The sequence below is a fragment of the Streptomyces sp. NPDC033966 genome (assembly GCF_055575955.1).
Window position 1 is genome coordinate 1 of the sequence record NZ_JBVIRQ010000019.1, and the last position, 54,502, is coordinate 54,502.

Consider the following 54,502-nt stretch of genomic DNA (forward strand, 5'->3'; position numbering starts at 1 on the left):
TGGCGCCGGCGTCCACGGCGGCGGCGAAGAAGCCGTCGACGGTGGCCGGGTTGGACACCGTGAGCCCGAGGGTGAAGCCGCGGAATCCGGTCGAGTGGGCCTCGGAGGCCCGCAGGCGGATGCAGCCGTCCACACCGAAGGCGGTGTAGAAGCGGCGGGCCGCCTCGGGGTCGGCCACCTCGAGGGTGACGGACGCGAGGGACGTGGGGGCTGCGGTGGAAGCGGTGGTTGCCATGACCATCACGCTAGGGGGTGGGCGGCGGCCGGGGCTTCTCGGTTCCTGACCGGTCCCGCGAGCGGCGGCTGAGCCGGCGAAGAGGCCGAGCGGGAGGGCCTGGCGCTGCTCCGGCCGGCGAGGGCGCCCGTGCGGGCCGAGCCGGAGCACCGTGAAACGCTGCGGGAACGGCAGGCCGTCCGCCGGGGAGGGGCTCACCGGCCGCTTCCGTGAGCGCGCGGCGGACCGGTGGGCGACGCGGTGGGAACTAGTGCCGCGTCAGGCAACGTTCGCCCGTTCTTGCAGCCGGAAATCGAGCTGCTGCGGTCAGGGTTTCCGCATAGCCTGCCGGCTGTGGACAGAGAGCGCAGTGCTCGGCAGCTTCGGCTGATCGGCGAGACGATGGAGATCGCGAAGGCCCTTGGTGTGGAGGTGTGGCTCCGCGGGGGTTGGGCCATGGACTTCTTCATCGGCGAGGTCACGCGTGACCATGTGGACATCGACTGGTTCGCCTGGGCGGAGGATGCCTCTGCTCTGACCGACGGCCTGCTTCGTTCCGGCTATGAGCCGCTGTCCGGGCCGCCTGTCGATCAACAGCTCGATTTCTGCAAGGAGGGCGTGGAGAGCAGCTTCGCTCTCGTGAGCAGGGACGGGTTCGGGCGCATTGTGGTCGCCGGCGGCCCCTGGGCCGGGGAGATATGGCCGGAGGGCATGCTCGATGCTCCTGTCGGCCGTATCGGGACACTGCGGTGCCGGATCATCAGTCCCCACGCCCAGATCGAGATCAAGCAGATGATGCCGGTCTGGGTCCCGGGTCGGCCTCGCCGCAGGAAGGACACCGAGGACGTCACCCGGCTGGAAGCGGCCCTGAGGGAGCAGGGCACCCGCCCGGCATGAGGGCGCGCAGCCGCTCACGTGCCGCCACTGATCGCTTCGACACCAGCCGGTTCGAGGCCAGCCGCAACCGGCTGGCCTCGCGGCGTACCGGCTCCTGGGCTCCGCCGCCGACGCCGAAGACGCCGTGCAGGACGCGTTCCTGCGCTGGCAGGCCGCCGACCGGCAGCGGATCGAAGTGCCGGAAGCATGGCTTGCCAAGGTCGTCACCAACCTGTGCCTCGACCGGCTCCGTTCGGCGCAGGCCCGCCGCGAACGCACCGCCGGCGCCTGGCTGCCCGAACCGCTCCTCGACGGCGACCCGATGCTCGGCCCGGCCGAAACCTTCGAGCAGCGCGAATCGGTGTCCCTGGCCCTGCTGACCCTCATGGAGCGCCTGTCCCCGCTAGAGCGGGCCGTCTACGTCCTGCGCGAAGCGTTCTCCTACGGCCACGCCGAGATCGCCGAGATCCTCGACATCACCGAGTCCGCGAGCCAGCAGCACCTCCACCGCGCCCGGACCCGCGTCACCGCCGCACGCCGCCGCGGCCCCGAGGTCGACCCGGCGTCCGCCCGCAGGATCGTCGAGGAATTCCTCACCGCCGCCACCTCGGGCCGCACCGAGCGGCTGGTGGCGATGCTCACCGACGACGCGACCGCCATCTCCGACCGCGCCGGCAGCCTGGCCAAGACACTGCTGCGCTACGACACTCCGCAGCGCATCGCCACCATGCACGGCATCGCCGCTCGCCCGCCTCACCGAAGCCTGGCGGCAGCACGGACCGGACGCGCCGCTCATCACCCAGTGGTGACCCCACGCCCCCGGCCAGGCCCAGCACCCGCGCTGACCGGGGAGCCAGCCAACGGGGCGTCACGGAACGCAACGGCCTTCCCACCTACCAGGGGTCCGATGAGGAACGGACCAGGAAACCGGTGTTGCTGTCAGAAGTTTCGACAGGCGGGGTCTGTGCCGTCGGTGACAGGGCCAACGTTGCTTGATGACGGGACCAGGCCTGCCTCGTACGCGGCGATGGCCGCCTCCACCCGGTTGCGTGCGCCCAGCTTCGCGAATACCGCGCTGACGTGTGCCTTCACCGTGCCCTCGACGAGGTGCAGCCGGCTCGCGATCTCCGCGTTGGACAGCCCCGTCCCGAGTCCGGCCAGCACCTCGCGCTCCCGTTCCGTGAGCCGCTCCAGTGAGCGGTGGGGGTGTGCCGCCCGGTGCGCGCGCAGCCCGGCGATGACCCGGCCGGCGACCCGCGGGGACAGGTAGGCCCCGCCGGCTCCTACCGCCCGTACCCCGTTGAGGAGTTCCCTCGGGTCGTCCGCCTTGAGCAGGAAGCCGTCGGCGCCCCCTTCCAGGGCGCGGGTGACGTACTCGTCCTGCCCAAAGGTCGTCAGCATGATCACACCGACCGCCGTCGACTCCCGGTGGAGGCGCGCCGCTGCCGCCAGCCCGTCCAGGCCGGGCATCTGAATGTCCAGCAGGACCACGTCCGGCCGGTGCCTGCGGGTGAGCGCGACGGCCTCGTGCCCGTCGCTTGCCTCGGCGACCACCTCGACGTGCGGGTCCCGGGCGAGGATGGCCCGCACCCCCGCCCGAATCATCGCCTCGTCGTCGGCTATGAGGACCCGGACCGGCCGGCTGTGCGGTGTTGTCTCTTCCACGCGGCGAGCCTACGGCCGACGCACCGCCGTGCGAACGGCGGGCTGCACGGATCAGCCCGGGTCGGGGCACACCCCTGACGAAGGGCAGGACGCCGCTGCCGTTCGACCAATGGGCGCCGGCCCCGCGGACTTCTAACGTCGCTTTCGTACAGGAAACGCGGTGGCCGCCCCAGGGCTGAGCACCATGCGTCGGTCGGTGCGCGCCTCCGTCGGCTTCCGCGTTCCGCGACCGACACGAAGGAGCTCCGTGATCACCCTTCGAGAACTGACCAAACGTTACGGCGAGACCGTCGCTGTGGACGGTTTGACGCTGGACATCAAGGGTGGGCAAGTGACCGGCTTTCTGGGGCCCAACGGTGCCGGCAAGTCGACCACGATGCGCATGATTCTCGGCCTGGACCATCCGTCCGAGGGCGAGGCGCTCATCGATGGCAAGCCGTACTCCTCGATGCGCCACCCGATCCGCGAGGTCGGCGCGCTTCTGGACGCCAAGGCGTTGCACCCGGCTCGTTCCGCACGCAGCCACCTGGTGGCGCAGGCGCGTAGCAACGGCATTCCGCTGCGCCGGGTGGACGAGGTGCTGGAGACGGTTGGCCTGGCGAAGGTGGCTCGGCGCTCCGCCGGGGCGTTCTCCCTCGGTATGTACCAGCGGCTGGGCGTGGCGGGCGCGCTGCTCGGCGACCCGCAGGTACTCGTCTTCGACGAGCCGGTCAACGGCCTCGACCCCGACGGTGTCCGCTGGGTGCGTGAGCTCGTGCGGTCCCTGGCCGTGGAGGGCCGGACGGTCTTTCTGTCCAGTCACCTGATGAGCGAGATGCAGCTGACCGCCGACCAACTGGTCATCATCGGACGGGGGAAGCTCCTGGCCGACACCCCGATGGCTGACCTGCTGGCCAACAGCTCGCTGTCGTCGGTACGGGTGCGCACCCCGGACGTGGCGGACCTGCGCGCACTGATCGACCATCTCCTGAAGGACGGCGATGTGAACGTGGAGTCACCCGCGGCCGACGAGCTTGTCGTGAAGGGCCGCAGTGCCGAGCAGGTGGGCGACCTGGCCCACCGGCTGGGGCTGCGGCTGCACGAACTGCGGACCGTCTCCGCTTCTCTGGAACAGGCCTATATGGAACTGACCGGGCAGAGCGTGGAGTACGAATCGGGCGACACCGTGGTCGGTGGCACGGGTTCCAAGGAGACGCAGGGAGCGGAAGCATGAGCGCCGTATCGACTGACGTGACCGACGGCCGGTGTGGCCGCACGGCCTGCGGCCACACCGGTGGCGGATTCGTCGGCGCGTTCGCCGCGGAGTGGACCAAACTGTGGACCATCCGCACGCCGTACGTCTGCCTTCTGGTTGGCCTGGCCGTGACGGTGGTCTTCACCTTCTACTACGGGTCGATCGCCCGGATCAACGACAAGCCGATCCAGCCGGTCGGCAACGCCTCGGTGTCGTCGGTCATCCTCACCCAGTTCGCCCTGGTGGTCCTGGCGATGACGATGGTGACGAGCGAATACCCGACGAGCAGCGTGCGCACCTCGCTGCTGTGGGTGCCGGTCAGGCCCCGCTTGCAGCTGGCCAAGGCGCTGCTGAGTGCCCTGGTGGGCTTCGTCACGGGAGTGGGGTGGGCTGTGCTGGGCACCGCCCTGGCCTGGGGGCCCTTCCGGGGGCACGCCAGTTTCGAGCTATCAAAGGTGGCGCATCAAACCGTTGCCATGGGCATCTATTGCGCCCTCATCTGCGTGATGACGGTAGGGGTGTCGTTCGCTCTGCGAACGGCGGCCGGCGCCGTGGCCGTGGTCTTCTTCGTGGTCTCCGCCCTGCCCGGCATGCTGGTCGGATTGGGAGGTCCGGTGCTGCTGGCCGTCAACGAGTACATGCCGCAGACCGTGGGTGGATACTTCATGCTGGGTGACGGCAAAGCCCCGTTCCCGGACACCGTGAGCCTACTGATCTTGCTGATGTGGGCCGTCGCAGCCCATGTGGCCGGTCTCTTCGTGCTGCGACGGCGAAACGCCTGACCAGCGGCGGAGCCGGCCCGGACGCCCCCACCGTGCCCGACCCCTCGTCGGATGTCCGGGCCCGTCCCACAGAATCGACCCGGACAGGTATGGACATCCATCGGAAGGACGGCCGACGCGCCATGGTGCACACGCGTAGACCCTCAGCCAGGTCTGGGTGCGGCGACGTGGCTCTGTGGGGTGGGCTCGCCGCCGCCACCGGCTACGGGTTTCGGGACGCGGGTTCGGCCTCCCTGATTCTGGACCTGTTCCTCCCGTTGGCCGTCCTGGCGGTGGCCGTGCCGTTGTCCCGCCGCCGCCCGGGGGCCGCCGTCGTGCTGGTCAACGGGCTCTGCGCGCTGGGCCTGGCCGACTCCGCGACCCCCGGCAACGCTCACGTCCTGTCGCTGGCAGCCCTGAGCTGTCTGCTCGGTGCCCGGGTCGCCGCGGCACGGCGCCCGCTCCTGTTGCTCGCCGGGTGCGCAGCAGTCGATCTCGCGACGTGCGCGGTGCTGCGAACGCAGCCCGTGTGGTGGTTGTACGCGCTGACCGTGCTGCCCGCAGCCCTTCTGCTGCCTTGGCTGGCCGGACGGCACTGGCGTGGCCGGCGCGAACTCGTGCGGGAGGGCTGGCGGCTGGCCCGGAGCCTGGAAGAGCGCCATCATCTGATCGCGGAGCGGGCTCGGCTCACCGAACGCGCAGACATCGCGGCCGACATGCACGACTCCCTCGGCCACGCCCTGAGCCTGGTCGCCCTGCGCGCCGGGGCCCTGGAACTCTCGCCCGACCTCACAGACCGCGACCGCGCCGACCTCGCCGAGCTGCGCGGGACGATCGCGGACGCGGTGGAGCAACTGCGGGAGGCCGTCGCCGTCCTGCACGACCCGCCCGGCACGGACACGGGGGCGGGCCTGCCGGTCAACGACACCGTCGAGGATCTCCTCGAACGGGCGGTCGCTTCCGGGGTGCCGGTGCGCTGGGAGCGGCGCGGGGCGATGCCCCCGATGTCCCCCCTGGTCGAACGCGGGATGTACCGGGTGGTGCAGGAGGCCCTCACCAACGCAGTGAAGCACGCGCCGGACTGTGCGATCCGGGTACGGATCACCCACGAGGCCGACCGTACCCGCGTGAGCGTCGTGAACGCCGCCCCGTCGGCCGAGGGACCGGCGCACGCGGGCGAAGGCCCGGCAAGCGGCGTCGGCGGCCGGGGGCTGACAGGACTTCGGGAGCGGGTGACGGTCCTCGGCGGCTCCTTGCGGACCGCGCCCGACGAAGGCGGGTTCCACGTCACCGCCGTCCTCCCGCACCAGGCCAATGCCACCGCCACCGCCACCGCCCGTCCCGGGACGCCGGGGCCGGCGCCGGGGCCAGGAGCGGCGTCTGGAACGCCGGTCGGGACCCGAGGGTCCGCGTTGCCGTCCGAATCCACCCCCCACCCGGACCCGGACCCGGACCCGGATACGGATACGGCCCCGGGCACCGTTGTACCGGAGTCCGCCAAGCGGCTCGCCTCCGTACGGAGCGACGCCCGTCGCCGCTCCGCCGTCGCCTTCGTGGCACCTGTCGTCGCAGCCGTCTTCTTCGTGCCATCCGCCTTCTACCTGGCCTGGCAACTGACGACGAGCGTGCTGCCGCCCTCCCGGTTCGAGGAGTTGACCACCGGTCGGCCGCGCGCCGAACTCGCCCCTCTGCTGCCGGCCCGCGCCTACCCCTACCCGTCCGACCGCGCCCGTTCCGCATCCCGGCCGCCCGGCGCGACATGCGAGTTCTACCGTTCCGGCCGCGACCTGTTGGACGAAGTCGACCTCTACCGGCTTTGCTGGTCCGGCACCACGCTGCTGACGAAGGACACCGTGCCCGCAAGCCGCCCCTGACCGCCCCTGACCGCCCCGAACAGAGTGAGGACCATGAAGTACGTCATACGCCGGATCACGGCGGAGGAGTGGCGCGAGCTGCGCGCGATACGCCTTGAGTCCCTGCTGGACTCGCCCGACGCCTTCGGTGTACGTCACGCCGACGCCGTCGCGCTCTCCGACCGCACGTGGCGGGAGTGGGCGGAGAGGGCCGCGGCCGCGGCCGACGACGGGCTGTTCGTGGCCGTCGACGAGACCGGCTCCTGGGCCGGTACCGCCGGGGCCGCACCCCTGGACGGCATCCCCGACACCGCACACGTGCACGCCGTCTATGTCGCCCCGGCGCACCGCGGGCCGGACGGTCCGGCACGGGCGCTGATGGACGCGGCAGTCGACTTCGCACGCGAGCACACCGATTGCGCCTGGCTCACCCTGGGGGTGCGCGAGGACAATCACCGCGCCATGGCCTTCTACCGACGCATCGGGTTCCACGACCTCGGGAAGACCGTCCCCTACCCGCTGGACTCCACGAAGGTCTTGCGCATTCTGGGCTGCCCCGACTTCCGTGTCTCCCGGGTTTCAAGCTGACCCTCGCCTCCTGCCGACAGACCGACCTCGAACGCTGGATGACCAGCGACGACGTCCGGCTTCGCCAGGAGGCGGGCCACTTCGTGCGCTGGACCCTCGCCCAGAAGATCACCCGACCGCCTGATCAGCGCTTGGACTAGGGGCGAACGACTCCGCAAACTCGGCATCCGCCTCGCACAGGCCCGCTCGACCGCGCTGTTCCAGCTCGCCACCGAGCTGCCCGCCGGGGTCCTCGCCCGCACCCTCGGCATCGACATCACCGTCGTCGTCACAATGGCAGCGAGCCGCCGCCGGAGACTGGGCCGCCGACGTCGCCGCCCGCACTTCACCGCACATCCAAGCCACGTCCTGAGGCAGGCGTCACCCGGATCTTCTCCGAGAAGATCTCCACCCGCGCCACCCAGCGGCCCGAGCTGGACAAGGCCGTCAACCTCGCCGGCGAACTGCGCGCCTCCGGCGTCCGCGTCACGCTCGTTGTCCTCGAGCACGAACGACTCGGTCGCGGCATCGAACTGGCGGCGCTGGCCGAAGAGCTGAAGGCCAGTGACGTCGGCCTTCGGTTCCTCACCGGGGAGCTCCAGGGCTCGCGCGCCCCCTCCGGTGTCGTGTTCACCGTGCTGGCCGCGCTGTCGGGGATCGCCTCGGTCTGGACCCCAAGCAGCGGGCCGGCAAGCTGTCCGGCGGCCAGCGCGCGCAGCTCGCTCTCACCCTGGGCATCGCCAAGCGCCCGGAGCTGCTCATCCTGGACGAGCCGGTCGCGGCTCTGGACCCGCTCGCCCGCCGGGAGTTCATGCAGGTCCTGATGGAGGCCGTCGCCGAGCACGAGCTGAGCGTCGTGCTCTCCTCCCACCTGGTCTCCGACGTGGAGCGGACCTGCGACTACGTCATCGTGCTGGTCGACTCCCGGGTGCAGGTGGCGGGCGACATCGACGACCTGGTCGCCTGCCACCACCGGTTCACCGGACCGCGCCGGGAGCCGGCCACGCTCCCGGCCGGTCAGCACGTCATCACCGCCGGCCACACCGATCGGCAGACCACCCTCCTGGTCCGCACCGACACCGCGGTCCACGATCCGTCCTGGACCCGTCAGCCCGCTCGGCCTGGAAGGCATCGTCCTGGCCTACATGACCCGGCCCGCCGACGCGGTACGTGACACCCGGCCCGCACTGGAGGTACTCCGATGATCTGGCTGGCCTGGCGCCAGTTCCGCACGCAGGCCGCCGTGATGTTCGCCGCGGTGGCCGTCCTCGCCGCCGCCCTGGCGGTCACGGGCCCGCAGTTGTCCGACCTCTACCGGACCGCCGGCAGCAGCCTGGTGGACCAGGTCGCCAGTTCGGACCAGACCCTCTACTACACCGGACTGCTGGTCGTGCTCGCCGTCCCGGCGGTCATCGGGATGTTCTGGGGTGCCCCGCTGATCTCCCGTGAACTGGAGACCGGTACCCACTACCTCGCGTGGAACCAGGGCGTCACCCGCACCCGCTGGCTGGCGACCAAGCTGGGCCTCGGTGCGGCGGCCTCCACGACCGCCGCGGGGCTGACCGGCCTCGCGGTGAGCTGGTGGAGCAGCCCCATCGACCGGGCCGTCAACGGCGGCGGCGCGACGGACACGTACTTCCCGCGGCTCGACCCCGTGGCCTTCGCCGCACGGGGCGTCGCACCCATGGCCCACGGCGTGTTCGCCTTCGTCCTGGGCGTCGCCCTCGGCCTGGTCATCCGCCGCACCCTGCCCGCGATGGCCACCACGTTCGCCCTCTACACGTGCGTCCAGATCGCCGTGCCGATGTGGATTCGGTCCCACCTGGCCTCTGCGGACCGGATCACCGTGCCGATCGAGCCCGGCGGCGCCCCCATCAGCATCCAGGACGGCGCCAGGCAGATCGTCGCGCACCTAGAAGAAGTGCCCGGGGCCTGGGTCACCTCCCAGCAGACGCTCAACGCCGCCGGGCAGCCGACCCCGGTGCCGTCGTCCTTCGCCGACTGCTGCGTGCGGGTCGGGCCCGCCCGCCCTGCAGCAGGTCGACCGCTGCGTCGCCGACCTCGGCGCCCTGGGCTACGAGCAGCAGGTGACGTACCAGCCCGCCGGCAACTTCTGGTCCCTTCAATGGGCCGAGACCGGGCTCTACCTCGGCCTCGCCCTGGCCCTGACCGGGTTCTGCGCCTGGTGGATCCGCCGCCGAGTGACCTGACAGCCCCGGCGCCACGATGGGAGCACCCGCGAGGGTCAGCCGGGCCCCGGCTGACCCTCGCGGCGTCGACAGGGCCCTGGACTACAGGGCCAGTGACGGCCGTTCCGTTCTACTCCTAGTCATGTTGTCGCACCGGACGGGTGGGGCTGTGGACTATGTTGTGGGGATGATTACCGGGATGGCATTGCGCCGCACACGGATTGGTGACCCGGTGCTCTTCTGAGCGCCGCGCGGGCCAGTGCGGGCCCGCTGCTCGATCGGGGATCTTGCGCCGCTGCGCGGGCTCCGCCTCCGTCGTGTTGACCACAGGCTCGACACGTCAACCACGACAGGAGATTTCATGCCCATCAAGACGCTGCAGATTCCCACCGCGGACGGCCAGGCCGACGCGTTCGCCGCCTTCCCCGATGGTGGCGGGCGGTACCCCGGGGTGCTGATGTACGCGGACGGCTTCGGCCTCCGGCCCGTGTTGCGGGAGATGGCCCGCGAACTGGCCGGGCACGGGTACTACGTGCTCGTCCCCAACCTCTTCTACCGGCATGGGCCGGCTCCGGTGATCGAGCTTCCTGAGCACATCGGAGATGAGGTCCGGCCCGCTGTCTTCGCCCAGCTGATGCCGATGATCGAGGCGCACACCGCAGAACGTGTCCTGAGCGACGCCGACGCCTATCTCAAGTTCCTCACCGCTCAGCCCGAGGTCGGCGCCGGACCGGTCGCGGTGACCGGCTACTGCATCGGCGGCCTCCTGGCGACGCGCACCGCCGCGGCCCACCCCGGCCAGGTGGCCGCCCTCGCCGCATTCCACGGCCCAGTGGGAGTCGACGGGCCCGACAGCCTCTCGACGCTCACCGCCGAGGTCCACTTCGGCCACGCCGAGAGCGACTTGAAGCCCGAGGCCCTCGGCGAGCTCAACCAGGCCCTGGATGCCGCAGGTGTCAGCTACACCTCCGAGATCTACCCCGGCACCATCCATGGCTTCACCATGTCCGACACCGACGCTTTCAGCGCCTCCGGGCTGAAGCGTCACTGGGACCACCTGCTCCCTCTTTTGGGCCGCGCCCTGGGTAACAGCTGAGGCTCCGGCTCGGAGGACGAACCTGAAGTACACGGCTCTGCGCCTGCTGGCCAATGCCACCCGGGGCCGCACCCGCATAGTGAACGACCGGTGATCCACCATGGTCGCAGGGCCGCCCCCGCTAGCGCGGGGGCGGCTCCGGTTCAGACGGCAGTGCCGAAACCAGCTGCGACTAGGTCCTGCTCACGCAGCGGGGTGAAGTCGACGTCCAGCTTCGGGTCGTACGCCTCGGGCTGGAGGCCGAGCTCGTGCGTGGAGTACTCGCCGAACCGGTTGATGTGTTCCGTCAGGTACGGAGAGATTGAAGGGCCACCCTGGCCTCGGCGCGCCAGCAGATACGCGTCCCCGTCCGTCGCCCCTGCCGCCCACTCCGGCTCATCGCGAGTCGGTGAGCCGAACAGATGCAGCTCATGCGCGGTGATCAGCCGCTTGAACCGCGGACATGCGGTCCGCTCGATCGAGGTCACAATCTCGCCCCGGGCCCAGACGACAGCTCGACATCACCACCAACGACACTCGGCCGAATGGGTGACGGGCCGGGTGCTCAGGGCTTCGAGATCAACTCATTGCTGCCCAGCGACACCGCCCAGCGCGAAGCCCCCGCCGAACCCGGCATCCACTGGGCGCTACAGCGGCCTACGGTGTCTCCGACCGGCCCGTGAGGATCTGGTCCTGGTGCGGGAGCACCGCGTTCTTCCAGGCGGCTTCGGTTCTCCGGCGTGCGAGATCGTCGTAGAACCCGGCGTGGGTGAGTTTCAGGAGCGTCCCGCCCCCGTGCGGGGTGAGCTCGACCGTGACCACCGTCTCTGCCCCCGCCGTGCCTCCCCGGCCGGTCACCCAGGTCAGTTCGACCAGCCGGTCGGGCTCCAGCCGCAGGAAGCGGCCGTAGTGCGGGTGCCGGGCCTTGGGCATGCCCGCTTCCATCGCGTACTCGGTCTCGAAGAAGAACGGCGCATCCACCCGCGGGGTCATCAGCACCGCACCAGGAGCGGCGAACCAGCGGTCGAACTCCTGCGTCCACGCCAGGTAGAGGGTGTGCGGGTCCGCCCGCATCTCCCGCTCGATGACGAGACGGTGCGGGCGGTCCGACAGGTCTGGGACTCGGAAGGGTCCACTGTTCAAGGCGATGCTCCACTCTGCACGACGGACCTGAACCGAGACCACGTTAGGCCGACGCACCCCAGGTGAGGGGCGGGGACTCGGCCCGACGCCCCGTTGATCCACCAGCCAGCCTCCAGCGCTCCATGTTCGCGCCGCGCCCCGCGCGGGCGCGCCTGTGACCGAGCGCGATACCCGGCGCGCCTGGCCAAATCCATCGGCCGGTGTCGGCGTGTTCCGGGTCGAGGAACATCGGGACCGGCGCTAACTCAGCACGAGCTCCCCCAGTTCCTCCAGCCAGTACCTCACCCGGTGCCACCGGCTGCAGAACCGCTTCGGACGCCCCCACCGGCGCTCGTCGAGCGGCCGCCGGCACTGCTTGCACTGCTTCACTCGCGTCAGCCCGTCCCCCATGACCACGACCCTAGCCTCCGCCCCGCCGGCCCCGACGGCGGTGGTGACACTTGTGCGGAAACGGTGACGCCTCCACCGCGGCACCACGCGGGCGGAGATCGGCGAGTTCCTCTGGTACGAGCTGGAGGAGCACTTGGGGCTGGATCCCGCCGACCTCGCCGACCGGACGGGAAGACCTGCCGACAGCCCGGAGGCACGCCTGCTGGCGGGCGCCGTGCTCGACGCGTTCACCGCGGCCGTGGAGCACTGGGCCGCCCAGGACGAACCCGACGACCTCCTCACGCTCACCCTCCTCCGGCTCGACGAGCTGTAACGCGCAAGACGCGGCCGGCTCCCGCACGGGTGCGGGGCTCTCCGGGATCCGGCGTCGGACCGCCGGCCGTGCACGAGCGCGTCAGGCCTGGCGGCGTACGGCGGCGTGTTCGAGGACGGTGCGGACCTCGGCGGTGATCGCGCTCTCGTTGCGTTCGAACTCGGGGCCGGTCAGCAGTTGGGGGTCGGCGGGCAGGCCGGTGAGTACGGGGGTGTGGAGGTGGCCGCCGGGCAGGTGCGGGGCGAGTTCGGCACGCAGCCGGTTGGAGCGGTAGGCGACCTCGTTGGAGAGGTAGCCGCCACCGCCGCCGGCCACGGCGCGGGAGCCGGGTGTCGGGCCGTCGGTCCGGTCGACGGGGGTGGTGCCGCCTGCCGGGATCTCGGTCACGTCGCTGTTGAGGAGGACCGGGTACGGGGTCTGGACGGCGGCGGTCACGGCGTCGGCGGGCAGCGTGGTGCGGATGAACTCCGGGCCCGGGCCGAGGCCGGGGGCGGTGACCGAGTGCTCGCGGGTGCCGCCGGAGAGGGCGCGCGCGTTGTCGGGGTACGGGTCGGCGGACCGCGCCCGCCCCGCCCAGTCCTCCAGGGTGAAGATGCCGGGGTAGCCCTGGCTGACGGTGGTGATGATGTCGGCCGGGGCGGGTCCGGCGGCGGCCAGGCGGGGGGCGAACGCCCGTTCCACGATGCCGGCGTCGAAGTCGGCGTACCGCACGGGCAGGACGACGGCGCGGATCTCGGCCCGGCTGCCGTCGGCGAGGGTCACGTGCCGTCCGTTGAGCTGGAGGGCGGCCGATCCGGAGGGGTTGGCGCGGCGGATCTCCGCGTCGAGCCCGAAGGGGTCGAAGCCGCTGATGAAGACGCGTCGTACGCCGGGCGCGGTCCGGAACGCGTTGTCGGTGAGGCCGCGGGAGGCGTCTTCGAAGCGGGCGCGGAGCGCGGCCCGGTCGACGGTGAAGGCCGGCTGCCAGCGGGCGAGTGCGGCGGTCATGGAGAGCCGTGCCCAGTACAGGGGGCGGTCGTCGCCGGGGGCGAGGTCGCCGCCGGGCCGCTGTCCCTGGGCGCGCCGTACGGAGGCCTGCCACAGGGCCTGGCCCCAGGAGTCGAGGAGCCGTTCGGCTTCGGCGGGGGTGCGTGTCGTGCACAGGGCGGCGGGCAGGCGTCGTACGAAGTCCCCGAACCCGGCCCGCTCGACCAGGGCGGTGGTGCGGCTGTCCGCGAGGCGCGCCTGTTCGGCGTCGAGCGGTACGGACGCCGGGGGGCGGCAGGCGGGGGTGGCGCCGGCCGCGTGCGCGGGCGGGGCGAGGGTCACGGGCAGGACGGTGACGAGGAGGGCGGCGGCCGATGCCGCACGACGTAAGAGCATCATGCGGTGTGACATTACATAGAGGCTGTCACCCCCCACCAGGTACAGCTGCGTCAGGCCGCCGCTGTCGCGCCCGTCAGGGCCGCAGGCCCGCCCGCCTGAGTGCGACCTCGGACAGGGCGGCGACGACCTGCCGGTCGCCCCGGCGCCAGGCGTCCGCGAGGCCGCCCGGCGGGGCGGGGATCGCGCGGAGGTCGCCCAGCGGTCCCGTGAGGGCGCGCAGCGCGAGGAGGTCGGCGCCTCCGGGTGCGTCGAAAACGCTTCGGACGGTGGCGCTGCGACGGATCCAGCGCAGGCGCAGGGGAAGCCACACCAGGAGTACGAAGGCCACGGGTACGACGATCAGGGCGACTGCGGCCAGGGTGGCCAACTGGCTGATGGCGTCCTGGAGGGACCGTCCGGCGTCGGCGAGCCCGGTGCCGGCGTCGGCCGCGGAGTGGAACGGCTTCTTCAGGAGGCCGCCGACCAGCGGCACGTCCGAGGCCGTCTCGCCGGCTTCGTCGAGGGCGCCGGCGAAGCCTTCGCCCGCGCTCTCGACCTTTCGTCCCGGCTCGGCCAACAGCATGATCGCGTCGTGGACGGCCAGCGCGAACCACACCGCGCCGGCGATCACGGCCACGGCGACCAGGTCCGCGAGGATCTGACGGTTCCGCCGTGCTGGGGTCTGGGCGTAGAGAAGCATCGGCTGCTCCGCTCCTGTTCCGGTCATGGCGTCGAGGGGCCGACCCCGGCGTCCGGCGCCGGCGGTGTGCGGTGCCGGCCGCCGGACGCCGGGCTCGGCCCGTTGCCCGACCGTACGTCGGCCCCGGCCCTTCCACCGGCGTTCACGGGTACACGTCCGCACCACGTTGCCGGGTTGGCGCAGAAGCGGCGCCCGCGGGCGGGCCGCCCGGGTCAGGAGGCGGCGGCCGCGTAGTGGTCGGCGTACGCCTGGAGGCGGGGAGCGAGCGGGCTCCCGGCGCCGGCGGAGTTCGCCTGGATCCACAGCTCGTTCTCCACGACGAAGCGGTACGCGAACTCCTCGAAGGTGTCGGCGCACCGCATCAGCGAGGAGGCCACCGCGGCCCGGACCTCCTCGGCCGGCTCCCCCTCCGCCCACCAGCCGGCGGACTCCAGTTCCAGGTGCGAGAAGACCACGAACGCCTCGCCGGAGGGGCGCAGGTACAGGTACCAGATGACGCAGTCCTGCTGGTCGCGCAGGAACCGTACGAGACGGGCGCCCTCCTCGGCCGGGCTGCGCAGCGGACCGGAGAGGTGGCTCCAGCAGGCCGTCACCGAGACCTCGTCGAAGGCGCGGCAGAGGTGCTCGCTGCCGTAGAAGGCGGCGAAGCCCTCGGGGAGGGCCAGCCCGGTTTCGGCCAGTTCCCGCTCCAGGGCCGCGAGATGCTCCGCGTGCCCGGACCGCGGCCCGTCCGCCCCGCCCAGCCAGCCGAACCCGTCGTCGAGTTGCGCGGCCTCCAGCAGCGGCAGGCTCTCCAGCGGGTACACCTCGTAGGTGGACGCGCACGGCCGCAAGCGCCCCAGGTCCGTGGCGCACCAGCCGGTGGGGAAGGCGACGGCCGCGGCGTCGGCCGCGGGCCCGGAAACGGAAACGGACATGGAGAACCCTTCAGGAGGTGGCCGGTTCATCGGTATGCCCGTATCCTCGCGCCCGCCACTGACAACGGCCGGCCGGCTGTACACCGGCAGGGGGGGGCGCGTGCGAGGATCCACACCATGGATCACGAGTTCGTGTGGACGTACGGGACGGCGGGGCAGCCCTCCTCGGGACCTGAGGACGTGCTGCGGAGGGTGCGCGATGCCGCCCGTGCGGAGCCGGGCGGGCGCGTCGAGGCCCTGGTCGCCGAGTGCGTGCTGTGCGGTGCCGAAGAGGGCGGGTTCGAGGTCGCCAAGGGCGAGTGCTTCTGTGTGGTTTGCTGCCTGCCGTTCGGCATCACGGACGGGGACGTGCACCGGGCCCCGCACCCGTGGACGCTCGAGCCGTCCGAGGTCCCGCTGCCGCCCGCCTCGCCGGGCCCGGGCTTCGAACCGTCTGACCTGCCGCGTTGCCCCGCGGGGCACGACGTGTTCCAGGTCGCGGTCGCGCTCGCCTGCGCGCAGGACGGGGCGGTCCGGGGCATCTCGGTCGCCCTGAGGTGCCCCGAGGACGGCGCACTGTGTCTGTACGTCGACAACGCCCGCGTGGTACCGAGCGCGGCCTGACCCGGCCGGTCCCCCGCTGTCAGGGCGACCACGTGCGTTTTTCGGATGTCGGGTGGACCATGGACAGCTGGACCGGATGACCGGTACGGACCCGCTACTCCCGGACGAGGCTCGTCAGGAGCTCCGCGAAGACCTTCGGCCGGCTGAAGTAGCCGACGTGCGAGGCCGCGAGGGTGTGCACGTCGAAGGGATGGTGCGGGGTCAGTGCGTCCGCCGTGCGGATCATGTGGTCCTGGACCGCCAGGGGAAGGCTCCGGTCGGCGGAGAGCCGGACGTAGGTGTGCGGCACCCGCCCCCACGCATCGGCCCGGACCAACGCACCCGGCTCCATCGCCGAGTAGGTCTCGTCCGGATCCAGGGAGTCGAGCAGCAGCCGGAACTGATGGTCGGTCGAGTCGGCCATGACGGCGGCTTTCAACGCGGCGAACAGGTCCGGATCGGCGTGGGCGGCCCGCCAGTTCAGCCGGACCACGCCCGGATCGCGTACGCCCGGCACGGCGATCCGGGCCGTTGCGGCGTCCAGCAGGTTGTCGTCGGCCACGTCCCACGCCTCGGCAAGCATGGCCGGATCGCTGAGGCAGAGCGCGGAGAGGTAGACCACCCGGTCGAGCAGCTCCGGTGCGGCGTTGGCGACGGCGCTGATCGTCAGACCGCCGAGGCTGTTGCCGACCAGGACGACCGGCCCCGACGCCGCGAGCCGCCGCAGGGCGTCCAGCACGTGGCGCACGTTGTCCTTCAACGTGACACCACGCAGCGCGGAGGGGGCGGCGGCGAGTGCCGTGACGTCCTGGGGTTGCCGGTAGTAGGCGGCGGGGGTGTCGGCGAGGTCGCCGTGACCGGGCAGGTCGACGGCGTGCGAACGGTAGCCGAGCAGGGCCAGCTCGTTCTGCAACGGGCCCCATGCCCGGGCATTGCTGGAGCCGCCGTGAACCAGTACGAAAGTGGGGCGCGAGTCTGCGCGCATGGTGAAGATCCTCGTCATCCTGAGGTGAACGGTGGACGTGGGACCCGGTGTCGGCGACGGCCGACACCACGGTCAGCGCGTCGACCGGGTGCGCAGGGCCGGCCAGTTGTGGATGACGGAACACATGCGGACGACCGTAACAGCCGTCTCCGCACCGCGCACGGCCATTTCACCGTACCGGGCCGGCCGCCGCGCTGTTCGACGAGGGCGAGCCGGAGCGCGCCGGGGCGGCCGCCCGGCAGGCCGGCGATGGGATCGAATCCGTCGAAGACCGCTCGAAGGCGCTCGTTGTTGGCCGCCGCACAGGCCCGGGCCGGCCGCGTGGGCCGTGCCCGTGGCCGTGAGGGTCGCGGCGGCGGTCAGGGCGAGCGCCCCGGCCGCCGATGCGGCGCGCCGCCGCGCCGCGTTCACCGGGCACCCGCCGTCAGTGTGCCGGTGGCGCCGGCAGTCGTGCCCGCCACGTTGCGGCGGGCGCTGAAGGCGGCCTCACGACGGCACCTGACGGGCCCAGTCACGGAAATCTTCCCGCACCTGCTGCGTCACGCCTGCGCGACGCACAACTACGGGCGCGGGATGACGTTGTGGGAAGTACGGCGACTGCTGGGACACGGCTGGGCCACGACCACGGTCCGGTATCTCGCGGACATCTGGCGGCCTACGGATCTGCTCGCGGCGTTCAAGCAGCGCGGGGCAGGTTCCGCAGTGGCCCTCGTGGCCGTGCACGCGCCCAAGGCCAGCGAAGTTCGTCGCCTGCCCCTGACCGCCGTCGATCTCGTCCGCGGAACGCTCACGGTCCGCCGCGGCAACCACACCCACACCGTGTACTTGGACCCCATCACCATGGGGCTCGCGGCCGACTGGCTGCACGAACGGCGCCGTACCTGGCCCATGGTGCCCAACCCCCACCTCTTCATCACCAGCCAGACCGCGCACCCTCCCTCACACATCCCGGTCAGCTACGTGGGACTGCGCGCGGCTTCCGACCAGATCGGCATGACCCCGAGGCAGCTCTGGAGCGACCGCGTGCTGGACGAGGGACGGGTGAGCGCCGACCCCGTCCACCTCATCCGCCTCTTCGGCATTCACCCGTCGACGGCCATGAAGTACGTCGCGGCAGCCCACCCCGACAAGGCCTTCCCCGAGATCCGCTGAGCACGGGCGTTCCGAATCCTTGATGAGGCGGCCGAATGCGCCGACCCGCTCCGGCCGATGCGCCTGTTCGGCGTCACCGAGCAGACCGCCATGCGCTACGTCAGCACTGCCTGACCGGAGCGCACCCCGAAACTGCCCAGGTAGCGGGCCCGCTCCGAGCCCAACGCCGCAGCCGAAAGCCCGTGGCGACGAAGCAGCGGGTCCGGCATCATCCCCCTGTGATTGTTATGCAACCCGTTCTGGAGATCTCCGCTTCCGACGAATTCGAGCTCTGGCCCGTTGGCGAACACGAGTCATATGGCTACCTCGTGCTGAACGGGGGGCTGACTCCGGCGGAGGTCGGCACGGCCGTTATGCAGATCGCCGACTGCAATCACTTCGAGCCGCAGGAGGAGCACGAATCGTGTCCGGCCGACCCGCTCGGCGCCTTCCTGCACGGGCTGCTCACCATGCCTGACCTGTTCGCCGCCGGCGGCTTCCGGGTGACCGACAACACCACCGACACCGTCTTCGTCGAGCCGGGCTGCTGCAACGGCCTGGAGACCTGGCGGGACTGGCTGGAGGTGCTCGACGGTACCGGCTGCGCATATTTCGGCCACGATCCATCCTCGGTGGCCGAACGCGTCAACGACGTTGTCCGTTTCACGCTCGATGCTCACGGGGTGGACGGCAGCCCGGTGATCGAGCTGTCGGTAGACCAGGTACGCAGGCTCGTCGCCGACGCTCAGCAGGATTTGCAGGACTTCCTCAGCCTTGCCGGAACCTGGGCGGAACAACACCTGCCAGCACATGCTGCTGCCGTCACTACCGCCCTGGCACGCGCACTGGACCTGGCACCCACACCATGACGAGCTTCCTGACCCACCGAGCGCACGTGCACGACGCCGGGCTCCCCCTCCACCGGCGGCACAGCGCGCTGCGCACCTGCCTCACCGTCTTTGCTCCTTATGGTCTGCGGGCGACGTACCACCACCTCACGCTCAGCGCCGCGATCCCCCGCCGGATGGAGGCGGACCCGGACGCGCTGGTGCGGGCGGTGGAGGAACTACACGAAGCGCGAGTGCTGTGGCTCGTGCGGGCAGACGAGTACGCCGCGCAACGCCGGGCGGAGAAGCAGGCTGGGCGGCGGGCTGCGCCGAACCCTCGGCCGTGGTGGCTGTGGAGCTGGTGGGAAAGCCCCGACCGTGCCTGGTACGAAGACCCGTTTCGCCACCCGTCGCTGCGCCTGTCCGAGTACGTCCGGCGGCAGAACGCGATTCTGGATGGAGCCGAGCCGCCCGGCTGCCCGGCTTGCGGGGATGCGGGACCGCGAGTGCTGAGCTCGACCGGACACGGTTGGGTCGAGCTGTGCCGGGGGTGCGCATGGGTGCTGGCGCCGTGTCCGTGCGGGCGGCGGCACCGGTTCGTGCCAGAGACTCCGTTCAACTGGAACGAGATCTGGCAGCGGGCGCACATGAACGATGACGGCACGCCGAACTCACATTGGCCTGCGGGCTAGCCAGTCGGATCGGCACGGCGAACGCCCGGAAGATCAGATCCCGCCGGCTTCACCGGAACCTGCGCGCGGGATCGCCTCAGCCATGAACGGGCATGCGCGTTCCCGCTTCCCCACGTTCAGGAATCTCGCAACCCGCGCGCTTCGCGTTCGATGTCTTGCGGGCCGACGGCGTCGAGCCGGTCACCCTGCCCTACAACGGGGCCGGCTCGGCAAGTCGTCGCCGCGATCGAGGCCAGTCCGGCCGCCGCAGAGCAGAAGCTCGCCGCCATGCGCGGCCTCGCGGCCCGAGCCCCACCGTCCACCGCGGGACACCATCAGCGAGGCAGCGTAACGAGCCCCATTTCATAAGCGGTGATCACGAGCTGGACCCGGTCCCGGGCGCCCAGTTTGGTGAGCAGCCGTGACACGTGCGACTTGGCGGTGGCCACGGTGATGAAGAGGTCTCCCGCGATCTCGGTGTTCGACCTGCCGCGTCCGACCAGGGTCAGCACTTCCCGTTCCCGTTCGGTGATGCCCTCGATCGGCCGTGGGGGGCGCTCCGGGACGACTTCGGGGCGCCCGACGAAGTCGGCGATCAAACGGCGCGTCACGCCCGGCGCGATCAGTGCGTCGCCGGCGGCGACCACGCGGATCGCCGCGAGGATGTCGTCCAGCGCCATGTCCTTGACCACGAAGCCGCTCGCGCCGGCCCGGAGCGCACCGTAGACGTAGTCGTCCTCGTCGAAGGTGGTCAGGACGAGAACACGGGTCGTCGCCGGGCCGGCCATGATCAGACGGGTGGCCTCGATCCCGTCCATGCCGGGCATCCGGATGTCCATCACCACGACGTCGGGACTGACGTCTTTGACCAGCTGGACCGCCTCAGCACCGGTGCAGGCCTCACCGACGACCTCCAGGCCGGGGTGATCGGCGATGAGTACGCGCAGGCCGGACCGCACCAGCGGCTGGTCGTCGGCGAGCACCACCCGGACGGTCATCGGGCCTCCGCCGGAACTCCGACGTGTGCGGCCAGTGGCAGCCTGGCCGCCACCCGGAAGCCGCCCTCGGTCCGCGGCCCGGCGCTGAGGTCACCGCCCAGCAGGGCGACCCGCTCCCGCATCCCGATGATGCCGAAGCCGCGGGCCGAGCTGTCCCCGGTGGCACCGCGCCCGTCGTCGACGACCTCCACGGACAGCTCCTCCGCCCTGTAGTCGATGGCCACCCGGCAACGCCCGGTGCCCGCGTGACGGACGACGTTGGTCAGCGCCTCCTGCACGATCCGATAGGCGGACAGATCGACGTCGGCAGGCAAAGGACGCTGCTCCCCGCTGCGGTGCACCTCGACGCCTACCCCCGCATCCGCGGTCGCTGCCGCCAGCTGTTCGACGTCCGCCAGCCCCGGCGAAGGTGCGAGCGGTGACTGCTCCGATACGGTCGCGCCCAGGTCGGCCTGACGGAGCGACACCAGCGTGCGCCGAAGACCCGACAGGGTCTCCCTGCTGGTGGCCTCGATGGCACGCAGGGCCTCACGGGCCTCCGCGGGCTGGGTCTGGATGACCCGGCTGCCCACACCGGCCTGGATGGCGATGATGCCGATACTGTGCGCGACCATGTCGTGCAGCTCCCGTGCGATCCGCAGCCTTTCGGCGGTCACGGCCTTGGCCACCTCCTGCGAACGCAGCGCCACCGCGTGCTCGCGGCGCTCGCGACTCAGCAGACCGACCGTGCAGGATGCGGCCATCGCCAGAAGGGCGATCACGACGTTGACGGTCAGGTTGTCCCCGTGCGCGAAGACGCCGATGGCCAGGAGCTGCACGGCGAAGGACACGGCCACGGCGGCGAGCGAGGCTCGCCGAGTGCAGGTGGCGACGATGAAGCCCAGGACGAGATCCACCGCCAGGAACGACAGGAACTGACCCTGATAGCCCACCGACATGTCCGCATGGACGGAGCTCGGAGTGCCCACCACCACGGCGGTGGATCCGAGGAGTGCCATGGCCAGAGCCGGCAGCGGCCTCCGTCGCACCACGCCGACGAGCAGGCTCACGGCCAGCAGCGACCCGACACCGTGGACCGTGCCCGATGCCCGCGGGGCGCCCCCCACCAGCAGACCCACCATGAGGAGGTAGAGGGCACCCCCCGCCCAGGCCACCGTCTTGGTTCTCGTCATCGGCTGCGTGCCCCCATCTCGGGAGCAAGGCCGCAGTGCGCGACACGCACAGGCAACGGGGTGATCGTTATGAGGTCCACGCCGCGAGACTAACCGGTACACCGACCGCGCGGCATTAGCCCCGGGACGTACGCCCACGGGCCAAGCCGGCCGCACGATTGCCTCCCACAGCCCCATGTCCGGACGGGGTCCTCTCGGCAGTGTGGGTGCCGTGATCGAAGTCAACGAACTCACCAAGCGCTACGGCAGCAAGACGGCCGTCGACCATCTGTCCTTCACCGTGCGGCCGGGTCAGGTCACCGGATTCCTCGGCCCCAACGGAGCCGGCAAGTCCACCACCCTGCGGATGATCCTCGGCCTGGACGCGCCCACCACCGGCTCCGCCGCTGTCAGCGGCGTCCCGTTCCACGACCACCCGCGCGGACTGCGGCACGTCGGCGCCCTCCTCGACGCCGGACAGGTCCACGGCGGACGCAGCGCCGCCGCCCACCTGGCCGCCCTGGCCCGCAGCAACGGCATCCCGCGGCGCCGGGTGGACGAGGTGCTCCAGGAAGTGGGGCTGGCCGAGGCGGCGAGCCGTCGCATCGGCGGATTCTCCCTCGGCATGAAGCAGCGGCTGGGGATCGCCACGGCCCTGCTGGGCGACCCGCCCGTGCTCATGTTCGACGAGCCGATCAACGGCATGGACCCGGAGGGCGTGCTCTGGGTACGCCGACTCTTCCGGCGCCTGGCCGCCGAGGGGCGCACGGTCTTCCTCTCCAGCCACCTGATGTCGGAAATGGAGAACACCGCCGACCAGTTGGTCGTCATCGGCCGGGGCCGCCTCATCGCCGCCGAGTCGGTACGGGAGTTCGCGGCCCGCGGCACCCGTCGCAGCGTCGTGGTCGGGACACCACAAGCCGCCGAGCTGGCAGCCGTGCTGACCGCGGCGGGCGCCACGGTCGAGCCGGAAGGCTCGGCGGGCGCCGAGAAACTCGCCGTGACCGGGCTCCCGGCGGATCGCATCGGAGCGCTCGCCTTCGAGAACCGGATCCGCGTGGACGAGCTGACCACCCACACCGCCTCACTGGAGGCGGCCTTCATGGAACTCACCGCCGACAACGTCGAGTACCAGGCAGGACAGCCCCGATGACCACACTCGCCTCCGTCCTCCCGACCACCCCGGTCACCGGACCACCCGCCCGCTTCCGCGACCTGCTCGCCTCCGAGTGGATCAAGACGCGGTCCCTGCGCTCCACCCCGTGGACGATCGCGCTCACCGTCCTGTTCGTCATCGGGTCCTCCGCCGTGGCCACGCTCGCGGACGACGCCGCCCGCTCCGGCCCCGCTGACTTCCTGCCCTACGACGCCTATCCGCCGGCCGGCTACTGGACGCTGATACTCGTCGCCGGCAGCATGGGCGCCCTCACCGTCGTGAGCGAGTACAGCAGCGGCCTGATCCGCACCACCACCGTGGCCGTCCCCGCCCGCAGCTCGGTGGTGCTGGCCAAGGCGGCCGTCACCGCCGCGCTGTGGACCGCGGTCGGCACGGTCATCTCCACCGGTTCCTTCCTGGTCTCCCAGGCCATCCTCAGCGGTCGGCACGCCGGCGTCCCGCTCACTCACCCCGGAGTGCTCCGGGCGGTGGTGGCGTCCGCGCTGCTGGCCCCGGTCTGCGCACTGATCGGTCTGAGCCTCGGCGTCCTGCTCCGGCACAGCGCTGCGACCATGGTCACCAGCGTCTCGACCCTGCTCATGCTGCCGCCCATGTTCTCGGAGAGCACTCGCTGGTCGGCGGACATCAACCACGCGATGGTGTCGGCTGCCTGGAAGCGCCTGGTCCAGAGCTGGGAGCCGGATCCCGGATCCCTGGGCCACACCGCCACGGTCCCCGGCTCCTGGATCGTGTACGCGCTCTGGCCTCTGATCACGGTCGCACTCGCCGTGCTCGTCGTGAGGCGCCGCGACGTGTGAGCGAGGTCATCGACGACGACACGCTCGCCTTCGCCGAAGCCGGGCATGCCGGCGGACCTCAGACCGTCCGGCCGGCGAGGCCCGCCGGGCCCCGGCTGAAGGCTCGCAGCAGGTTTTCGGTGACGGTCCTGGCGAACGCTCCCGTCCGCCCGTCCATGCCGTGGTTGGCCTTGCCCGCGCTGCCGGTCGCGTCCAGGGCTTCCACCCACCTCATGGTGCCGGTCGCGAAGACCCCCGCTCCCGAAGGCAGGGTCAGGTAGACGGACTCGGCTTGTTTGCGCCGTCCCTTGCAGATCACGGGCGAGCGGGCGATCACCTCGATCGGACCGGGTGCCGCAAAGGCGGGGTTCACCCGGTCGTACTCGACACCGACCAGGTGCGGGAACGCATCGCCGTACCGTGCTCCGGTCCCGGTGAGCAGCCAGTGCGAGGGGGCAGCCACCACGTACGGGGCGTCCACGGGGTAGCCGTCGTACATCACCCCGTGCAGCTCGCTCTCCGGCTGCGGGAGCGGAGCCCGGCGGAAGTCGTTGGTGGGCGGCAGGCCGGCACGGTAGCCCGGGTCGGCTGCGTAGTCTTCCTTGAAGCAGACCACCGTCCGGTCCGCTCCCACGGACGAGGGCTCGAAACGGACGCGCCGGTAGCAGCAGTTCGCGCCCAGGACGGCCAGGTTCGCCCCCCGGTCGCGGGCCTGCATCACGTGCAGGCGCTGCTGCGGGCTCCAGTACTCGTCATGTCCCAGCGAGACGATGCCCGCTGCCCCGTGCAGAAGGCCGGGATCGCGGGCCACGTCCACGCCGGTCGCGTAGGCCAGCGGCAGTCCCATGCGTTCGGCGAGGGCGACGAGCGGGGCCTCGAAGACGAAGAACTGTCCCGCGCCGTTGCGTGCCGCGTAGGGGCGGTCGAAGGAGACGGCCAGCGACCGCGAGTCCCTCTTCCCGGTCCGGCCCCGGTACAGGTCGGCGCCGCCCCACCGGTTGTATGCCTGCCAGGTGGCGACCGAGTTCACCACGACCAGGCGCCCTGCCGTCCGGCGGGAGCGGAGGGTGACCGGAACGAAGCTCTGCGCCCGGCCGTCGGCGGTGTCCAGCCGCAGCAGATAGCAGCCCTCCGGCCAGCCCGTCGTGTCCACGCGCACCGACGGCCGCCAGTCGGTGCGCGCCATGCGTGTGGACTGCTCGACCACGGCCGGCGCCTGACGCGTCCCGGGCACGGGGGCCGAGCGCCACACGAGCCGGGCGCGCGCGCCTGCGTACCAGCCCATCCGGTAGGCCGAGACCGTGTAGGAAGCGGACTGCGTGGACACGTACAAGTCGAAGGGCTCCCCGGGCAGCACGCTGGTCCGGCTCGCGAATCCCTCCACCGCGTGCGGGGCGCCCGGCCGCGCGACCCGCCAGCCGGGGTCACCGGGGAGGGAGTTCTCCGTCGGCACGTCCAACCCACCGCCGACCGGCGCGGCCCGCCCGGGTGGGCATCCCCCACGGGCCCCCGCCGCAGCGTGCCCGGCACCCGCCGGCCAAACGCCGCCGGCCAGACCCGCAGCCACCACCAGCACACGCCTGCGGTCCGGTCGCCGCGACCACACCCCCGGACCGCCCGGTACCCGTTCGTCCCCCGAACCCACCACTTCTCCCGTCCTCCCGTCCTCCCGTCCACCACCCTTCTAGCCCACCGAGCGCCTCCGGACCGCCCAGCCACGCCCATCCGGCTTCCGCCCCGACCGTGTCGCGGCACGCACGCCAGGGCAGCAGCCCGCGCTGCCGGGGGAGATCCTTTCGAGCCGGACCGCCTCTACGGGGCAGCCGCGGTCGTGGTCTCCGTCGGCTACCGCCTCGCCCCCGAACGCCCCTATCCTGCCGCAGCACGCGGTCGCCGCCGTGCTCCGTTCGGAGCACCCCCGGGCGTGGCGGACCGCAGGTGACCGGAGGGGCCTCCTACGGTCCGCACCATGAGCGAACCCCTGCCGCACCAGGACCCCTCCGGCTCCGCCGTACTCTCCCGCCGCACCGCCCTCGCGGGCATCGCCGCGGGAGCCGGAGCACTGGCCGCCGGGGCCACCCCCGCCGCAGCGGTGCCGTCCGCTCCCGCTCCCCATGCCCCCACTCCCCGCGCCGACGGCCCCACGCCGGGCGTGATGACCCTCTTCGACGACCCCGGGTTCAACTTCGCCGGCCTCTTCGCACTCGGCGGCGCGGGCATGCGCGCCTCCGAGGTCGGCGAAGTACTGACCGCGGTCAACGCCATCAACGGTGCGGGCCTGTCCGAGCAGAGCTACACGGAGGTGTTCCGGCAATGGGGCGACCAGCTGTCCGCGCCTCCCCCGGGCGGTCGGCAGGGCGGCGGCGAACTCCCCTCCCAGACCCGCCGGTTCCGCTCGCTGCGGGCCGCCCAGTACTACTCCCAGGCCCTCTTCTACGTACTCGGCACCCGTACGCCCCAAGACGAGAAGGACGTGTACCTGGCGGCCCGACGCTCCTGGGACGCCTTCGCCGAGCTCTGCTCGCCCCCCGCGATCCGAGCCGCGGTCCCGTACGGCGGCACGCGCCTGCCCCTGTGGTTCTTCCGTCCCGCCGGCCCGGCCGAGCCGCGCCCCACCGTGATCCTCACCAACGGCAGTGACGGCCAGAACGTGGACATGTGGACGTACGGCGTCGCCGCCGCCCTCGACCGGGGCTGGAACGCCCTCGTCTACGACGGCCCCGGCCAGGGCCAGCTCCTCTTCGTGGAAGAGGAACTCTTCACCCCCCGCTGGGAGGAGGTGGTCCGTCCGATCGTCGACTGGCTGGAGCGCCGCAAGGAGGTCGACAGCAACCGGATCGCCCTGACCGGCCTGAGCATGGGCGGCAACCTCGTCGCCCGCGCCGCCGCCTTCGAGCACCGGCTGGCGGCCCTGGTCTGCATGCCCGGCTGCGTCAGCCCCTGGCTGGGCTTCGACGCCGAACTGCGCGCCCTCGTCACCACCGACAAGGAGGAAACCAACCGGGCGTGGGCCGAGGCCATCCCCGAACTGACCCCGCATCTCGCGTACACGGTCAAGAAGCGCTTCGAGATCTTCTCCCGGGAGGCCCTGCGCGAGGCGCGAGCCGGCCGGGTGTTCAAGGACCTGTGGACCCCCGCACAGCTGGCCATCTCCCTCGACGTCACCGAGGTGGTGCCGCGGATCAAGGCCCCCACCCTCGTACTCGACTACGACGACGAGGCGTTCTATCCCGGACAGCCCGAGCAGATGTACGAGCTGCTGCGCACCCGGCGCTCGTACGTGAAACTCACCCGGGCCACGGGCGCGCAGCTGCACTGCTCCCCGATGGCGCCGCAGCAGCACTGCGACACGGTCTTCGACTGGCTGGCCGACATCCTCGGCCACCAGGGGAACGACGGTGTTCAGACGGGACGGCCGGCGAACCAGAACGGCTGAGACCGCGAGCGGATCGGGCCGGATCCCCGGCGGAGCGGCGTCCGGGACCGCACAGCGGCTCCGCCCGGTGCGGACTCCGGTGCCGTGGGGGGATCCTTCGGCCGCCCTTCGAAGTGCAGGTCCCATCGGAGAAAGCGGGTCGGGCCGACCTCCGGGGGGGCCCGCTCTGCCGTTCGACGCGCGACGGCGACCCAGATGGGGTGGAATGGGATGGTTCAGGTGAGACGGGCCGCCGTCGGCTGCCTGCTCAGGCCCGATGACCGCGTTCGGTTCTCCCAGCACTTCGCGGGCCCGAGGCCACGCCGCCCAGGGACTGCCGCCTTCCAGGAGGCTGCCATGGCCGCACAACGCACTCCCGTGGTGTTCATCCACGGTCTGTGGCTCCACTCGACCAGCTGGCAAGGATGGGCGGACACGTTCCGCGACGCCGGGTACGAGCCCGTCACCCCCGAGTGGCCCGGCGTCCCCGCGACCGTTGCCGAAGCCCGCCGACGTCCTGATGCCCAAGGCGGTGTCGGGCTCTCGGAGATCTCCAAGGCACATGCCGAAGTCATCCGGACCCTCGGCACCCCACCCGTACTCGTCGGGCACTCCGTCGGCGGCTTCATCGCCCAGCACCTGCTCGGGCAGGGCCTGGGCGCGGCGGCCGTCGCGATATGCCCGGGCCAGATCAAGGGCGTCAAGGCCGTCGCTCCGGCCCAGGCGAAGTCGGCGTTCGCCTTCCTTCGCAACCCCGCCAACACCAAGCGCGCCGTCTCCCTGAATCCCGCGCAGTTCCGGTACGCCTTCGCCAATGCCGTACCCGAGGAGGAATCCGACGAGCTGTTCGAGCGCTGGACCATCCCCAGCCCGGCGCGCCCCCTGTTCCAGCTGGCGCTGGGCAACTTCACACCGAACTCCGCGGCGAAGGTCAACACCGGCAACGAGTCCCGGGGGCCGCTGCTCCTGCTGTCCGGCAAGCTCGACCACACGGTCCCCGATGTGCTGACCCGCTCCACCTTCAAGCAGTACCGGCACTCCAGCGCCGTTACCGAGTACCAGCGCTTCGACGACCGCGGCCACTCCCTGATCGTCGACCACGGCTGGCCCGAACTCGCCCGTACCTGTCTCAGCTGGCTGAACCGGACGGCCTCCATGGCCGCGGCGAGCTGAACGGCGGTCAGCACGCCTCGTCGGGGCCCGCGCGGCCGGGGATCAGGTGCCGCAGAACGTCACGGTCCGCACGTACCCGCCGAGGTTCTCGTCGTCCGTGCCGAGCAGGGCGTCGGCGGAGTCCGGCAGGCACTCGACCGCCTCGACCTTGTACTGCGGGAACTTCCCGAGCACCGTCGGGGAGGCCGCGAGGCTCACCCGTACCCGGCCCGCCGCCGATACGGTCACCCGGCCCGCGTCGCTGACCGCGGAGTCGAAGGGGCCGTCGTCACCGGCGTCCGCGGCGGACCCGACGAGGATCCGGCCGGAGCCGGTCACCGAGATGTCGGAGATGTGCCGCACCCCGTCGCCGAGCGGGTGCGCCGCCCGGTACGGCCGGCGCGTCACCGCCCCGAACAGCGGCTGGCCCCAGGCGGCGAACGTCAGGGGGGCCGCGTACAGAGTGGCGGGACGGTCCGGACCGGCGCCGCGGTCGGCCCACAGGGCGGCGATGTTCCCGTTCTGCGCGACGAGCGCCAGGCTCTCGAAGTCGTCACCCTCGCCGATGGCCGGGAGCGGCGTGTAGTCGACCACGGTCGCCGTGGAGCCGGCGACCTTCAGGCGGAAGACGATGCCGCGGCCGGTGACCGCCAGGTACTCCCCCGGCATTCCGGGGATCGCCTCCAGGGCCTCCAGGTCGACGGGTTCCGGCCCGTCCCAGGTGAGCGGAGTGACCTCGTCCGAGCCCTCCCGGTGGGTGATGCGGGACAGGCGCCCATGCCCCGACCGCTTGTTGTCGTGCACGGCCAGCGCCCGCACGCCGCTACCGTCCTCCGTGCGCCCTTCGTAGGCGAGACCGCTGACGCCGCTGCGGGCGTCCCCGCCGACCTTCTGCCACGCACCGTCGGCTCCGGCCGGACCGGTGCCCGTCGTCATCAGCAGCGCGGTCGCCACGACGAGCCAGGACTTGTGCCGCACCATGGGGAGTTTCACCGGGGCCGCTCGCCTTCTGTGTGCGTGACGGCGCGAGGTCACGCGCCGGACACCCACGGTATTGATCATGGTGGACGCGGCCCAGTGACCGTTACTCCATTCACCGGAGCGTGAAGGAGCACTCGGCGGGCACGCACCCCCCGGCCACGCCCGCCCGCTCCGGGCCCGCGGTCGACCCGCGGCGAAGGGCCCGGCGCCCGCCCGGAGTCGCAAACCCGGCCGGCAGGGACCCCGGGGCCGTTCCGCAGCCGGTCGCCGTCGGTGGTCTTCGTCCGAGTCCGCGAGTGCTCGGGCAGCGGGCAGCGGTCTGCCTCACAGGCCCGGCATCAGGCCCGCCAGCGGAAACGCCGTCGCGTCTTCAGGTGGGCGCGACAAGTGCAGCACCGTGTGGAAGTAGCCGTCGCTCTCCTTCCCGTACGGGTCATCACCGGCCGCGGTCACCGCTTGGACGGCGTACTTCTGCTCCTCCGCGTCCGTGAAGCGTCGTTGCCGGAACGTGTGCGTGGTCGCCGCCTCGGTGACCAGGCCGTACGAAGCCAGACATGCGGCGATGGACTCGTACGGCGTAGTGCGCAGCACGAATGCCGCGACCCACACCGGGTCTTGGGCACAGGTGAGGATCGGCAGGAAGGTGCGGGGAGACAGGAAGGCGGCCCCTCCGGTGATCGTGATCAGACGGGCGTGCCGCGCGGCGCGGAGCAGGGACGCGGAGGGAGGCGCGGTTTCGAGGTTCTCGGCGAAGCCCTGTTCCAGCAGGCCCACCGCGCATGCGTAGGAGATGGCGTTCGCGGCGATGTCCAGTCCGATCACCGGGACCGGGTCAGGGCGCCGACGAGCCGCGTAGTAGCCGCGGTCCCATTCGATCAGTTCGGCTGTCGTGAGCGCGGTGGCCTGCGGCGACGTGTAGTGGGCATAGAGGTCGTCCAGCGTCACCTCGTGGTTGAGGAGGGCGGCGTTGATGCCGTAGGAAGAGCAGATGTCCAGCACGGTCACCGGATCCGCCGCCCGGGTTGTCCTGCGGCTCGCGACCGCCCGCCGGAAGACGCTCTGTCCGTGATGGGGCGTCTGGTATTCCAGTGGACCCAATGCCTGGAAGTAGGCCCGGGGATCCGGCTGATCGTAGGCGTCGTCGAACGCCGTCATACCCTCCGGGAGGGGGGTCCCAGACGCCTGCGAGCCTCCGCCGGCGACGTTCCCCGGCCCCCCGTTCCGCATACCGCTCATTCCGGTTCTCCTCACGCAGCCCAGGTCCGCTCCGGCCAGAGTCGGTCACCCTGGGCGGCTCGGGAAGGAGGCGTGGAAGAAACCGGCCACGCGCCGCAACGGGCCAGGGGAGGACCGCCGGATCCGCGCGGATCCAGGCGACCGGTCACCCGGTGGCAGAGCCACCCATGAGGGATGGCTCCGGCCGCCGGTGCCCATGGGAGCCGGCGACCGGGTGGGCGGTGGGGCCTTCGGGGGTGTCGGCGAAGAGGGCGAGCAGGCCGGCGATGTCGCGGCCGGCTTCGGCGGGGTGGCGGAACTTCGTGCCCGGATTGATCCGGTAGTGGTTGCGCCGGCCTTCGCGTACCCGGGTGAGGTATCCCTCCCGCTCCAGGTCGGAGACGATCGACTGGACCGTCCGCTCGGTCAGCACACAGCTCGCCGCGACCTCCCGCAGACGGACACCGGGATCCCTGGTCAGTGCCAGCAGGACCCGGGCGTGGCTGGTGAGGAACGTCCACGGGACTCGGGGAAACGCTTCATCACCCATGACCCCAGAATGCACCCCTTTTGTATTTATGTCCTGTTTTTCAGGTAATTCTTGACACCTGCCAACCCTGTGCCGATGATCTGTTGAAGGACCAGCAGCCCCAGAGCACGTGGGGAGGCAGGCATGACCCAGACCCTGCGCGAGGGCCCCCGCCTCGAGGCCCCCGCAGACGACCGCCTCTACATCTGCGTGGAACCAGGGCCGCCCGGGACGGTCTACGTGCGCGTGATCGGTGAGATCGACTTCGACAACGCCGCGGCCCTGCGCGAAGACCTCATGGTCGCCCTCACCTCCCATCGGTGCACCCTCCTGGTGGACCTGCATCGGGTCACCTTCTGCGACTGCGCCGGCCTCAACGCCCTCCTCGCAGCCCAAGCCGCCGCAAGCCGCGCCGGCCGCGCCCTCCGCCTCACCTCCACCAGCCACCGAGTGGAACGCCTCCTCCAGCTCACACGAACCCGCTCCCTCTTCGCCTGACCCCGGTAAGGAGGAGCGCAGAGTCCGTCCGGCCGGGGCCCTCAACCCCCGTGCGACAGGCCCCCGGCCGTCGTCGGCTGCGGCGAACTCGACCCGCTCCGCTCCGCGACGAGGGTCTGGCCGCAGCCGGCGTCCCGGTCAGCAAGCACGTCTACGCCGGCCTGATCCACGGGTTCGTCCACTACGACACCCACTCCGCAGCGGCCGACTCCGCCGTCACGCAGATGTACGCCGAGCTGCGCGCACTGCTGCGCCCCCGGGCTGGGCGGGGCACCTACCCGGCGGCGGGTGTTGCTCGGTGCGGGGGTGCCGCTCCTGGGAGAAGCGGCGCTGCCCCTGACGGCCCTGTCGGTTGACGCCGCCCGCCCCCGCAGCGCGCCGAAGGGCGCCTACGGTGAGCTGCGGGACGGCGGATAGCGTGCGGGTAGGGCGATGACGGGGAAGCGGGTCACCGGACATGGTCCGCGCGAGGGCTGCGGCGGAGACCTGCCCGGAACCGCTCCCGATGCGCCCCCGCCCCGCCGGGTGCAGGGTGCGACGGTCAGGCGGCGCGGCAGAGCGCCGTCGGGGCGGCGGGTGCCGCGGCGCGTCCAACGGTCGCGGACACGGGGCGGTCGGTGCGGACGGGCGCCGGCGCCTCGCGCAGGCGGTGGCGCGCGAAGACCACGAGGCGCAGGACCGCGAACCGTGCGACGCCCGCGAGTGCGGAGGCGGTGAGGTAGACGACCTGTTCGAGGAGCACGCCGGGGGCCGCGGCCAGGTGTTGCAGCACCAGCATCGCCATACAGGTGACGGCGTATGCGGCGGCTGCGGATCCGGCCGACTGCGTGTGCTGGCGCCATGTCGCGCGGCCGCCCGCACCGAAAGTGAACCGGGCATGCAGCTCGGTGGCCAGGAGCGTGGAGGCCGCGGTGACGACGGCGTTGGCCAGGACCCAGGGCATCCAGGATCCGAGGACCACCACCGCGAAGCTGGAGGCGAGCCCCACTCCGCCGCCGCAGAGCACGAAGCGGGCGAACGAGGTGACGGCGCTCGGAGCCTCCTGCCGCTGGTCCAGTGCTACCGCCTCCACGACCCACCCCTCCGAACGTGCCCTGCCGCGATCCATTGTTTCTGACGAGAGAAACGCTACGTTGCGTTAATCGAGGCAGCAACCATGAATATGGCGTCACATCCACAAAAGCGCAGCTCAGCGCGATATAATCGTTGCACTGGATCAGAATGTAACGCAACAGCCGGAGCGGGTTCGTTGCAACAACCTGGCTGTAAACGCTACGGCCGCCGAGCTGGGCGCGCTCACCACGCACATCGTCCGCCGCGTGCCCCCCTGACCCGCACACCGGTCGGGGAGCACCACGCGCCTAGGATCCCGGAATGGAAATCGAACTGTCCGACGTACTGGACGAGCTGATCGCGCTGCAGGAAGCGACCGACGAAGCGCACGCCGAGTTGACGCGCCTTCGGGAGGAACTCGGCGACTCGGCTCGGTGGACCGACGAGCAGCAGGTGACCTGGCGGGACGCGTGGGAAGACGCGCGCGAGCCCTGGTGGGCGCTGGACACGGCCCTGGAGTACTACGCGGAGACGAGCGGTCTGGACCGCGACGAGCTGGAGGCCACGGTGCAGAAGGCGGCGGGCCACGTCCCGCTGCCGGACGAGGACTGACCGGGGCGCCGGCGGTCCCGTTGCCGGCCGCCGGGAGGGGTCGGCCGCACGCACGACGCCGGGGCGGCCAGCGCGGGCCACCTCGTACAGGGCGGCAACCGTCACGTGACCGATGGCGTCGCGGGTGCGGCCGCCGGTCGTACGGACCTGCCCGCGGGTGATGCGGAAGACGGCGGGGAGCATCGCCTGAACAATGACGCGGCCGGCGAGGACGGCCGACCGGTCACGGCCGGCGGCACGCTGAAGGACGGCGCGCAGGACGGCGTCGGTCAGCGCATCGGTCACGCCGTAGCCGGCCGGGCGGAGCGCGGCGAGGAGCTGCTCCCCGGGGGGGGACGGGCAGGACTGAACCCGCACGGCGCACGACGCCGCCCCGTGGGCTGCTCAGGTCCCTGCCCAGCGCGCTGCAGTTCCTCATCGCCCTGCCCGCAGTTCCGGCACGAGGACGAGGCGGAGCGCACGGCCGCCTACGAGGCCGCCTGGAACTCGGCTCTGCTCAGCGGACCGCTCCGCACGTACACCGACATCCTGACCGGTGCGAGGGCCAACGAGACCGTGGCCGGGTCCGCCCGGTGCGAGATCCGGTCGGTCGTCACGGACCCGGCGACGGCCCCAAGTACTCACGCCGCACATCACGGTGTCTCTGGACCAGCAGGTGGAGTGGATCACCGACTGCATCGCGCATGTGAGGCGGAACGGCCTCACGGAGATCGACGCCGCGGCCGCCGGTGGATACACCGGCTTCGTCCTCTCCGCCTCCTCGCACTCGCAGGCGGCCCCGCCCTGCGCCGCGAATGCCCGATGCACATGATTACCCAACGAATAATCAGTTAGGGGGAATTTTCCCCAAGTCCCTTATGTGCCCCCGGCATGCTGCGCTGTCATATTCCTGCCAGATTGCCCCGATCATCTCGTTCTACCCATCAGGGGAAGGCAGGAAAATGGGCAGGTTCAGGTACGGAACCACGGCGTCGGCCATCGCGCTGGCCGCCTTGGGATCGCTGACGGCCGCGGGAGGCACGGCTCACGCGGAAGCCGGTCAGGACACCATCACCATGCTGAAGCAGGAGAAGAGCCAGTGGTGCTGGGTCGCCTCCGGGCTGACCATCGCCAAGTTCCACGGCTTGGGCTCCACCCAGACGGACTTCTGCAGCCGGGCCCAGCCCTACTACGGCTGCAACAACCAGCCCGCCACGCTCGACGACATGGCCAGGGGCTGGAGCAGCCTCGGCATGGCGCATCCGGGTTCGGGCCTGAGCAGCGCGGCCACGTTCAACCAGGTGTACACCGAGGTCAAGGCAGCCCGGCCGATCGGCGCCCGGATCGGGTGGACGTCCGGTGGTGGCCACATGAACGTCGTCTACGGCTTCGACACCTCGAACAGCAAGATCGCCGTGGCCGATCCGTGGCCGGACACCACCACGTACACGTGGTGGAACTACAACGACTACGTGAGCAACAGCTCATCCAAGTGGACCCATTCCCGCATCGGTATCTCCCGCTAAGGCAGGCGACATGCGCGACACCAGCGGCACCGAAACATCCAGCACGCGGGCGGCCTCTCGCTTCCCCCGCCTGTCCGTCGTCCTTGCACTGAGTGCGTCCGCCCTGCTGTGCGTCGCCGGTCCGGCGCACGCGGCCCCGGCGAAGGACCCTCTGCCGGCCGACATCCCCGACTACCAGGCGGCTCTCGACGCGGTGAAGTCCACCGACGTGCGCAACACGGTCTGCCGCTTCCTGCGCACTCCGGTGCCCAGCGAGGGCGCGGGCGGGCCGGTGCAGACGATCCCCGACACGGCCGAGCCCTGCCAGGGCCTCCCCGCCTTCAGCATCAAGGACCCGGTGGCCCTGAACGAGATCACCCCCGGGTTCGTCGCGGGCACGGCCCCGGCACTGCCCACCGAAGCGGTCAAGCTGACGCAGCTGGTCTCCTCGCTGAGCACCACCGTCAACGGTCGCAACGCCACCGTCATGCTCGCCCCCACCCAGGGAGGCGGCTGGCACATGGCGGGCGTGCGCGACGGCGACGGCGACGCCGCGTACGCCAGCAAGGCCACCGTGGGCACGCTGGTCTTCACCGAGCCGCAGATCCGGGGCTGGTACCAGCTCAAGCTCACCACCGTCGAGCCTCTGAACGACCAGGCCCGGCAAGGCCTGGGAGGCCAGGCGTCGGTGTCGCTCGGCGACTACCAGAAACTGGTCAAGGCCCGCTACGCCGACAAGCTCCCCGGCTCGGAGTACGACACCAAGGGCTACTCGAGCGGCTACAGCCCGCCGCGCGTGGAGGACGGCGCCCCGTCCTCCACCCTCCTCCTCGCCGGCGGCACCGGCGCGACACTCGCCCTCGCGGGCGGAGTCGCGGTACTCCGCCGACGCCGGCACCCGAGGACCGGCTGAGCTCACGTCACCACAGCGTGGAGCCGCTGCCCGACGTGTAGCCGACTCCTGCGTGACCTATCGACATTCGATAGATTTGCATCGCTGTCGATGAAGGGTAGGTCATGGGGCAGCTGGCGGTAGGTGCGCTCCACCCTGTGCTCGCCGCGGTGCTCGCCCTGGTCGTCCGAGGCGGTATCGGCTTGCGAGACGCCGGCAACAGCGGTGTCGCCCGCGGCGAGCGCCTTGGTGGGCGACCGGAGAAGCATCCGCAGCGGGAGATCGTGGACGCGATCCGCTGACCTCGCGCACGCCGGCGCGGTCGTGCCCCACTCCCGTGACCGGACGCCCACGGGTGCGCGGGCCCGGCCCCGCCTGCAGGGGCGGAATGCACCGGCGTGCCCGGCGGCCCACCGGGCCGAGATCAGCCGGTGAGCACGACGCGGTCCCCGACCCGGACCCGGACCGTCCGGACCACCGTGGCCAGCGCGTCCAGCGCGTCCAGCGCGTCCAGCCGCATGTCGTGGTCCCGCGCGATGGCGCGCAGGACCAGCGGGGAGTGCGGCAGGCCCGGCGGGGCCCGTTGGTCATCACGCAGCGCTCGCTGGAGCGCTCGAACCGCAGGCGCAAGCGGTCACCGACGCAGGCGGCTCGCCGGCTACCAGCTCTGGCGGCGGCCGAATGTCACCACCACCTGCGTCCCGGCTCCGCGGAAGACGTGTCGGCGTCCGTAGCGCACGCAGGGGCATCGAGTCGTCAGAACGACTCGGGCACCGCAGGTGGGTGATCGGACGGCCGGCTCAGCCACCCCTACGAACGCCACTCCCGCAACCGCCTGCTGCTACAGACCACTCCTCCGCCTCACCACACAGAACACGGCCTTGAGGGCCGGTTCGGCATTCCGGGCTACGCGGGCGCGGCGGGCTCCTCGTAGGTGATCTGGTACGGGGCGGCGATCCGGTTCAGGGCCGTGGCGTCGAGGCGGCTCCGGTGGCCGGTTCCGGACACGTGCTCGGACAGGTCCTCCAGGTAGCACTCCCAGCCGCCGGGCGAGGAGATCTGGAGGACATGGGGCGGCGGGATGCTCACGGGACGCAGGGCGTGCGGGACGCCGTGCGGCAGCAGGACGAATTGGCCGGCCGTCACCGTGCGGTCCGTGTCGTCGAACTCCACGCCGAGGGCCCCTGACAGCACATAGATGCACTCGTCAGCCACGTGGTGGACATGGCGCGGGATCTCCTGGGCGACGACGACTTCCATCAAGGAGAAACGGCCCTCGGTGTCCTCCGTCCTCGCCTTCACGGTCATCGCAGGCGGCAGCGGTACGCGAGTGGGGCGGGAGGCGCCGGGGTCGAGCAGGATGAATCGGTCCTCGGACATGAGTATCCTTCCCTCAACGATTGCGGAATCGGAATCCGATTCCGCTTAGCTGAGCAGGGGAAGCAGGGACATGTCAAGACCCTCCCGGACCGACGCGGAGCGAAATCGCCTGCGGGTGCTGAACGTTGCGCACGAACTGTTCGCCGAGCGCGGCGACGAGGTGCAGATGGCGGAGGTCGCCCGGGCCGCCGGGGTCGGCGTCGGCACCGTCTACCGGCACTTCCCGACCCGGCAGGCCCTCGTGGGGGCCGTCGCCGAGCAGCGATTCGCGAAGGTCCTCTCGTTCCTGGAGGAGGAATGCCCGGCGCGGCCCGACGCGTGTGGGGCGGTGGAGGCGCTTCTGACGCGTGTGGGTGAGATGCACGAGGAGGGGCGCGCGCTCTCGGGCGTGATCGAGGCGTCGTTCGGCGGCATGGCCCCGCGGGGCGAGGTCGGTGAGGCACTGCTCGCGATGGGGACGCGGCTTGTCGAGCGGGGGCGATTGGACGGGACGCTGCGTGCCGATGTGACGGTCGCGGACCTGTACATGAGTGTGGGTGCCGTAGCGATGCTCAGCCACAACGAGATCGGAGACTGGCGCCGGTTCGCGGAGATCGCCCTGGACGGTCTACGGCGGCCCTGACACAGGTGGGTACGGGGCATCGGGCAGCCCGGCCCCGCCGAGGAGCCCCGGGCGGACCGTCAGCGACGCCGCCTTGTCGGCGCGGCCCCGGCCGGGTGGGCAAGCCTGGTTCGGGGCGGAGCCGGAGTCGGCGGCCGAGCGGTCCAGCGGGGTGAGCGGGCAGCAGTGGATGCGCGTCCAGGAAGACCTGCTGGCGGCCCTGGCGGACGGCGGCGCCTTCCCCGCCTTCACCGCCACCCGGGCGGACGCCGACCTCTCCCCCGAATCCCTCCTCCACTACGGCCTCGGCGCCCTGCTCGACGGACTCACCACCCGCATCACCACACCGCCCGACCGACCACCCCGCGGCACGTCGGCCAGGCATGGCGGCCACTCAAAGCGCTGCCGATAGCGGGCCGTTCCTCCGTATGACATGCCCGGAGCCACGGTGAGCTGCTTGATGTCGAGTTCGTCGGCGAGGGTGAGCAGCCGTGTGTGTGGGGGGACTCGACGTCACCGCCGAGACGGACCCTGCAGACCGCCCCGCGAGGTAGCCGACCGCCGACCCGGTCACCCGCGGCCGGCACCGGGGAAGCGGCACGCCGAGTGCCTCGGACAGCCGGTCCGCCGCCCGGCCGGCGCCCACCGGTCCCCCGCAGCGCCGCACGGACCACCTCGGGGGGCAGCGGCTCGGAGCGGTCGGCGCGTACGTCGGCGCGCAGGCCGTGCTGGTGCCGTTTCTGCGACGCCGCGCCGGTAGCTGCCCGCACGAGGTGCCCAGCAGCCGCGGGGCGGCCGGGCCCGCGGCCTCGAGCAAGAACTATCAGTGAGCCTCCGCCAACTTGAAGTCGCAGGTCAAAGGGCTGGTGTGCCCCACTGTCGGCGCGCATCCTCGCCGCCGTGCGGCAGGCTGCCGGGCCAGTCATGGCCCGGCAGGTCGGCGAGATGCTGGGAATGGACATCAGCGCGAAGAGCAAGCTGGAGCCGCTGCGCGGGAAGCTGCTCAGACTGACCGATCGCGGCTGGCTGCGCAAACAGCCCGACGGCCGCTTCACCACCCGCCGGTGACCTGGGACGCTGCCGCACCAGGCGATGCGGAGCCGGCGTAACCGGGGTGCCCCCGGCGGCCGTTGGAGGTGTGTGACGAAATCCAAGGAACGCACCGAGGAAACTTTCCCGCTTGTCTACCAGTGCCGTCTGCCACTGTCCACGCACACCGTCGACCACCTCGCCGGTCTGCTGGGACGTCATCTGAAGGCAATACGGTCACGGTGGCGGATCCTGCCGCCTGGGAAGATCGCGGTGATCGTCCTGGCCGTGCTCCGTCACGACCAGCGCCTTGCCGACATGGCCGGCGGCAACAACGTCTCGGAGTCCACCGTCCGCCGCTGGCGCGACGAGCTGATCGCCCTGCTCGCCGCGCAGGCACCGCGCCTGGACCGTGCCCTGAAGAAGGTCGCCAAGCAGGGCGGGGAGGTCGTGTTGATCGACGGCACCCTCATCCCCACCCAGCGCCGCACCGGACGGGACGACCGCCGCAACTACTCCGGCAAGCACCGTCATCACGGCCTGCACTTCCTGGCCCTGACCGACGAGTAAGGCCGCCTGATCTGGATATCTGCTGCCCGGCCCGGTCGCACCCACGACGTCACCGCCGCCCGCCATGACCACATCCTGGCCCACCTGCGCGCCGTCGGCCTCGGGGCGCTGGCGGACCTTGGCTTCCGGGGCCTGGACAACGACGTACGCGATCCTGTGATCGTCACTGGCTTCACCGCCACCCGCGCCCACAAGCTCACACCCGGCCAGAAGACCGCCAACCGCGTTCTCGCCGTCGGACGTGCGCCGGTCGAGCACGGCTTCGCCCACCTCAAGAACTGGCGGACCCTCACCAAACTCCGTACCGACCCCGCCCACGCCACCCACCTCCTGCGCGCCTTGCTCGTGCTGACGAACCCGAGGTCAATCGCTGACACGCCTTGTCCGGCCCTGCCCCGGCACAGAGGTCACCAGTGAGGTGGACCTTCCCACGCGTTGACGGTCTCAAGGTCATCGCTGTTCATGGCAGGTGCGCAGCCGGTCGCGGGTGGCTGCCGGCAGGTCGGTCACCACGCAGTCCCAGGCGTGGTGGAGCATGTCGGTGAGGTCTTCGTCGGGCATCGTGTCGTCGTCCAGGTGCACGGTGAGCCAGTGCCAGCGGCGGCCCTGGTACCAGGGGCGCACGGCCGTGTGCTGCTCGCACAGGTGCAGGGCGAGCTGGGGTTCACACTTGACGGTCACCTGATCGGGGTGGGCCTTGGTAGCTGCGGCGAGCATGGCGAAGATACTGCCGCCGACCTTGTAGACGGGCCTGTTGGGACCGTACGGCTCTTCCTCCGTCACCTCCGGCAACGCGAGGGCGAGCTCCGCGATGTCCTCGGGAGTCATGGTGATGTCCTTCGTCTGGCCGGGTTCGCAGGGGCCGCATTCTTCAGCGGTAGTCGTCGGGGTTGGGTGCCTGTCCGGTGCGCATGTACTCCTGGAAGTAGCGGACGGAGTCGGGGGCGGAGCCGTCGGCGTCGGTGAAGCCGTACTGCTTCGCGAGTGTGCCGACGGACAGGGAGTCGCCGGTGAAGCGGGCCACGTCCGGGTCGGTGGCGAGTGCGGTGACGGCCCGGGCAGTGAAGAGCGGGGTCTCGGAGATCGCGAACGTGGGGTCCATCTTGCAGCCGTCGAGCCAGTTGTCCTCGGTGATGTGAAACGCGTCGAGCATCGCCTCGGTACGCATCCAGCCCGGGGCCAGGCCCAGCGCTGTGCAGCCGTACTCCTTGGTCTCCTCGGACAGTGCCCATGTCATCCGGAAGGGGGCGAATTTGGCGAGGTCGAAGGCGAAGGGGGCACGGTAGTGGCCGTTGTTGAACTCTGCGGTGCCGTCGGTGAGCTCCACCAGCAGGCCGCCGGGGCGGCGGATCAGCAGGGGCAGGAGGTAGTGGCTGGTGACGTAGTACGTGTCGATTCCGAGCCGCAGCATGCGCAGGCCGCTCTCGAGGTCGCAGTCCCACATCTTCTTGCCGCGCTCGACGAGGTGCTCCGCACCCCAGATGGCGTTGACGAGGACGTCCAGCCGGCCTTGTTCCTGGTCGATGCGCTCGGCGAGCGCCTGCACCTGCTCCGCCTGGAGGTGATCGACCGCGGCGGGGATGCCGTTGCCGCCGGCGGCGGTGACCCGCTCGGCGGTCTCCTCGACCGTCTCAACCGGGCGGCCCGACTCGCCCGCCTTGCCGCGGGTGGAACGGCCGGTCACGTAGACGGTGGCCCCGGCCCGGCCCAGCTCAACGGCGATCGCCCGGGCCCCGCCCCGGCTCGCCCCGGTGACCAGCGCCACCTTCCCCGCCAGCGCCTTGCCTTCGTCGTTCATGTGGATCTTTCCTTGTTCGCTCAAAGACGGTGATCAGAGCACGGTCCGTACCGCGATGGGTCATTCCCGTTCGTCCGCTGCGGCTGCGTGGACCAGGGACGTTTCACCCGTTCTTGCCGGCGGCGCTGATGCAGAACGGCTGGCCGGAGGGGTCGAGCAGCACGGTCCAGTGCTTGCCGCCGGGCTGATGGGCGGGCTTGGAGGCACCGAGGCCGACCAGTCGCCGCTCGGCGGCCGCCACGTCGGCGAAGGTCAGGTCGAGGTGGAAGACGAGCTCGTCCGCCGGCCAGTCCGGTGCCTTGAAGGACTCGGCGGTGTAGAAGACGTACGAGGTGGTGCCGTCGCTGATCATGGCCGCGGTGTCACCGAAGGTCTGGGTGACCTTCCAGCCCAGGGCGGCGGCGTAGAAGTCGGCGAGCGCCTTGCCATCGTGTCCCCAGAAGGCCGCGCACTTCACCGCTCCGGTAACGGCTGCGTTGCTCTCGGTCATGACGGTCACCAGCTCTGCTTCTGGGTGACGGCGATGATGTAACCGTTGGGGTCGGTGAAGTAGAAGAGCTTCTGGCCCTGGTGCTCCATGACGTCCTTCTGGACGGTGACCAGGGGGCGGATGCGCTCGACGTAGGTGTCGAAGTCGTCCACGGCGAGGTAGAACATGCCGAACGCTCCGACCGGGGTGTCCTTGAGGACGGGCAGCCAGCCGCGCAGGTGCTCGTCGCGGTAGACCATCAGCGCGAACTCGCCGTCGAAGAGCAGGATGCGCAGGTCGTCGTCCGGGTCGTTGCCGGCGGGCAGGGCGGTGAAGCCGAGCTTCTCGTAGAAGTCGACGGTCGCCTGGGTGTCGGAGACTCCCAGGCACGGGGAGAGGGCAGGGGGCTTCATCAGAGATCACTTTTCGAAGAGGGGATGCGGGCAGAAGGGCAGGGGCTTTCTCACGGGCACACAGCCCGCTTCGAGAAGCCCTATCGGAAGCATGCCCTCCATATAGGACAGCGTGCGTCCTATATCGGATGACCTGCGGAGTTTTCACACGAGGGGTGGCTCTGGCCGCGGAGTCGGAGGAATTTCCCCGCCCGCCCAGCCACCGGGACGGCGGCGACCGAGGCGCGCTCGTGTAACAGCATCTCGGAACCCAGCGCGTACAGGATCGAAGAAGGGCTCCGCGAAGCCGCGCCGACTGCCGGCCGACGCGGAGGGAACGGAGATGGCCAAGCTCCGCGCGAGATGCACCGGCGGACGCTCGGCAACGGCTACTGCGCGCGCCCTGTCGAGATGGACTGCCACTTCGAGTCGATCTGCGAGTCCTGCACGTTCTTCGTCACCACCATCGAGTTCCGCCCCACGCTCGAACGCCAGCGGGACGACGCAGCGGCCAAGGGCCAGGTCTCCCGCGAGCAGATCTTCGACGGTCTCCTCGGCCGACTGGACGAAGAAGGGTCCTGGTCACCTTCCCACCACGTGCCTATCCCGGTCAGTTCGACGGTCGAGGCAGAAGCTGGATCACCCCCACCGAGGTGTCGTCGATCGGTGAGGCGTGAACGGCGCGGACCGTCCAGCTGCCAGGCCCGATCGGGACAGGCGCCTGCTCCGGCGTGCCTCCGCCGCTCGGAAACTCGACACCCAGCTCGGCCCCGGCTGTCACGGAGTCCCTGAGGACCGCCGGGCCGTCCGTCTCCCACACGCCGCACTCCTCCCACGCGGTGGTGGGGTCGGCAAGCACGGCTTGGGCCGCGGCCATCAGATCGGCCTCGCTGTCGGCGCCCAGCCAGCGGACAAAGGCCCGGTGCTCCTGCAGATAGAAGCTCCTGGCGGGCTCGTCCGCCAGGACAAGTCCCTGGGCGCCCTCCTCGCCGACGGCGATCACGCCGGCCAGACCCTTCACCTCGCAGGCACGGTCGTAATCGTCCCGGAGGTCACCGCTGCCGACGATCATCCCCGACTGGGTACAACCACGCCATCTGGTCAGCGCGGAAACTGGCACTACGATCAGCGGGCCGCCCATCGACTCGACCCAGGTGGGGGAAGGCTGAGTCGAGCCGGCCGCGGCGGAGGGGAACGTCGTCACGACGCCAGTATCCCCGGGGCCTCTGACAACGATCCTTCAGGCTGCTCAGCCCACCCATCTCTTGACACCGAGACCCGGATATCAGAGGGGTGCCGATGTCGATCGTCTACGACCGCACCAAGACCGTCGTCCGCCCGCACTCGCCTCGCACTACCCAAGGCCCCCTGCACCCCCCATAGATGAAGCGAGACACCTCGCCCGGCTACAGCCCGAACCCGGGGCGGGGCTGCGGACATGGCGGAGCTGTGCCGCGCCGCGCACGGCCCCTGGGTCGCCAGAGGCCACGGCACGGCTGCCTCCCGCCGCTCCAGCGCGCCGTGCACCGGTCCCCCGCTGCGTGGGTCGACTTCGGTGAGGGCGGTCAGCAGGGCCAGGTACTGGGGGGCGGCGTCGGCCGGGTCCTCGACGAGCTCGAAGGCGGTGGACCGTCTTGCGCGGGCGGCCGTTGAGCTCTGCGGCCACCGCGTTCAGGTGCTCGCGGCTGTGCTGCGCGAGGTCGGTTCCCTTGGGGAAGTACTGCCGCAGCAGGCCGTTGGTGTTCTCGCGGAGCTCGCCGTGGCCCTGGGCGCAGAGCGCCCGGTGGATCGTCTCGTGGACCACGTGCATCTCCGGCCGGTCGGGAAAGCGCGTGCGCAGAGCCCGGCAGAGCCGTTCCGGGCTCGCAGTTCTGGGAGCTGCCCGATCTCTCGGGGCTTGGGCCGGGGGCGGCGCTGGTCGGCGCGGTGCGGTGCCGCGTGCGGCAGGTATCTCCACCTGCCGTCCGCCAGGACGGTGCGGTTGCGACGCGGACTTCCCGGCTGATGGTGGAGGGGCTGCGGCACAGTTCGCCGGCGATCGTCCGGATCGAGGCCTTCTCTGGCAGCCGGTCGGCTATGTGGATGCGATCCGACTCCCGAAGATGCGTCGACGGGACGGGGTCGGACCCCACCAGATCGACTGGCGGGATCCACTTCTTGTTCTCCGACCGGGTGGACGCGTTCCGCCAGCGCTGTCCCGTCCGTCGGTCCATGAGCCGGAAGTATTCCTCCCGCTCACGGACCAGAGGGCGCGACCCCTGCCACCGCCGCTCCTCACGAACCTCGAAGCCCATCGCATCCCCTCAGCTGGGGTGTTGCAATGACGACTAGAGCCCAAGGGTTCGCGGAGGGGCACGTGCGCGCCTTGCGCGGCTCTGATGCGGCAGGGGCGGGGGTGGTCGTCGTTACGGTTCCTCGAATTCCGGTACCTCGGGTTCGAGTTGGTCGGGTCCCGCTGGATTGGCGAGTGCCTCGGCGAGGGCATCAGCCTCCTCCTGGGACAGTTCGACGACGATCCGGCCGCCGCCTTCGAGCGGTACGCGCATGACGATGGCCTCTCCCTCCTGGGTGGCCTCCAGCGGGCCGTCGCCCGTCCGCGGCCTGATCCTGGCCTGAGGGAATTCGCCGTCGACCAGTGCCCGCGCCCCGTTCACCTCGGCCTTGAGTGCGTACGTACCCGGAGCGGGTGTCGCGGTGGCGGTCGGCGCGAGGACGACCGTGGACCCCAGAAGGAACGATGAAGCGACGAGCGAGACGACAGCACTACGCAGACGCTGGGCCTGGCGGTGTTGTGCGGGCTGCCGGAGAAGGTGGCCCGGCCCTGCCACCGGTGCGCGCTCGCGACCGCCGTTCCCGTCCGCGAGGCCGTCCGGGAGAGCCGCCTGGTGTGGGTCGGCTCGCTGGAGTACATGGCCCGCGACTGCCCGCGGGTCGCGGCAAGCCTGCCCTACCGTTTCGCCCTCGCGGCCACGCCGCTGTCCGGCCGCTTCTCGCTGCTGGGGCGGCCTGGTCCCGCTGTGGCCGGCCTCCCACCCGGAACGTGCCGGCCGCACGGTCGGCCGCGCGCCACCACTGCCGACGCCTGCCGGCGCCACCTCCAGCACCGCTACGCGCCTGCGGACGCGGATGCGGGGAGGGGGTCACCGGTCGCGGGTGACGCTCCAGCCCGGCATGTGCTCGAAGAACGCCACGGCCTCCGGCCGCCAGCGCTCCCGCCATGTGGCGGCCTGGGCCTCTGCCCGGCGGGCGTAGTCGTCGGCGTCGGCCCGGAGCTGCCGGTCGACGCCGTGCGCCCGCGCGATGCGGCGTATGCGGTCGAGGGTTTCGTCGTCGCAGCCCGGGTCGCCCGAGGCTTCGTCCAGCAGCTTGCGCTCGGCGTCGTCGCAGACGGCAAGAAGAGCGCGCAGGGCGTAGCTGCGGCGGCCCGAACGGATGTCGGAACCGACCGGTTTGCCGAGGGCCGCCGGATCGCCGAACAGGTCGAGCCAGTCGTCGTGGATCTGGTTGGCGATCCCCAATGCGGTCGCGTAGCGGCGCAGTTCGGCGTCGTAGGGGGCGTGGTCGGTGCCTGCGGCGAGCAGGCCCATACGCAGCGGGGCGAGCACGGAGTAGCGGGTGGACTTGAATTCGGTGACCGCGTGCAGGAACTCGATGTCGGGGACGGGGTGGAAGTCGCGTTCCAGATCGATCATCTGCCCGGTCATCGTGGCAGCTCCCGTGTCGGCGTGGACGGCGGCCATGGCCAGGGCCCGGTCGGCGGGCAGACCGCTGGTGAGCAGCACGCGCAGGGACAGGAAGGCCGCGAGGTCGCCGGCGAGGAGGGCCAGCGCGAGGGCGGTGTCGGGCCGGTCGGGGAACTCGTGGCGGTAGGCGTAGTACGTGGAGGGGCCACCGCGGCGTACGGGCGCGTCGTCGATGATGTCGTCGTGGATCAGACCGTGGGTCTGCAGCAGCTCGATGCTGATGGCCGCTTCGTCCAGCCCTGGTACGCCCTCGTCGGCCACCAGCGCGGCGGCCTCGTGCAGGAGGACCACACGCAGCCGTTTGCCGCCGCGCATCGACATGTCGCGCACCAAGTCGAGTGCGCGGGCGGGGAAGGCGCCGTGCGGCGGGGTCTCGAACATGCCGCCCGCGGGGTCGGTCAGGGAATCGAAGTAGGCGGCGAAGCGGGCTTCGAAACGGCGCTGGTGGCGGGACGCGCGCTGCAGGGCGGTGGAGAGGGCTTCATTCACCGGCCCAGGTTTGCACGCCCGTGTCGGGGAGGGTCCACCGGCCGCCGGTTCAGGCCGCGGTCCCGGGTGCGGTCGTCGTCACCTCGGTGATCAGTACACCAGCACCGTGAGCCGCCTTCCCGCCCCGGTCCTGCGAGGCGCCCACGGGCCGACCGCATCCCCGTGTTCGGCGCACCTGTCAACCGGGCCCAGGCCGCCGCAGGCGTACCAGCGGCGCGCGCACCCCCAGGCCGAGCCGGCGTAGGGCACCCCGTGCCGGACCACCCCGCCCGCCGACCCGTCCCCTCCGTAACCTCGTGTCCCTCTCCCGATTCGGCAGCCGGTTCCCCACCCACGGGCACACGACCTCCCCAGCCCTCCCGTGGGCAGCGGTGAGGACTGTCCTCCCGCCCCCTTGCCGTGACGGTTCCCCGGACTGCGAGGGCCCCGGACTTCCGGTGAGGTCATCTGCCAGCCGCTTCCGATCCTGGTGCGGGGGCGGTAGGTGCCACCACCGAGTCGGGTGCCGGCCAGTAGTAGATCGTCCGCCGGCTCCGCATTCTGGCCGGATACACGTGGCCGGCCATGGCTGCCTCGGTGCCGAGCGCGGTCCGCATGTGGAGCCTGCCGGTGCCGAGTCACCGATCAGCAGAGCGTCGAGGGGTCGGCGGTGGGTCCGGCGCCCTCCCCGCCGGGACCGGGGGTGGCTGGCCCGGGGGTGGCCTGTCCCAGGCCCCGGCGGATCGCGGTTTCCACCGGGGAGTACGCGCCGTCGGCCCGCTCCAGTTCGTACGGCGCGGCCGGCATCAGCGGCGGCTGGGCCATGAAGCGCGGCCGTGCCCCGTGGTGCGGCTGTGCCGCGTGCACCAGGAACGGATGGCACAGGAACACGTCACCCGGCGAACCGGTGGCGAGGGCGAGCGGCCGGTGGGCGGACGCCGCTTCGAGGTCCGGTGCGATGGCCAGGCCGCTCGCGCCCTCCTCCCCGTACGGCTCCAGCACCTTCGGCACGTCGAGGTGGGAGCCGACCCGGATCCGGGTCGGGGCGTCCTCTTCCCCGACCTCGCTGAACAGGAACAGCATCAGCAGGGCCCGGCCGCGGGAGCGGAGATTGGTGAAGGGCCAGGTCTCGCCCTCCACCTCATAGCTCCCCTCGATGTGCCAGCCCGCGTCGCCGGGCTCCTCCTGGTGCGGGAAGCGCAGCGGGAAGGTGCCCAGAGAGTAGCGTGGCTCCCAGCGCCCGGCGCCGGCCAGCAGGTCGTACGCCCGGTGCAGGGCCGGGGAGTTGGGTGCGGCGGCGAACGGTCCCTGTGCCATCCCGCCGACCCAGTGCACGGGCTGCGTCCACGTCTGCGGGTCGTCCGGGTCGCAGCCCGTCTCCCGCCACAGCAGCCGCGCGCAACTCTCGGCCACGCGGGGCGCGACGGCGCCCTCCAGCTTGACGAAGCCGTCGCGGAGGAAGCGGGATACCAATGTCGTGTCGTCCATGCCTCCATCGTGCGTCGCGGGCGGTCCCGGTCACCCGACACTTGCCGCACCGCCTTCATCGGGTGCGGCGTGCAGGGCCGCACCTGGTTGAATCGATGGTCGGGATCTTGGAGGCGAGCGGTGCTGGAGCGGTTCAATCAGGCCATGGAGCACATCGAGCGGCAGCTCGACGGCCCCGTCGACGTGGGCGAGCTGGCACGGGTCGCGGCCACCTCCGAGTACCACCTGCGGCGGATGTTCTCGGCGCTCGCGGGGATGCCGCTGTCGGAGTACGTCAGGCGCCGCCGGCTGACCGTCGCGGGCGCGGAGGTGCTGGCCGGCGAGCGGACGCTGCTGGAGATCGCGGTGCGGTACGGATACGGCTCGGGCGAGGCGTTCGCGAGGGCGTTCCGCGCGGTGCACGGCGTCGGGCCCGGCGAGGCGCGGCGCACCGGCGCGGCCCTCAGCTCCCAGCCCCGGATGACCTTCCGCCTCGTCGTCGACGGGAGCAGCAGCATGCGCTACCGCGTCCTGCGCAAGCCGGAGTTCAGCGTCGTCGGGGCGAAGGCCAGGGTGCCGCTCGTGTACTCGGGGCCGAACCAGGCGATCATCGATTTCGTCCGCGGGCTCGGCGTCCAGGCGAAGGAGCTGCTGGAGGAGCTGTCCGACCAGGAGCCGCACGGCATCCTCGCGGTCTGCGCCGACCTCGATCCCGGCCGGGCGGAGGGCAGCGGCCTCGACTACTACCACGGGGTCGTCACCTCGGCGTCCGCGCCGCAGGGCATGGCCAGGCTGCCCGTGCCGGCCGGGGCATGGGCGGTCTTCACCACTTCGGGGCCGGCGCCGCAGGCGATCCAGGCGCTGTGGCGGGACGTGTTCACCGAGTGGTTCCCGTCGAACCCGTACCGGAGCCGCCCCGGGCCGGAGATCCTCCGTACGCGGATGTCGGCGGACGGCAGGGAGGCGGAGGCCGAGCTGTGGCTGCCGGTGGAACGGGAGGCCGGTTGATTCCGGAACCCCTCCCTGGCCTCTCCGGCTTCTGACCAGGCCGGCGTGCCGGTCCCGGTGTGAGGGCGGACAGCCGCCCGGCGCGCTTGGACGCATTCGCCGCGCCCGCAGTCGACTGGACGGGCCCTCGGGGTGCGGCTGACGTGTCAGTGCGCTGGGCTATCCTTCCGGCACCGCTCGCCGACCGTGAGGATCATCAGAGTTGACCGGCCTGTCTGCCTTTCCGCTGCCGTTTCAAGCGTCGCGTTCCATAGCGTTCGCGAAAGCCCGGACGCTACGGGAGCTGGAGATGATGGAGTGCAGCGCGCACATCCGGGCGAAGCCGGGGTGGTTCGACAAGATGCACGATGCCGGCATCGTCGCGCGGTGGCGGCAGGAGGCGGTCGCCCAGGGGCTCACCGAGGCGCAGGTCCGGTACGTCCTCGCGGAACTCGGGCACTATGCCGCGCTGCGGGACGGACGGACCGGCATCGAGGTGTCCGCCGTCGACGGGGTGTGGCAGTCGGACACGCTGGTCGACGATCGGCTCCGATCCCGGCTGCGCAAGGCGGTCCGGCCCCTGGAGGAGGTCCCCGAAGCGGAACGGGACTGGCATCCGGGATCGGACGGGCAGGTGCTGGATCTGGTGCATCCCTCACTGTTCTGCCTGGTGCGAGAGGTGAGCGGGGGCCCCGAGGAGGCTTGGCGGAACCCGACGAACCACTACTCGAAGCACGAGTTCTCGGAGAAGTTCCAGTGGCTGCCCACGGACGTCGAGGTCGGCGGCGAGGGCGATGTCGCCTTCCGTTCGTACGTCAACAACATCCACCCCGAGGCCCATCAGGAACTCGCGGCCGTCCTGCCGGACGTCCTCGCGCGCATGCGGCCGCTGTGGGAGAACGTGCTCACCGATCTGCGCCATCCGCGGCCGCTGCGCATCGAGGCCGATCCCTACGGGTGGTACGACTCGGAGCCGGCGTATCCGGTCAAGTCCTCCTTCAGTGATGACGCGGCCTACGCGGACGCCCGCAGTGCATGGGAGGAGGCCCACGAGGCCTGGTGGGAGACCCGCCGCCCGGTCGTCCCGGACGCGCCGGACTTCACCGCGCCCGTGCTGCCCGACGGAGCCGCCCGGGTCGACCTGCGCGGCCGCCGCCTCCAGGTCATCGTCAAGCTCGCCACCATTCATCTCACCCCGGACAAGCCCGAGTACGCGGGCGGTTCCTGGCACGTCGAGGGAATGCTGAACGAGCGGATCGTCTCGACCGGCATCTATTACTGGGACAGCGAGAACATCACCGAGAGCAGGCTGAGCTTCCGCGCGGCGCTCGACGATCCGGACTACGAACAGAACGACGACGAGGGGGTGCGCGAGGTCTACGGCCTGGAGAACGAAGACGCGCTCAACCAGGTGCTGGGGTCGGCGGCGACGCCGATGGGGCGCTGCCTGGCGTTCCCGAACATCCTGCAGCACCGCGTCGGCTCGTTCCGCCTCGCTGACCCCACCCGCCCGGGGCACCGCAAGATCCTTGCGTTCTTCCTGGTCGACCCGTCGACGACGATCGTCTCGACCTCCGACGTCCCGCCGCAGCAACCGTGGTCCGATGACTCCACGATGACGCTCGAACAGGCCATGGAGTACCGCGAACAGCTCATGCAGGAACGGAAGTTCTTCGTGGCCGAACACAACGACCAGCTCTACGAACGGGAATTCTCCCTCTGCGAGCACTGACCGCTGTGTGGTCGGGTCGCGACGGGTGGGGACGGGCCGGCCAGGGGCCGGGGGTCAGCTCCGGCCGAGGTCTCCGGCGGTGGGGGCAAGGGCCCCGTCCTTCTCGGTGACCGGCACCGCGCGGCCCTTGTTGGCCGGGTTGTGCACCACCGGGAAGGCCGCCTTGATCTCGCTGAAGGGCAGTGCCTTCACACCCTTGTTGTGTGCCCGTTTCCAGTCGGGCAGATCCTCTCCCCTGCGGCGACGATGCGGCATGACGAGTCCGGTACCCGGGTAGCCGCCATCGGCGGTGGTCATCGTGTTGCCGACGGCGGCCTTCGCACCGGACTCCGCCCCCGCCCGGCAGTCGTTGCGATTGCCCGGCAACGGCCGGCCGGCTACCACGACCAGGCGGGTGTCGGCGTCGATGACCACCTGATGGTTGGTGGAAGCGCAGATGGTTCTTCGACTGCTCGGCCACCTCATGGTCCCGGTTGGGCACCAGGGTGCCGTCCACGATCAGTACCGCTCCCTTGGCGAACCGTCGGCGCGGACGCGGCGCAAACCTCGGGCCGAGGCCGTTGATCGCCCGGTCCACGGCCGACTTCGACACCCCGAACAGCAGGGCCGGTTGCCGCATCGTCCAGTTCGTCCGCCGGTGAGCGGCGACCAGCAGCACCCGGTCCTCCAACGACAGATTCCGAGGCCAGGTCGGGACTGCCGCTTACCTGGCCGGACTGCCGCCCGAACCCCCCGCGGGCGCGTGGTGCCAGGGCTGGGTTACGGTCGTTGCCCGTGAACCGAACCGATCGTCTGTACGCCTTGGTGGAAGAACTGCGCGCGGCGTCCCCCCGGCCGCGCAGCGCACGCTGGCTGGCGGGCCGGTTCGAGGTGAGCACCCGGACCATCGAGCGCGACCTCGCCGCTCTGCAGCAGGCCGGAGTCCCCCTCTACGCCGAGCCCGGCCGCACCGGCGGCTACGTTCTCGCCAAGGATCAGACCCTCCCGCCGCTGACGATCACCTCGGCGGAGGCGACCGCGCTCGCGGTGGCCCTGCACGCCCTGGCAGGCACGCCGTTCGCCCGCGACGCACGGTCCGCCCTGCAGAAGGTCCTCGCCGTCATGCCGCAGCGCGAGCGGAGCGGGGCGGGCGAACTGGCCGGCCGGGTCCGGCTCGCCGCGCCCGCCCGGCAGCCCTCCGGCATACCCCACGCGCTGCGCGAGGCCCTTTCGATGCGCCGGGTCCTGCGCCTGTCGTACGCCGACGCGCAGGGCGCCGCCACCGACCGCTGTGTGGAACCCCACGGCTTCCTCGGCGGCGACCACTGGTACCTCATCGGCTGGTGCCGGCTGCGCTCCGCGGTACGCGGCTTCCGGCTGGACCGTATCCGGCACGTCGAGGTACTGGCCGAAACGGTCCCGCCACGCGTGCTGGATCTCGCCGGGCTCGACACGCTGGGCTGGGAGTTCGTCGGCCTCGACGAACTCGTAAACACCGACAGGAGGTTGTCGCCCAAGACATAGAGGCTGGTCCCCGACCGACGACAGGAAGGCATCTCCTCATGTCCCGTATGACCACCGCCGCCACCGCTTCGTCCCCCGCTCCGGCGGCCGTGCCGCCCGGTGCCCCGACCGGAACGGATGCCCTGACCCGCACACAGGGCATCGCGCTGCTGGACGGGTGGACGCGGCTCTGGAACGGCGACCTCACCCTCGCCGCGGACCTCATCGGGCCCGGCTTCCGGCTCCGCTTCGCCGGCAGGGTTCCCGGCACCGGCCCCGACTCCACGCTCGGCCTCCCGAACCTGACCACGTTCATCAGCGCTCACCGGGACGAACTCCCGGGACTCACGTACGCCGTCGACGGTGCGCCGGCGGTCGACGGCACCCGTGCGGAAGTCGCCGCCCGCTGGACCGCCACATACACCGACGGCGCGGGCGAACCCGTCACCAAGAGCGGCATCGACCTGCTGGCCATCAGCAATGGCCGCATCACGGCCGTCTGGTCACTGACCGGAGACCGGCCGTTCGCACCCTGACACCAGCCGCACGTACGCAGGCCTGAAGGCCCTCCTGAACGCACGCCCACCTTCGCTGGAGCAGCAAGAACGCACGACACCCCGAGGTCCTCTCAGCGCGGACCTCGGGCACGGGACACTGCGTCTGCCTCGAGCCGGCCTCGAACCGCGCAGTGGCAGGCCCCTCGCCGGACATCCATGACGCGGCGGGCCGAAGCGACGCCGGAGGACGTACCGCGCTGCGAGACCGTCACGGGCGTCTTTGGGGAGCGTCGGACGGGTGCTGCGGCGCAGGCGCAGCCGCCTCGTTGTAGGTCTTCCAGATCAGCGGTGGGAAGGCGCTGCCCCGCTCGGAGTCGGAGCCGCCCACGCCCTGCATGGGCAGCAGTTGTGAGACGTCGGGCTTCGTACGGAACATCGCGACCGAGGTGCTCAGTTCCGGCGTCGCCCCGATGAACCAGGCCGAGTTCATACGGTCGTTCGGGCCGGTCTTGCCCGCCCAGGCCGGAGGGGAGGTGCGCTGGTCCGTCGGCGGTCCGACGGCGGTCCCGCCCACCTGGCGGAGCGCCGCGCCGACGGTCGAGGCTGCCTCGGAGCTCATTGCCCGCCGCGGCTTGGGCTGGCCGAAGCCGTCCACGGGGACGTCGTTCCGCTCCACCTTGGTCACCGAGTACGGTTCGGTGGCCCGGCCCTGGTTGACGAAGGTCGTGTAGGCGCTGGCGAGCCGGACGGCGCTGGGGGTGGAGGTACCGATGGAGAAGGCCGGCTCCAGCTTGGCCATGCTCTCCTCGCGCAGTCCCGACGCGACCGCGAGCTCCTTGACCTTCTTCAGTCCGATCTTCTTGCCGGCCTCCACGAAGGGCGTGTGGTCGGAGTCCACCAGGGCCGTGTGAAGGCCCGCGGATGCCTTCGGCGGCCCTGCCGGCCCGGGTTTCAGGGGGTCCGGGTCAGCGCCGTCTGCCGGGCGTTCCCCGCCTTCGAGCTCCTGCTGCACGGCGGCGGCGTACACGAAGGGTTTGAACGCCGAGCCCGCAGGCACGCCCGAGGTGTCCGCGTTGTTGGTGAAGTGCTCGACCGCGTCGGAGCCGCCGTAGACCGCGACGATCGCTCCGTCCTCGGAGCGTATCGAGGCGGCACCGACCTGCACGTACTGGTCCTCCGCGCGCTTCTTCGGGTCCAGTCGGTCCGCGCACACCTGCTCGACGGCCCTGGCCAGTGCGAGCACCTTGTCCTTCTCGAAGGTGGTGTGGACGCTGTAGCCGCCACCGGCCAGGTCCTTGCCCGTGATCCCGCCGCGGCTCTTGAGGTACTTGTTGGCGATGTCGACGAGGTAGCCGGTCTGCCCGGCCTGGCTGGTCGGCTTGACGGGAGGCTTCGGCTCGGGGAACTTCGTGTACTTCGCGCGTTCCTCGGCCCCCATCGAACCGGTGGCGACCTGACGGTCCAGGATCCATTTCCAGCGGTCCTCGGCGCGTCGGCGGTTGTCGGCGCTGAGGGACGGGTCGAAGCTGTCCGCGCCTTTGAGGACGGCGGCCAGCAGCGCGCCCTGGCTGGGGTTCAGCTCCTTGGCGGGGATGCCGTAGTACGCGTACGAGGCCGCCTGGACGCCGTACGCGTCGCGTCCGAACCAGGAGGTGTTGAGATACCCCTCGAGGATCTCCGTCTTGGGCCGCTGTTCGCTGACCTTCAGGGCGAGGAAGAGTTCCTTGATCTTTCGCTGGACGGTCTGGTCCTGGCTCAGATAGGTGTTCTTCACGTACTGCTGGGTGATCGTCGAGCCGCCCTGGGTCTCCTCGCCCTTGACGATGTTGACGGCGGCGCGGCCGATGCCCGTCACCGAGACGCCCGAGTCGCTGTAGAAGTCCGCGTTCTCCGCCGCGATGACGGCGTGCTGGACGGAATCGGGCACCTGGGAGAGCTTCACGTCCTGCCGGTTCACATCGCCGACGCTCACCATCCGGCTGCCGTCCGCCCAGTAGTAGACGGTGCCCTGCCGGCTCGCGGAGTCGTGCGGGTCCGGGATCTCGACCTGCACGTAGACGGCGGTGAAGAGGCCGGCGAGGGCTCCGGCGAAGAGCAGGAACAGGCCGGAGGTCAGCTTCCAGGAGGGCGTCCAGCGCCGCCAGCCCCGCCGGCCGCGTCGAGGGAAGTCGATGAGGTGGCGACGGGCTTTCCGGGCGGCCCTCCTGCGGCTCTTCGCCCGGCGCGTAGGGCGCCGAGCGCGCTGCCGACCCTCCCGCTGCTCCGGCCTTGCGCCGGCGTCCCTGCTGTCCGTGCGGTCCGCGCGGTCCGCGCGGCGTTTGTGGGGGAACCTCATGGGGTGGGCGGACCTTCTTGATCACGAGCCGTCGCTTCGGGGTGTTGGTGTTGACGGACTCGGCCGGAAAGAAGCGGGGGGTGTTCCTGTTCCTGACTTCCGGCGGCTTGTCGCGTGGCCTGCCAGAGGTCGGCCTCGGCGGGGGATCCAGAGTCCTCGCCGAGTCGCCGAGGCGGCGAGGC

General features: G+C 71.2%; 53 protein-coding genes and 10 pseudogenes. 35 read left to right on the forward strand and 28 right to left on the reverse strand.

The annotated features are described in order from the left end of the window. A pseudogene (locus tag ACZ518_RS34850) lies at window positions 1-241 on the reverse strand (glyoxalase); the annotation flags it as partial. Window positions 242-568: 327 nt separating this feature from the next. Here ACZ518_RS34850 and ACZ518_RS34855 point away from each other — a divergent pair. Beyond that, a complete protein-coding gene (locus tag ACZ518_RS34855; protein ID WP_469117041.1) occupies window positions 569-1,111 on the forward strand; it encodes a nucleotidyltransferase domain-containing protein in 543 nt (180 codons plus the stop codon). Further along, window positions 1,108-1,850, forward strand: a pseudogene (locus tag ACZ518_RS34860) (sigma-70 family RNA polymerase sigma factor); the annotation flags it as partial. The gene ACZ518_RS34855 and the pseudogene ACZ518_RS34860, both read left to right, overlap by 4 nt. Window positions 1,851-2,029: 179 nt before the next feature. On the opposite strand, the gene ACZ518_RS34865 reads toward ACZ518_RS34860, so the two are convergent. Then, on the reverse strand, window positions 2,030-2,755 hold the full coding sequence (locus ACZ518_RS34865) for a response regulator (protein WP_469117042.1): 726 nt from the start codon (window positions 2,753-2,755) through the stop codon (window positions 2,030-2,032). A gap of 247 nt (window positions 2,756-3,002) precedes the next feature. On the opposite strand from ACZ518_RS34865, the gene ACZ518_RS34870 reads away from it, so the two are divergent. The 9 genes and pseudogenes from ACZ518_RS34870 (at window position 3,003) to ACZ518_RS34910 (ending at window position 10,455) form a co-directional block, all read left to right on the forward strand. Further along, window positions 3,003-3,968, forward strand: a complete 966-nt coding sequence (locus tag ACZ518_RS34870) for an ATP-binding cassette domain-containing protein (RefSeq protein ID WP_469117043.1) — start codon at window positions 3,003-3,005, stop codon at window positions 3,966-3,968. Then, on the forward strand, window positions 3,965-4,771 hold the full coding sequence (locus ACZ518_RS34875) for an ABC transporter permease (protein ID WP_469117044.1): 807 nt from the start codon (window positions 3,965-3,967) through the stop codon (window positions 4,769-4,771). The genes ACZ518_RS34870 and ACZ518_RS34875 overlap by 4 nt, the downstream gene beginning before the upstream one ends. A gap of 122 nt (window positions 4,772-4,893) precedes the next feature. Further along, entirely contained in the window at window positions 4,894-6,624 is a 1,731-nt protein-coding gene (locus ACZ518_RS34880) for a sensor histidine kinase (protein ID WP_469117045.1), read from the forward strand. Between the two features lie 33 nt (window positions 6,625-6,657). Continuing rightward, entirely contained in the window at window positions 6,658-7,191 is a 534-nt protein-coding gene (locus tag ACZ518_RS34885) for a GNAT family N-acetyltransferase (RefSeq protein ID WP_469117046.1), read from the forward strand. A gap of 413 nt (window positions 7,192-7,604) precedes the next feature. Then, window positions 7,605-7,763, forward strand: a pseudogene (locus tag ACZ518_RS34890) (recombinase family protein); the annotation flags it as partial. Window positions 7,764-7,864: 101 nt separating this feature from the next. Beyond that, a pseudogene (locus ACZ518_RS34895) lies at window positions 7,865-7,981 on the forward strand (ATP-binding cassette domain-containing protein); the annotation flags it as partial. Further along, window positions 7,982-8,344 carry a hypothetical protein gene (locus tag ACZ518_RS34900; RefSeq protein ID WP_469117047.1) on the forward strand — a complete coding sequence of 121 codons (363 nt, stop codon included), beginning with the start codon at window positions 7,982-7,984 and terminating at the stop codon, window positions 8,342-8,344. Window positions 8,345-8,371: 27 nt separating this feature from the next. After that, the gene (locus ACZ518_RS34905; protein ID WP_469117048.1) at window positions 8,372-9,499 is read left to right on the forward strand and encodes a transporter; all 1,128 of its coding nucleotides are present in this window, start codon (window positions 8,372-8,374) and stop codon (window positions 9,497-9,499) included. Window positions 9,500-9,720: 221 nt separating this feature from the next. Further along, window positions 9,721-10,455, forward strand: coding sequence for a dienelactone hydrolase family protein (locus ACZ518_RS34910; protein ID WP_469117049.1), 735 nt, complete (start codon window positions 9,721-9,723; stop codon window positions 10,453-10,455). A 143-nt stretch (window positions 10,456-10,598) separates the two neighbouring features. Here ACZ518_RS34910 and ACZ518_RS34915 read toward each other — a convergent pair whose 3' ends face one another. Then, window positions 10,599-10,922, reverse strand: coding sequence for a hypothetical protein (locus tag ACZ518_RS34915; RefSeq protein ID WP_469117050.1), 324 nt, complete (start codon window positions 10,920-10,922; stop codon window positions 10,599-10,601). A 169-nt stretch (window positions 10,923-11,091) separates the two neighbouring features. Continuing rightward, the gene (locus ACZ518_RS34920; protein ID WP_469117051.1) at window positions 11,092-11,577 is read right to left on the reverse strand and encodes an SRPBCC family protein; all 486 of its coding nucleotides are present in this window, start codon (window positions 11,575-11,577) and stop codon (window positions 11,092-11,094) included. A gap of 523 nt (window positions 11,578-12,100) precedes the next feature. Here ACZ518_RS34920 and ACZ518_RS34925 point away from each other — a divergent pair. Then, window positions 12,101-12,280, forward strand: coding sequence for an acyl-CoA-like ligand-binding transcription factor (locus tag ACZ518_RS34925; RefSeq protein WP_469117052.1), 180 nt, complete (start codon window positions 12,101-12,103; stop codon window positions 12,278-12,280). Window positions 12,281-12,361: 81 nt separating this feature from the next. Here ACZ518_RS34925 and ACZ518_RS34930 read toward each other — a convergent pair whose 3' ends face one another. From ACZ518_RS34930 to ACZ518_RS34940, 3 genes are all read right to left on the reverse strand, one after another. Beyond that, complete coding sequence (locus ACZ518_RS34930; protein WP_469117053.1) at window positions 12,362-13,645, reverse strand: pyroglutamyl peptidase; 1,284 nt, start codon at window positions 13,643-13,645, stop codon at window positions 12,362-12,364. A 73-nt stretch (window positions 13,646-13,718) separates the two neighbouring features. Further along, a complete protein-coding gene (locus ACZ518_RS34935) occupies window positions 13,719-14,351 on the reverse strand; it encodes a hypothetical protein (RefSeq protein ID WP_469117054.1) in 633 nt (210 codons plus the stop codon). 185 nt (window positions 14,352-14,536) lie between these two features. Beyond that, complete coding sequence (locus tag ACZ518_RS34940) at window positions 14,537-15,241, reverse strand: hypothetical protein (RefSeq protein ID WP_469117055.1); 705 nt, start codon at window positions 15,239-15,241, stop codon at window positions 14,537-14,539. Between the two features lie 117 nt (window positions 15,242-15,358). Between ACZ518_RS34940 and ACZ518_RS34945 the strand changes: the two genes are divergently transcribed. Beyond that, a complete protein-coding gene (locus ACZ518_RS34945; protein ID WP_469117056.1) occupies window positions 15,359-15,844 on the forward strand; it encodes a hypothetical protein in 486 nt (161 codons plus the stop codon). Between the two features lie 94 nt (window positions 15,845-15,938). Here the strand turns inward: ACZ518_RS34945 and ACZ518_RS34950 are convergent, their stop codons facing one another. Next, entirely contained in the window at window positions 15,939-16,808 is an 870-nt protein-coding gene (locus ACZ518_RS34950; protein WP_469117057.1) for an alpha/beta hydrolase, read from the reverse strand. 429 nt (window positions 16,809-17,237) lie between these two features. On the opposite strand from ACZ518_RS34950, the pseudogene ACZ518_RS34955 reads away from it, so the two are divergent. The 3 genes and pseudogenes from ACZ518_RS34955 to ACZ518_RS34965 form a co-directional block, all read left to right on the forward strand. Continuing rightward, window positions 17,238-17,450, forward strand: a pseudogene (locus ACZ518_RS34955) (tyrosine-type recombinase/integrase); the annotation flags it as partial. Between the two features lie 692 nt (window positions 17,451-18,142). Continuing rightward, the gene (locus ACZ518_RS34960) at window positions 18,143-18,808 is read left to right on the forward strand and encodes a hypothetical protein (protein ID WP_469117058.1); all 666 of its coding nucleotides are present in this window, start codon (window positions 18,143-18,145) and stop codon (window positions 18,806-18,808) included. Next, window positions 18,805-19,458 carry a hypothetical protein gene (locus ACZ518_RS34965; protein WP_469117059.1) on the forward strand — a complete coding sequence of 218 codons (654 nt, stop codon included), beginning with the start codon at window positions 18,805-18,807 and terminating at the stop codon, window positions 19,456-19,458. The genes ACZ518_RS34960 and ACZ518_RS34965 overlap by 4 nt, the downstream gene beginning before the upstream one ends. Window positions 19,459-19,772: 314 nt before the next feature. Here ACZ518_RS34965 and ACZ518_RS34970 read toward each other — a convergent pair whose 3' ends face one another. Then, a complete protein-coding gene (locus tag ACZ518_RS34970; protein ID WP_469117060.1) occupies window positions 19,773-20,435 on the reverse strand; it encodes a response regulator in 663 nt (220 codons plus the stop codon). Beyond that, window positions 20,432-21,607: a sensor histidine kinase gene (locus ACZ518_RS34975; RefSeq protein ID WP_469117061.1), complete on the reverse strand. Its 1,176-nt coding sequence runs from the start codon at window positions 21,605-21,607 to the stop codon at window positions 20,432-20,434. Before ACZ518_RS34975 ends, ACZ518_RS34970 begins: the two co-directional genes overlap by 4 nt. 211 nt (window positions 21,608-21,818) lie before the next feature. Here ACZ518_RS34975 and ACZ518_RS34980 point away from each other — a divergent pair, with 211 nt between their 5' ends. Beyond that, window positions 21,819-22,739: an ATP-binding cassette domain-containing protein gene (locus ACZ518_RS34980; protein ID WP_469117062.1), complete on the forward strand. Its 921-nt coding sequence runs from the start codon at window positions 21,819-21,821 to the stop codon at window positions 22,737-22,739. Next, window positions 22,736-23,560 (forward strand): ABC transporter permease, encoded by an 825-nt coding sequence (locus ACZ518_RS34985; RefSeq protein ID WP_469117063.1) that lies wholly within the window; start codon window positions 22,736-22,738, stop codon window positions 23,558-23,560. Before ACZ518_RS34980 ends, ACZ518_RS34985 begins: the two co-directional genes overlap by 4 nt. A 58-nt stretch (window positions 23,561-23,618) precedes the next feature. Here ACZ518_RS34985 and ACZ518_RS34990 read toward each other — a convergent pair whose 3' ends face one another. Further along, window positions 23,619-24,992 (reverse strand): N,N-dimethylformamidase beta subunit family domain-containing protein, encoded by a 1,374-nt coding sequence (locus ACZ518_RS34990; RefSeq protein ID WP_469117064.1) that lies wholly within the window; start codon window positions 24,990-24,992, stop codon window positions 23,619-23,621. A gap of 516 nt (window positions 24,993-25,508) precedes the next feature. On the opposite strand from ACZ518_RS34990, the gene ACZ518_RS34995 reads away from it, so the two are divergent. After that, the gene (locus tag ACZ518_RS34995) at window positions 25,509-26,975 is read left to right on the forward strand and encodes an alpha/beta hydrolase family protein (protein WP_469117065.1); all 1,467 of its coding nucleotides are present in this window, start codon (window positions 25,509-25,511) and stop codon (window positions 26,973-26,975) included. A 336-nt stretch (window positions 26,976-27,311) separates the two neighbouring features. Further along, window positions 27,312-28,127, forward strand: a complete 816-nt coding sequence (locus ACZ518_RS35000; RefSeq protein WP_469117066.1) for an alpha/beta hydrolase — start codon at window positions 27,312-27,314, stop codon at window positions 28,125-28,127. A gap of 42 nt (window positions 28,128-28,169) precedes the next feature. On the opposite strand, the gene ACZ518_RS35005 is transcribed toward ACZ518_RS35000, so the two are convergent. The 3 genes from ACZ518_RS35005 to ACZ518_RS35015 all read right to left on the reverse strand — a co-directional run bounded on the left by ACZ518_RS35005 (window position 28,170) and on the right by ACZ518_RS35015 (window position 30,852). Further along, window positions 28,170-29,099: a hypothetical protein gene (locus tag ACZ518_RS35005; RefSeq protein ID WP_469117067.1), complete on the reverse strand. Its 930-nt coding sequence runs from the start codon at window positions 29,097-29,099 to the stop codon at window positions 28,170-28,172. A 312-nt stretch (window positions 29,100-29,411) separates the two neighbouring features. Then, window positions 29,412-30,242 carry a hypothetical protein gene (locus tag ACZ518_RS35010; protein ID WP_469117068.1) on the reverse strand — a complete coding sequence of 277 codons (831 nt, stop codon included), beginning with the start codon at window positions 30,240-30,242 and terminating at the stop codon, window positions 29,412-29,414. A gap of 226 nt (window positions 30,243-30,468) precedes the next feature. Next, window positions 30,469-30,852, reverse strand: coding sequence for a helix-turn-helix transcriptional regulator (locus tag ACZ518_RS35015; protein WP_469117069.1), 384 nt, complete (start codon window positions 30,850-30,852; stop codon window positions 30,469-30,471). Between the two features lie 123 nt (window positions 30,853-30,975). On the opposite strand from ACZ518_RS35015, the gene ACZ518_RS35020 reads away from it, so the two are divergent. Next, window positions 30,976-31,329 carry an STAS domain-containing protein gene (locus ACZ518_RS35020; protein ID WP_469117070.1) on the forward strand — a complete coding sequence of 118 codons (354 nt, stop codon included), beginning with the start codon at window positions 30,976-30,978 and terminating at the stop codon, window positions 31,327-31,329. 541 nt (window positions 31,330-31,870) lie between these two features. Here the strand turns inward: ACZ518_RS35020 and ACZ518_RS35025 are convergent. Then, on the reverse strand, window positions 31,871-32,437 hold the full coding sequence (locus ACZ518_RS35025; RefSeq protein ID WP_469117071.1) for a GtrA domain-containing protein: 567 nt from the start codon (window positions 32,435-32,437) through the stop codon (window positions 31,871-31,873). Window positions 32,438-32,703: 266 nt separating this feature from the next. On the opposite strand from ACZ518_RS35025, the gene ACZ518_RS35030 reads away from it, so the two are divergent. The 5 genes and pseudogenes from ACZ518_RS35030 to ACZ518_RS35050 form a co-directional block, all read left to right on the forward strand. After that, window positions 32,704-32,994, forward strand: coding sequence for a hypothetical protein (locus ACZ518_RS35030; RefSeq protein WP_469117072.1), 291 nt, complete (start codon window positions 32,704-32,706; stop codon window positions 32,992-32,994). Window positions 32,995-33,935: 941 nt separating this feature from the next. Next, window positions 33,936-34,499 (forward strand): papain-like cysteine protease family protein, encoded by a 564-nt coding sequence (locus ACZ518_RS35035; RefSeq protein ID WP_469117073.1) that lies wholly within the window; start codon window positions 33,936-33,938, stop codon window positions 34,497-34,499. A gap of 10 nt (window positions 34,500-34,509) precedes the next feature. Further along, window positions 34,510-35,391, forward strand: a complete 882-nt coding sequence (locus ACZ518_RS35040) for a hypothetical protein (protein ID WP_469117074.1) — start codon at window positions 34,510-34,512, stop codon at window positions 35,389-35,391. 104 nt (window positions 35,392-35,495) lie between these two features. Next, window positions 35,496-35,672 (forward strand): hypothetical protein, encoded by a 177-nt coding sequence (locus tag ACZ518_RS35045; protein WP_469117075.1) that lies wholly within the window; start codon window positions 35,496-35,498, stop codon window positions 35,670-35,672. A 403-nt stretch (window positions 35,673-36,075) separates the two neighbouring features. Further along, a pseudogene (locus ACZ518_RS35050) lies at window positions 36,076-36,239 on the forward strand (IS5/IS1182 family transposase); the annotation flags it as partial. 37 nt (window positions 36,240-36,276) lie between these two features. Here the strand turns inward: ACZ518_RS35050 and ACZ518_RS35055 are convergent. Then, a complete protein-coding gene (locus ACZ518_RS35055; RefSeq protein WP_469117076.1) occupies window positions 36,277-36,750 on the reverse strand; it encodes a cupin domain-containing protein in 474 nt (157 codons plus the stop codon). Window positions 36,751-36,820: 70 nt separating this feature from the next. Here ACZ518_RS35055 and ACZ518_RS35060 point away from each other — a divergent pair, with 70 nt between their 5' ends. The 5 genes from ACZ518_RS35060 to ACZ518_RS35080 all read left to right on the forward strand — a co-directional run bounded on the left by ACZ518_RS35060 (window position 36,821) and on the right by ACZ518_RS35080 (window position 39,367). Next, window positions 36,821-37,372 (forward strand): TetR/AcrR family transcriptional regulator, encoded by a 552-nt coding sequence (locus ACZ518_RS35060; RefSeq protein WP_469117077.1) that lies wholly within the window; start codon window positions 36,821-36,823, stop codon window positions 37,370-37,372. 169 nt (window positions 37,373-37,541) lie between these two features. Further along, window positions 37,542-37,763, forward strand: a complete 222-nt coding sequence (locus ACZ518_RS35065) for a hypothetical protein (protein ID WP_469117078.1) — start codon at window positions 37,542-37,544, stop codon at window positions 37,761-37,763. A 533-nt stretch (window positions 37,764-38,296) separates the two neighbouring features. After that, the gene (locus ACZ518_RS35070; RefSeq protein WP_469117079.1) at window positions 38,297-38,419 is read left to right on the forward strand and encodes a hypothetical protein; all 123 of its coding nucleotides are present in this window, start codon (window positions 38,297-38,299) and stop codon (window positions 38,417-38,419) included. A 72-nt stretch (window positions 38,420-38,491) separates the two neighbouring features. After that, entirely contained in the window at window positions 38,492-38,950 is a 459-nt protein-coding gene (locus tag ACZ518_RS35075; protein WP_469117080.1) for a hypothetical protein, read from the forward strand. 15 nt (window positions 38,951-38,965) lie between these two features. After that, window positions 38,966-39,367, forward strand: coding sequence for a transposase family protein (locus ACZ518_RS35080; protein WP_469117179.1), 402 nt, complete (start codon window positions 38,966-38,968; stop codon window positions 39,365-39,367). 33 nt (window positions 39,368-39,400) lie between these two features. Here the strand turns inward: ACZ518_RS35080 and ACZ518_RS35085 are convergent, their stop codons facing one another. From ACZ518_RS35085 to ACZ518_RS35130, 10 genes and pseudogenes are all read right to left on the reverse strand, one after another. Then, window positions 39,401-39,778 (reverse strand): MmcQ/YjbR family DNA-binding protein, encoded by a 378-nt coding sequence (locus tag ACZ518_RS35085; protein WP_469117081.1) that lies wholly within the window; start codon window positions 39,776-39,778, stop codon window positions 39,401-39,403. 43 nt (window positions 39,779-39,821) lie between these two features. Then, the gene (locus ACZ518_RS35090) at window positions 39,822-40,748 is read right to left on the reverse strand and encodes an SDR family oxidoreductase (protein ID WP_469117082.1); all 927 of its coding nucleotides are present in this window, start codon (window positions 40,746-40,748) and stop codon (window positions 39,822-39,824) included. 103 nt (window positions 40,749-40,851) lie between these two features. After that, a complete protein-coding gene (locus ACZ518_RS35095; protein WP_469117083.1) occupies window positions 40,852-41,238 on the reverse strand; it encodes a VOC family protein in 387 nt (128 codons plus the stop codon). 5 nt (window positions 41,239-41,243) lie between these two features. Beyond that, window positions 41,244-41,630: a VOC family protein gene (locus ACZ518_RS35100; RefSeq protein WP_469117084.1), complete on the reverse strand. Its 387-nt coding sequence runs from the start codon at window positions 41,628-41,630 to the stop codon at window positions 41,244-41,246. A 589-nt stretch (window positions 41,631-42,219) separates the two neighbouring features. Further along, complete coding sequence (locus tag ACZ518_RS35105) at window positions 42,220-42,813, reverse strand: Imm21 family immunity protein (protein WP_469117085.1); 594 nt, start codon at window positions 42,811-42,813, stop codon at window positions 42,220-42,222. Between the two features lie 423 nt (window positions 42,814-43,236). Further along, a pseudogene (locus tag ACZ518_RS35110) lies at window positions 43,237-43,356 on the reverse strand (IS30 family transposase); the annotation flags it as partial. After that, window positions 43,333-43,903: pseudogene (locus tag ACZ518_RS35115) on the reverse strand (helix-turn-helix domain-containing protein); the annotation flags it as partial. The pseudogenes ACZ518_RS35110 and ACZ518_RS35115, both read right to left, overlap by 24 nt. Before the next feature lie 156 nt (window positions 43,904-44,059). Continuing rightward, a pseudogene (locus ACZ518_RS35120) lies at window positions 44,060-44,245 on the reverse strand (DUF3117 domain-containing protein); the annotation flags it as partial. Window positions 44,246-44,749: 504 nt separating this feature from the next. Next, window positions 44,750-45,841 (reverse strand): polyprenyl synthetase family protein, encoded by a 1,092-nt coding sequence (locus ACZ518_RS35125; RefSeq protein WP_469117086.1) that lies wholly within the window; start codon window positions 45,839-45,841, stop codon window positions 44,750-44,752. Window positions 45,842-46,465: 624 nt separating this feature from the next. Continuing rightward, complete coding sequence (locus tag ACZ518_RS35130; RefSeq protein WP_469117087.1) at window positions 46,466-47,308, reverse strand: phytanoyl-CoA dioxygenase family protein; 843 nt, start codon at window positions 47,306-47,308, stop codon at window positions 46,466-46,468. A gap of 120 nt (window positions 47,309-47,428) precedes the next feature. On the opposite strand from ACZ518_RS35130, the gene ACZ518_RS35135 reads away from it, so the two are divergent. Then, window positions 47,429-48,295, forward strand: coding sequence for an AraC family transcriptional regulator (locus tag ACZ518_RS35135; RefSeq protein WP_469117088.1), 867 nt, complete (start codon window positions 47,429-47,431; stop codon window positions 48,293-48,295). A 202-nt stretch (window positions 48,296-48,497) separates the two neighbouring features. Continuing rightward, a complete protein-coding gene (locus ACZ518_RS35140; RefSeq protein ID WP_469117089.1) occupies window positions 48,498-50,006 on the forward strand; it encodes a DUF4246 domain-containing protein in 1,509 nt (502 codons plus the stop codon). Between the two features lie 186 nt (window positions 50,007-50,192). On the opposite strand, the pseudogene ACZ518_RS35145 reads toward ACZ518_RS35140, so the two are convergent. After that, window positions 50,193-50,691 (reverse strand): annotated as a pseudogene (locus tag ACZ518_RS35145) (transposase family protein); the annotation flags it as partial. Between the two features lie 89 nt (window positions 50,692-50,780). On the opposite strand from ACZ518_RS35145, the gene ACZ518_RS35150 reads away from it, so the two are divergent. Then, window positions 50,781-51,509 carry a helix-turn-helix transcriptional regulator gene (locus ACZ518_RS35150; RefSeq protein WP_469117090.1) on the forward strand — a complete coding sequence of 243 codons (729 nt, stop codon included), beginning with the start codon at window positions 50,781-50,783 and terminating at the stop codon, window positions 51,507-51,509. Window positions 51,510-51,547: 38 nt separating this feature from the next. Then, window positions 51,548-52,024, forward strand: a complete 477-nt coding sequence (locus ACZ518_RS35155) for a nuclear transport factor 2 family protein (RefSeq protein WP_469117091.1) — start codon at window positions 51,548-51,550, stop codon at window positions 52,022-52,024. 229 nt (window positions 52,025-52,253) lie between these two features. On the opposite strand, the gene ACZ518_RS35160 is transcribed toward ACZ518_RS35155, so the two are convergent. Beyond that, the gene (locus tag ACZ518_RS35160) at window positions 52,254-54,320 is read right to left on the reverse strand and encodes a transglycosylase domain-containing protein (protein ID WP_469117092.1); all 2,067 of its coding nucleotides are present in this window, start codon (window positions 54,318-54,320) and stop codon (window positions 52,254-52,256) included. Between the last annotated feature and the right edge of the window lie 182 nt (window positions 54,321-54,502).

What these genes read in the sequence shown, in the direction of transcription:
- ACZ518_RS34940 (WP_469117055.1), bottom strand. Translation starts at nt 15,241, where the DNA reads ATGTCCGTTTCCGTTTCCGGGCCCGCGGCCGACGCCGCGGCCGTCGCC.
- ACZ518_RS35130 (WP_469117087.1), bottom strand. Translation starts at nt 47,308, where the DNA reads ATGGACGACACGACATTGGTATCCCGCTTCCTCCGCGACGGCTTCGTC.
- ACZ518_RS35030 (WP_469117072.1), top strand. Translation starts at nt 32,704, where the DNA reads ATGGAAATCGAACTGTCCGACGTACTGGACGAGCTGATCGCGCTGCAG.
- ACZ518_RS34900 (WP_469117047.1), top strand. Translation starts at nt 7,982, where the DNA reads ATGCAGGTCCTGATGGAGGCCGTCGCCGAGCACGAGCTGAGCGTCGTG.
- ACZ518_RS34930 (WP_469117053.1), bottom strand. Translation starts at nt 13,645, where the DNA reads ATGATGCTCTTACGTCGTGCGGCATCGGCCGCCGCCCTCCTCGTCACC.
- ACZ518_RS35010 (WP_469117068.1), bottom strand. Translation starts at nt 30,242, where the DNA reads ATGACGGCGTTCGACGACGCCTACGATCAGCCGGATCCCCGGGCCTAC.
- ACZ518_RS35035 (WP_469117073.1), top strand. Translation starts at nt 33,936, where the DNA reads ATGGGCAGGTTCAGGTACGGAACCACGGCGTCGGCCATCGCGCTGGCC.
- ACZ518_RS34985 (WP_469117063.1), top strand. Translation starts at nt 22,736, where the DNA reads ATGACCACACTCGCCTCCGTCCTCCCGACCACCCCGGTCACCGGACCA.
- ACZ518_RS34970 (WP_469117060.1), bottom strand. Translation starts at nt 20,435, where the DNA reads ATGACCGTCCGGGTGGTGCTCGCCGACGACCAGCCGCTGGTGCGGTCC.
- ACZ518_RS35055 (WP_469117076.1), bottom strand. Translation starts at nt 36,750, where the DNA reads ATGTCCGAGGACCGATTCATCCTGCTCGACCCCGGCGCCTCCCGCCCC.
- ACZ518_RS35000 (WP_469117066.1), top strand. Translation starts at nt 27,312, where the DNA reads ATGGCCGCACAACGCACTCCCGTGGTGTTCATCCACGGTCTGTGGCTC.
- ACZ518_RS35085 (WP_469117081.1), bottom strand. Translation starts at nt 39,778, where the DNA reads ATGACTCCCGAGGACATCGCGGAGCTCGCCCTCGCGTTGCCGGAGGTG.
- ACZ518_RS34995 (WP_469117065.1), top strand. Translation starts at nt 25,509, where the DNA reads ATGAGCGAACCCCTGCCGCACCAGGACCCCTCCGGCTCCGCCGTACTC.
- ACZ518_RS35095 (WP_469117083.1), bottom strand. Translation starts at nt 41,238, where the DNA reads ATGACCGAGAGCAACGCAGCCGTTACCGGAGCGGTGAAGTGCGCGGCC.
- ACZ518_RS34935 (WP_469117054.1), bottom strand. Translation starts at nt 14,351, where the DNA reads ATGACCGGAACAGGAGCGGAGCAGCCGATGCTTCTCTACGCCCAGACC.
- ACZ518_RS35090 (WP_469117082.1), bottom strand. Translation starts at nt 40,748, where the DNA reads ATGAACGACGAAGGCAAGGCGCTGGCGGGGAAGGTGGCGCTGGTCACC.
- ACZ518_RS34965 (WP_469117059.1), top strand. Translation starts at nt 18,805, where the DNA reads ATGACGAGCTTCCTGACCCACCGAGCGCACGTGCACGACGCCGGGCTC.
- ACZ518_RS35025 (WP_469117071.1), bottom strand. Translation starts at nt 32,437, where the DNA reads ATGGATCGCGGCAGGGCACGTTCGGAGGGGTGGGTCGTGGAGGCGGTA.
- ACZ518_RS34910 (WP_469117049.1), top strand. Translation starts at nt 9,721, where the DNA reads ATGCCCATCAAGACGCTGCAGATTCCCACCGCGGACGGCCAGGCCGAC.
- ACZ518_RS35070 (WP_469117079.1), top strand. Translation starts at nt 38,297, where the DNA reads ATGCTGGGAATGGACATCAGCGCGAAGAGCAAGCTGGAGCCGCTGCGC.
- ACZ518_RS35020 (WP_469117070.1), top strand. Translation starts at nt 30,976, where the DNA reads ATGACCCAGACCCTGCGCGAGGGCCCCCGCCTCGAGGCCCCCGCAGAC.
- ACZ518_RS34975 (WP_469117061.1), bottom strand. Translation starts at nt 21,607, where the DNA reads ATGACGAGAACCAAGACGGTGGCCTGGGCGGGGGGTGCCCTCTACCTC.
- ACZ518_RS35045 (WP_469117075.1), top strand. Translation starts at nt 35,496, where the DNA reads ATGGGGCAGCTGGCGGTAGGTGCGCTCCACCCTGTGCTCGCCGCGGTG.
- ACZ518_RS35100 (WP_469117084.1), bottom strand. Translation starts at nt 41,630, where the DNA reads ATGAAGCCCCCTGCCCTCTCCCCGTGCCTGGGAGTCTCCGACACCCAG.
- ACZ518_RS34905 (WP_469117048.1), top strand. Translation starts at nt 8,372, where the DNA reads ATGATCTGGCTGGCCTGGCGCCAGTTCCGCACGCAGGCCGCCGTGATG.
- ACZ518_RS34950 (WP_469117057.1), bottom strand. Translation starts at nt 16,808, where the DNA reads ATGCGCGCAGACTCGCGCCCCACTTTCGTACTGGTTCACGGCGGCTCC.
- ACZ518_RS35160 (WP_469117092.1), bottom strand. Translation starts at nt 54,320, where the DNA reads ATGAGGTTCCCCCACAAACGCCGCGCGGACCGCGCGGACCGCACGGAC.
- ACZ518_RS35155 (WP_469117091.1), top strand. Translation starts at nt 51,548, where the DNA reads ATGTCCCGTATGACCACCGCCGCCACCGCTTCGTCCCCCGCTCCGGCG.
- ACZ518_RS35015 (WP_469117069.1), bottom strand. Translation starts at nt 30,852, where the DNA reads ATGGGTGATGAAGCGTTTCCCCGAGTCCCGTGGACGTTCCTCACCAGC.
- ACZ518_RS34875 (WP_469117044.1), top strand. Translation starts at nt 3,965, where the DNA reads ATGAGCGCCGTATCGACTGACGTGACCGACGGCCGGTGTGGCCGCACG.
- ACZ518_RS35040 (WP_469117074.1), top strand. Translation starts at nt 34,510, where the DNA reads ATGCGCGACACCAGCGGCACCGAAACATCCAGCACGCGGGCGGCCTCT.
- ACZ518_RS34885 (WP_469117046.1), top strand. Translation starts at nt 6,658, where the DNA reads ATGAAGTACGTCATACGCCGGATCACGGCGGAGGAGTGGCGCGAGCTG.
- ACZ518_RS35065 (WP_469117078.1), top strand. Translation starts at nt 37,542, where the DNA reads ATGCGCGTCCAGGAAGACCTGCTGGCGGCCCTGGCGGACGGCGGCGCC.
- ACZ518_RS34945 (WP_469117056.1), top strand. Translation starts at nt 15,359, where the DNA reads ATGGATCACGAGTTCGTGTGGACGTACGGGACGGCGGGGCAGCCCTCC.
- ACZ518_RS35060 (WP_469117077.1), top strand. Translation starts at nt 36,821, where the DNA reads ATGTCAAGACCCTCCCGGACCGACGCGGAGCGAAATCGCCTGCGGGTG.
- ACZ518_RS34880 (WP_469117045.1), top strand. Translation starts at nt 4,894, where the DNA reads ATGGTGCACACGCGTAGACCCTCAGCCAGGTCTGGGTGCGGCGACGTG.